General features: G+C 55.0%; 59 protein-coding genes (1 of these 59 running past the window's edge). 43 read left to right on the top strand and 16 right to left on the bottom strand.

Going from position 1 to position 55,997, the window contains the following annotated elements:
• Both ACMHXE_RS01955 and fixA read right to left on the bottom strand, forming a co-directional pair.
• Positions 1–60, bottom strand: partial view of an FAD-binding protein gene (locus ACMHXE_RS01955; protein ID WP_109247172.1) — the start only. It extends 891 nt beyond the left edge of the window; the window shows 60 of its 951 coding nt (coding positions 1–60); the start codon lies at positions 58–60; the stop codon falls past the left edge of the window.
• 10 nt (positions 61–70) lie between these two features.
• Positions 71–844: a putative electron transfer flavoprotein FixA gene (fixA, locus tag ACMHXE_RS01950; protein ID WP_413731230.1), complete on the bottom strand. Its 774-nt coding sequence runs from the start codon at positions 842–844 to the stop codon at positions 71–73.
• Between the two features lie 533 nt (positions 845–1,377).
• Here fixA and ACMHXE_RS01945 point away from each other — a divergent pair.
• The 8 genes from ACMHXE_RS01945 (at position 1,378) to ACMHXE_RS01910 (ending at position 10,960) form a co-directional block, all read left to right on the top strand.
• A complete protein-coding gene (locus ACMHXE_RS01945; protein ID WP_413731228.1) occupies positions 1,378–2,484 on the top strand; it encodes a hypothetical protein in 1,107 nt (368 codons plus the stop codon).
• 128 nt (positions 2,485–2,612) lie between these two features.
• Positions 2,613–4,133: an L-carnitine/gamma-butyrobetaine antiporter gene (caiT, locus tag ACMHXE_RS01940; protein ID WP_165565799.1), complete on the top strand. Its 1,521-nt coding sequence runs from the start codon at positions 2,613–2,615 to the stop codon at positions 4,131–4,133.
• Positions 4,134–4,195: 62 nt separating this feature from the next.
• Positions 4,196–5,338 carry a crotonobetainyl-CoA dehydrogenase gene (caiA, locus tag ACMHXE_RS01935; protein WP_109247168.1) on the top strand — a complete coding sequence of 381 codons (1,143 nt, stop codon included), beginning with the start codon at positions 4,196–4,198 and terminating at the stop codon, positions 5,336–5,338.
• Between the two features lie 117 nt (positions 5,339–5,455).
• Positions 5,456–6,682, top strand: coding sequence for an L-carnitine CoA-transferase (caiB, locus tag ACMHXE_RS01930; protein WP_413731226.1), 1,227 nt, complete (start codon positions 5,456–5,458; stop codon positions 6,680–6,682).
• Positions 6,683–6,762: 80 nt separating this feature from the next.
• Complete coding sequence (gene caiC / locus ACMHXE_RS01925) at positions 6,763–8,319, top strand: crotonobetaine/carnitine-CoA ligase (RefSeq protein WP_224867023.1); 1,557 nt, start codon at positions 6,763–6,765, stop codon at positions 8,317–8,319.
• Positions 8,320–8,552: 233 nt separating this feature from the next.
• Positions 8,553–9,338: a crotonobetainyl-CoA hydratase gene (gene caiD / locus ACMHXE_RS01920; protein ID WP_025010097.1), complete on the top strand. Its 786-nt coding sequence runs from the start codon at positions 8,553–8,555 to the stop codon at positions 9,336–9,338.
• A gap of 64 nt (positions 9,339–9,402) precedes the next feature.
• Positions 9,403–9,993: a carnitine operon protein CaiE gene (gene caiE, locus ACMHXE_RS01915; RefSeq protein WP_109247165.1), complete on the top strand. Its 591-nt coding sequence runs from the start codon at positions 9,403–9,405 to the stop codon at positions 9,991–9,993.
• A 25-nt stretch (positions 9,994–10,018) separates the two neighbouring features.
• On the top strand, positions 10,019–10,960 hold the full coding sequence (locus ACMHXE_RS01910) for an alpha/beta hydrolase (RefSeq protein WP_286996157.1): 942 nt from the start codon (positions 10,019–10,021) through the stop codon (positions 10,958–10,960).
• 159 nt (positions 10,961–11,119) lie between these two features.
• Here ACMHXE_RS01910 and ACMHXE_RS01905 read toward each other — a convergent pair whose 3' ends face one another.
• The 4 genes from ACMHXE_RS01905 to ACMHXE_RS01890 all read right to left on the bottom strand — a co-directional run bounded on the left by ACMHXE_RS01905 (position 11,120) and on the right by ACMHXE_RS01890 (position 14,850).
• Positions 11,120–11,581: a TlpA family protein disulfide reductase gene (locus tag ACMHXE_RS01905; RefSeq protein ID WP_101057759.1), complete on the bottom strand. Its 462-nt coding sequence runs from the start codon at positions 11,579–11,581 to the stop codon at positions 11,120–11,122.
• Positions 11,582–11,583: 2 nt separating this feature from the next.
• A complete protein-coding gene (locus tag ACMHXE_RS01900; RefSeq protein WP_234501278.1) occupies positions 11,584–13,752 on the bottom strand; it encodes a TonB-dependent receptor plug domain-containing protein in 2,169 nt (722 codons plus the stop codon).
• Positions 13,753–13,971: 219 nt separating this feature from the next.
• Complete coding sequence (gene yjjG, locus ACMHXE_RS01895) at positions 13,972–14,664, bottom strand: pyrimidine 5'-nucleotidase (RefSeq protein WP_413731222.1); 693 nt, start codon at positions 14,662–14,664, stop codon at positions 13,972–13,974.
• A 60-nt stretch (positions 14,665–14,724) separates the two neighbouring features.
• Complete coding sequence (locus tag ACMHXE_RS01890) at positions 14,725–14,850, bottom strand: hypothetical protein (protein WP_413731221.1); 126 nt, start codon at positions 14,848–14,850, stop codon at positions 14,725–14,727.
• A 117-nt stretch (positions 14,851–14,967) separates the two neighbouring features.
• Here ACMHXE_RS01890 and ACMHXE_RS01885 point away from each other — a divergent pair, with 117 nt between their 5' ends.
• On the top strand, positions 14,968–15,738 hold the full coding sequence (locus ACMHXE_RS01885) for an HNH endonuclease (RefSeq protein ID WP_413731219.1): 771 nt from the start codon (positions 14,968–14,970) through the stop codon (positions 15,736–15,738).
• Between the two features lie 41 nt (positions 15,739–15,779).
• Here the strand turns inward: ACMHXE_RS01885 and ACMHXE_RS01880 are convergent, their stop codons facing one another.
• The 3 genes from ACMHXE_RS01880 to ACMHXE_RS01870 all read right to left on the bottom strand — a co-directional run bounded on the left by ACMHXE_RS01880 (position 15,780) and on the right by ACMHXE_RS01870 (position 19,191).
• On the bottom strand, positions 15,780–16,844 hold the full coding sequence (locus ACMHXE_RS01880; RefSeq protein WP_413731217.1) for a phosphotransferase enzyme family protein: 1,065 nt from the start codon (positions 16,842–16,844) through the stop codon (positions 15,780–15,782).
• The gene (locus tag ACMHXE_RS01875) at positions 16,837–17,772 is read right to left on the bottom strand and encodes an NTP transferase domain-containing protein (protein ID WP_413731215.1); all 936 of its coding nucleotides are present in this window, start codon (positions 17,770–17,772) and stop codon (positions 16,837–16,839) included. The genes ACMHXE_RS01880 and ACMHXE_RS01875 overlap by 8 nt, the downstream gene beginning before the upstream one ends.
• A 111-nt stretch (positions 17,773–17,883) precedes the next feature.
• Complete coding sequence (locus tag ACMHXE_RS01870; protein ID WP_413731213.1) at positions 17,884–19,191, bottom strand: hypothetical protein; 1,308 nt, start codon at positions 19,189–19,191, stop codon at positions 17,884–17,886.
• Positions 19,192–19,414: 223 nt separating this feature from the next.
• On the opposite strand from ACMHXE_RS01870, the gene gmk reads away from it, so the two are divergent.
• From gmk to ACMHXE_RS01835, 7 genes are all read left to right on the top strand, one after another.
• Complete coding sequence (gene gmk / locus ACMHXE_RS01865; RefSeq protein ID WP_039034660.1) at positions 19,415–20,038, top strand: guanylate kinase; 624 nt, start codon at positions 19,415–19,417, stop codon at positions 20,036–20,038.
• Positions 20,039–20,097: 59 nt separating this feature from the next.
• Positions 20,098–20,379 (top strand): DNA-directed RNA polymerase subunit omega, encoded by a 282-nt coding sequence (rpoZ, locus tag ACMHXE_RS01860; protein ID WP_025010112.1) that lies wholly within the window; start codon positions 20,098–20,100, stop codon positions 20,377–20,379.
• A gap of 25 nt (positions 20,380–20,404) precedes the next feature.
• Positions 20,405–22,513 (top strand): bifunctional GTP diphosphokinase/guanosine-3',5'-bis pyrophosphate 3'-pyrophosphohydrolase, encoded by a 2,109-nt coding sequence (gene spoT, locus ACMHXE_RS01855; RefSeq protein ID WP_071238954.1) that lies wholly within the window; start codon positions 20,405–20,407, stop codon positions 22,511–22,513.
• A 24-nt stretch (positions 22,514–22,537) separates the two neighbouring features.
• Positions 22,538–22,921: a RidA family protein gene (locus ACMHXE_RS01850; RefSeq protein WP_165565813.1), complete on the top strand. Its 384-nt coding sequence runs from the start codon at positions 22,538–22,540 to the stop codon at positions 22,919–22,921.
• Positions 22,922–22,978: 57 nt separating this feature from the next.
• Positions 22,979–23,671 (top strand): tRNA (guanosine(18)-2'-O)-methyltransferase TrmH, encoded by a 693-nt coding sequence (gene trmH, locus ACMHXE_RS01845; RefSeq protein WP_413731211.1) that lies wholly within the window; start codon positions 22,979–22,981, stop codon positions 23,669–23,671.
• Positions 23,672–23,830: 159 nt separating this feature from the next.
• Complete coding sequence (locus tag ACMHXE_RS01840; RefSeq protein ID WP_101055339.1) at positions 23,831–25,486, top strand: AMP-binding protein; 1,656 nt, start codon at positions 23,831–23,833, stop codon at positions 25,484–25,486.
• A gap of 168 nt (positions 25,487–25,654) precedes the next feature.
• Entirely contained in the window at positions 25,655–26,584 is a 930-nt protein-coding gene (locus ACMHXE_RS01835) for a calcium/sodium antiporter (RefSeq protein ID WP_039034664.1), read from the top strand.
• 149 nt (positions 26,585–26,733) lie between these two features.
• On the opposite strand, the gene ACMHXE_RS01830 is transcribed toward ACMHXE_RS01835, so the two are convergent.
• Positions 26,734–27,255 (bottom strand): DUF3332 domain-containing protein, encoded by a 522-nt coding sequence (locus ACMHXE_RS01830; RefSeq protein ID WP_101055337.1) that lies wholly within the window; start codon positions 27,253–27,255, stop codon positions 26,734–26,736.
• Between the two features lie 592 nt (positions 27,256–27,847).
• Between ACMHXE_RS01830 and ACMHXE_RS01825 the strand changes: the two genes are divergently transcribed.
• The 24 genes from ACMHXE_RS01825 to ACMHXE_RS01710 all read left to right on the top strand — a co-directional run bounded on the left by ACMHXE_RS01825 (position 27,848) and on the right by ACMHXE_RS01710 (position 50,133).
• Positions 27,848–28,315, top strand: a complete 468-nt coding sequence (locus ACMHXE_RS01825; protein ID WP_413731208.1) for a hypothetical protein — start codon at positions 27,848–27,850, stop codon at positions 28,313–28,315.
• A gap of 46 nt (positions 28,316–28,361) precedes the next feature.
• Entirely contained in the window at positions 28,362–28,730 is a 369-nt protein-coding gene (locus ACMHXE_RS01820) for a nuclear transport factor 2 family protein (protein WP_335923340.1), read from the top strand.
• Positions 28,731–28,775: 45 nt separating this feature from the next.
• Entirely contained in the window at positions 28,776–29,381 is a 606-nt protein-coding gene (locus ACMHXE_RS01815; RefSeq protein ID WP_413731206.1) for a hypothetical protein, read from the top strand.
• A gap of 168 nt (positions 29,382–29,549) precedes the next feature.
• The gene (locus ACMHXE_RS01810) at positions 29,550–29,789 is read left to right on the top strand and encodes a YrhK family protein (protein WP_025010125.1); all 240 of its coding nucleotides are present in this window, start codon (positions 29,550–29,552) and stop codon (positions 29,787–29,789) included.
• Between the two features lie 171 nt (positions 29,790–29,960).
• Complete coding sequence (gene recG, locus ACMHXE_RS01805; protein WP_413731204.1) at positions 29,961–32,036, top strand: ATP-dependent DNA helicase RecG; 2,076 nt, start codon at positions 29,961–29,963, stop codon at positions 32,034–32,036.
• Positions 32,037–32,224: 188 nt separating this feature from the next.
• Positions 32,225–33,091: a DUF3014 domain-containing protein gene (locus ACMHXE_RS01800; protein WP_335923342.1), complete on the top strand. Its 867-nt coding sequence runs from the start codon at positions 32,225–32,227 to the stop codon at positions 33,089–33,091.
• Between the two features lie 244 nt (positions 33,092–33,335).
• Positions 33,336–34,064: a beta-ketoacyl synthase chain length factor gene (locus tag ACMHXE_RS01795; protein WP_335923343.1), complete on the top strand. Its 729-nt coding sequence runs from the start codon at positions 33,336–33,338 to the stop codon at positions 34,062–34,064.
• Positions 34,061–34,858 (top strand): lysophospholipid acyltransferase family protein, encoded by a 798-nt coding sequence (locus ACMHXE_RS01790; protein ID WP_109247199.1) that lies wholly within the window; start codon positions 34,061–34,063, stop codon positions 34,856–34,858. Before ACMHXE_RS01795 ends, ACMHXE_RS01790 begins: the two co-directional genes overlap by 4 nt.
• Positions 34,845–35,099 carry a phosphopantetheine-binding protein gene (locus ACMHXE_RS01785; protein ID WP_025010130.1) on the top strand — a complete coding sequence of 85 codons (255 nt, stop codon included), beginning with the start codon at positions 34,845–34,847 and terminating at the stop codon, positions 35,097–35,099. The genes ACMHXE_RS01790 and ACMHXE_RS01785 overlap by 14 nt, the downstream gene beginning before the upstream one ends.
• A 9-nt stretch (positions 35,100–35,108) precedes the next feature.
• The gene (locus ACMHXE_RS01780) at positions 35,109–35,357 is read left to right on the top strand and encodes an acyl carrier protein (RefSeq protein WP_025010131.1); all 249 of its coding nucleotides are present in this window, start codon (positions 35,109–35,111) and stop codon (positions 35,355–35,357) included.
• Entirely contained in the window at positions 35,357–35,905 is a 549-nt protein-coding gene (locus tag ACMHXE_RS01775; protein ID WP_025010132.1) for a hypothetical protein, read from the top strand. The genes ACMHXE_RS01780 and ACMHXE_RS01775 overlap by 1 nt, the downstream gene beginning before the upstream one ends.
• 10 nt (positions 35,906–35,915) lie before the next feature.
• A complete protein-coding gene (locus ACMHXE_RS01770; RefSeq protein ID WP_144380210.1) occupies positions 35,916–37,286 on the top strand; it encodes an AMP-binding protein in 1,371 nt (456 codons plus the stop codon).
• On the top strand, positions 37,279–37,641 hold the full coding sequence (locus tag ACMHXE_RS01765; protein WP_101055321.1) for a thioester dehydrase: 363 nt from the start codon (positions 37,279–37,281) through the stop codon (positions 37,639–37,641). The genes ACMHXE_RS01770 and ACMHXE_RS01765 overlap by 8 nt, the downstream gene beginning before the upstream one ends.
• A complete protein-coding gene (locus ACMHXE_RS01760) occupies positions 37,638–39,350 on the top strand; it encodes a glycosyltransferase family 2 protein (RefSeq protein WP_413731200.1) in 1,713 nt (570 codons plus the stop codon). The genes ACMHXE_RS01765 and ACMHXE_RS01760 overlap by 4 nt, the downstream gene beginning before the upstream one ends.
• On the top strand, positions 39,347–40,900 hold the full coding sequence (locus ACMHXE_RS01755; protein WP_028780060.1) for an HAL/PAL/TAL family ammonia-lyase: 1,554 nt from the start codon (positions 39,347–39,349) through the stop codon (positions 40,898–40,900). Before ACMHXE_RS01760 ends, ACMHXE_RS01755 begins: the two co-directional genes overlap by 4 nt.
• The gene (locus tag ACMHXE_RS01750) at positions 40,897–41,334 is read left to right on the top strand and encodes an acyl-CoA thioesterase (protein WP_100143393.1); all 438 of its coding nucleotides are present in this window, start codon (positions 40,897–40,899) and stop codon (positions 41,332–41,334) included. Before ACMHXE_RS01755 ends, ACMHXE_RS01750 begins: the two co-directional genes overlap by 4 nt.
• Positions 41,331–42,182: a LolA family protein gene (locus tag ACMHXE_RS01745; RefSeq protein ID WP_413731198.1), complete on the top strand. Its 852-nt coding sequence runs from the start codon at positions 41,331–41,333 to the stop codon at positions 42,180–42,182. The genes ACMHXE_RS01750 and ACMHXE_RS01745 overlap by 4 nt, the downstream gene beginning before the upstream one ends.
• Entirely contained in the window at positions 42,182–44,539 is a 2,358-nt protein-coding gene (locus ACMHXE_RS01740; RefSeq protein WP_413731196.1) for an MMPL family transporter, read from the top strand. The genes ACMHXE_RS01745 and ACMHXE_RS01740 overlap by 1 nt, the downstream gene beginning before the upstream one ends.
• On the top strand, positions 44,536–45,792 hold the full coding sequence (locus ACMHXE_RS01735) for an NAD(P)/FAD-dependent oxidoreductase (RefSeq protein ID WP_413731194.1): 1,257 nt from the start codon (positions 44,536–44,538) through the stop codon (positions 45,790–45,792). The genes ACMHXE_RS01740 and ACMHXE_RS01735 overlap by 4 nt, the downstream gene beginning before the upstream one ends.
• Complete coding sequence (locus ACMHXE_RS01730; RefSeq protein WP_413731192.1) at positions 45,789–46,472, top strand: DUF3261 domain-containing protein; 684 nt, start codon at positions 45,789–45,791, stop codon at positions 46,470–46,472. The genes ACMHXE_RS01735 and ACMHXE_RS01730 overlap by 4 nt, the downstream gene beginning before the upstream one ends.
• A 31-nt stretch (positions 46,473–46,503) precedes the next feature.
• Positions 46,504–47,694 carry a beta-ketoacyl-[acyl-carrier-protein] synthase family protein gene (locus tag ACMHXE_RS01725; RefSeq protein WP_226565267.1) on the top strand — a complete coding sequence of 397 codons (1,191 nt, stop codon included), beginning with the start codon at positions 46,504–46,506 and terminating at the stop codon, positions 47,692–47,694.
• Positions 47,691–48,182, top strand: a complete 492-nt coding sequence (locus ACMHXE_RS01720) for a hotdog family protein (protein WP_101059649.1) — start codon at positions 47,691–47,693, stop codon at positions 48,180–48,182. The genes ACMHXE_RS01725 and ACMHXE_RS01720 overlap by 4 nt, the downstream gene beginning before the upstream one ends.
• Positions 48,179–48,904 (top strand): 3-ketoacyl-ACP reductase FabG2, encoded by a 726-nt coding sequence (locus tag ACMHXE_RS01715; protein WP_101055303.1) that lies wholly within the window; start codon positions 48,179–48,181, stop codon positions 48,902–48,904. Before ACMHXE_RS01720 ends, ACMHXE_RS01715 begins: the two co-directional genes overlap by 4 nt.
• On the top strand, positions 48,901–50,133 hold the full coding sequence (locus ACMHXE_RS01710) for a beta-ketoacyl-ACP synthase (RefSeq protein ID WP_219017869.1): 1,233 nt from the start codon (positions 48,901–48,903) through the stop codon (positions 50,131–50,133). The genes ACMHXE_RS01715 and ACMHXE_RS01710 overlap by 4 nt, the downstream gene beginning before the upstream one ends.
• Before the next feature lie 80 nt (positions 50,134–50,213).
• Here ACMHXE_RS01710 and ACMHXE_RS01705 read toward each other — a convergent pair whose 3' ends face one another.
• The gene (locus ACMHXE_RS01705) at positions 50,214–50,537 is read right to left on the bottom strand and encodes a hypothetical protein (protein ID WP_413731190.1); all 324 of its coding nucleotides are present in this window, start codon (positions 50,535–50,537) and stop codon (positions 50,214–50,216) included.
• Between the two features lie 157 nt (positions 50,538–50,694).
• On the opposite strand from ACMHXE_RS01705, the gene ACMHXE_RS01700 reads away from it, so the two are divergent.
• Positions 50,695–51,015: a rhodanese-like domain-containing protein gene (locus ACMHXE_RS01700; protein WP_413731188.1), complete on the top strand. Its 321-nt coding sequence runs from the start codon at positions 50,695–50,697 to the stop codon at positions 51,013–51,015.
• Between the two features lie 243 nt (positions 51,016–51,258).
• Here the strand turns inward: ACMHXE_RS01700 and ACMHXE_RS01695 are convergent, their stop codons facing one another.
• The 5 genes from ACMHXE_RS01695 to ACMHXE_RS01675 form a co-directional block, all read right to left on the bottom strand.
• Entirely contained in the window at positions 51,259–51,852 is a 594-nt protein-coding gene (locus ACMHXE_RS01695; protein WP_025010143.1) for an FMN-dependent NADH-azoreductase, read from the bottom strand.
• 210 nt (positions 51,853–52,062) lie between these two features.
• Positions 52,063–52,533: a thioesterase domain-containing protein gene (locus tag ACMHXE_RS01690; protein ID WP_101059708.1), complete on the bottom strand. Its 471-nt coding sequence runs from the start codon at positions 52,531–52,533 to the stop codon at positions 52,063–52,065.
• A 1-nt stretch (position 52,534) separates the two neighbouring features.
• Positions 52,535–52,972: a D-aminoacyl-tRNA deacylase gene (gene dtd, locus ACMHXE_RS01685; RefSeq protein WP_028780049.1), complete on the bottom strand. Its 438-nt coding sequence runs from the start codon at positions 52,970–52,972 to the stop codon at positions 52,535–52,537.
• Positions 52,969–53,961 carry an alpha/beta fold hydrolase gene (locus tag ACMHXE_RS01680; protein ID WP_413731187.1) on the bottom strand — a complete coding sequence of 331 codons (993 nt, stop codon included), beginning with the start codon at positions 53,959–53,961 and terminating at the stop codon, positions 52,969–52,971. Before ACMHXE_RS01680 ends, dtd begins: the two co-directional genes overlap by 4 nt.
• The gene (locus ACMHXE_RS01675) at positions 53,912–54,799 is read right to left on the bottom strand and encodes a virulence factor BrkB family protein (RefSeq protein ID WP_373455447.1); all 888 of its coding nucleotides are present in this window, start codon (positions 54,797–54,799) and stop codon (positions 53,912–53,914) included. Before ACMHXE_RS01675 ends, ACMHXE_RS01680 begins: the two co-directional genes overlap by 50 nt.
• A gap of 182 nt (positions 54,800–54,981) precedes the next feature.
• Between ACMHXE_RS01675 and ACMHXE_RS01670 the strand changes: the two genes are divergently transcribed.
• Positions 54,982–55,200: a hypothetical protein gene (locus ACMHXE_RS01670; protein ID WP_028780047.1), complete on the top strand. Its 219-nt coding sequence runs from the start codon at positions 54,982–54,984 to the stop codon at positions 55,198–55,200.
• Between the two features lie 20 nt (positions 55,201–55,220).
• A complete protein-coding gene (locus ACMHXE_RS01665; RefSeq protein WP_039034687.1) occupies positions 55,221–55,871 on the top strand; it encodes a DUF2959 domain-containing protein in 651 nt (216 codons plus the stop codon).
• Positions 55,872–55,997: the final 126 nt, after the last annotated feature.

Genomic DNA, 55,997 nt, shown 5'->3' with positions numbered 1-55,997 from the left:
CACTTCGGGCAGACGAGCGGCCTCACTGCTGAAAACCCAAACATTTGCTAGCTTGCTCATTTCATCCCCCTCAATTCAATACGTTGCCAATATGACCGACAAACTCGGCAACCTGGCCATCGTCATCACCCTCAATGATGATCTGCTTGCGAGCCTTCTGCTCAGGCGCAGTAATAGACACCAGCTCAACCAGTTGTGGGATCTCTTCCAGCGCCAGATCGGCATAAGCCAACTTGTTGACCGGCTTTTTACCTGCGGCCAGAATGGCTTTCATTGAAGGGATTTGAGGTTCGTTGATATCGGCAGAAACCGCTAATACGGCAGGGAGCGACAACTCCAGCTCTTCAACTTCATCGTCCAGCTCACGCTCGACCCGGACCACGCCATCGGCGACTTCCAGAATCTTGCTGACACCATTGATGCAAGGCACTTGCAGCAATTCACCAAGCAGCAAACCTACCTGCTGAGCATAGAGGTCACCGGAACCGTCACCGCAGAGGATCAGGTCATAACCTTCCTGCTTGGCCGCCGCCGCCAGCACTCTGGCAGTTTCATGCGGTAATACCTGTTCCAACTTAGGGTCGCAGACCAGAGTCAGTGCATCTGGGCCTCTTGAAAGAATATCTTTACAGGCTTTGGGGGCGGCCAGTGCATCTGCGGCTATGCTCAGCGCCGTAATATTGCAATCGCTCTGGGTTGCCTTGATTTGTACCGCAGCTTCAACGGCACACAGATCGAATTGACCTATCTTTTTGTTTACATTACTTGTGTCTACAGGAAGGTTGGGAATGACTTTGATATCCTGCTCTTCCGGGACAAGCTTATAACATGCAATGATCTTCATCTTATCTCCAGTCTAAGTATCACTATAAACATTCGTCTCTACTGGTTTACACTCCTCAACATTGGTGATCTGAAACCCATAATCAATAAAGTTTCAGGCTTACATCACACAAAGTCGCACCCTCCTGGGTAACGAAAGGGAATAAAATTCCACACCCATTTAAATATCAACATGGATAATAGATTAGTTCACCTTAACCAAATTTAGAGTTGCTTAATTGATTATCAGATTAATTAAATAAACCTCTCACAATCCATCAGCTTCATTTTATTAATACAAGCTATTTTCAATTAAGACCAAACAAATTCGTTTGTTGAGCCATTTTTTGTGAGCAATATCTGATTTCTAAGCCAGATTACAAAAAACCTGATTATATAACGAGCGCAAACGGTTCATTTTTGCCGTTTTTGGTGACTCTCGTCACATATTTTCGAGCAGAGCAACAATCCATTGACCAAAAGTGTGATGCGGGAATGTTTTTTTATTTATTGCCGAAACCATAATCGGTTCAAATTAAAAACGGAGGGTGATGAATGAATAAGTTTAAGCTAAAAAACATAAGCTTAATGTTATTAGGACTAACGCTTAGCATGCCAAGTTTGGCAGTAGAGATCAGTGGTTCAATAAGAGCTAACTACAGCATTAAAGATTTTAGTGATGCTTCAAAAGCCACAGGAGGAGACTTTGATTTCAATACCCTGGGAATAAAACTATCCCAGGATTTTGAAGACTATGGATTTGTCGCTGAATACCGCTTTGCCGATGGCTATGACTACCTAAAAAATGGTTATGCCTATTGGAATGCCAATGAAGATTTAACCTTGCAGCTCGGGGTAGTCAACAAGGCATTTGGTAATAAGAACTTTGCTTCCCACAACTGGTGGTACAGCCTCAACTACTACCTTGGTTTCGAAGATGACTATGGTGTTGGATTCAATATCAACCATAAATTCAATAACTTCGAAACAGACTTTTCCTTCATCCAGAGCTCTCTCTACAAGGGCAGCGACTATCGTAACTTCGCTGGTACCATAGGTTCAGGCACTGTCAATGGTACTACCTATAACAACAAGGAATACAATACCGCCAGTCTGCGCGAGACCTACAGATGGGAAAACGATAACTGGCAAGTGCTCTTGGGAGCCTCTGTTGAATACGGCCAACTTTATAATCCGGTGGCCGATGAATCAGGAGACAACCTGAACTATGCCGTACACCTGGATGCAAAATATCGTGACTGGGGTGTGCAACTCCAGTATTTGAAATATGACTTTGATCAATATGATGATGGTCAAATAGATACTTCAAAAATTGGTATTGGTGCAGTAAATGGTTTTTATGAAGTAGCCGCCAAAGGCGACATCATGACCTTCAACTTGTCAAAAGTTTTTAATACCCAATGGGGTGGTCAATTCACCTTCTATAACGACTTCAGTATTTTGACTCCAGATGAGTCAAAATTTGATGACTCTGTACTTAACAGTACTGGGGTATCTCTTTCATACAAACAATTCTTTGTATATGTCGACTATTATCATGCCAAAAATGTTCTCTGGCTAGGTGACAATAGTCTGGGTCTTGAGGACAGCGATAAGGAGTGGAATGGTCGATTCAACATTCACCTGCAATATTGGTTTTAATAACTGAGCTATCTAACCAGTAGCTCAAACCCAAATCATTTTTTATTAATCTGAGGTTTTTTATTAAACCTTACGGGCTCACCTTTCCTGAAAATCAATTAAAGACTTTTTGGGCATGGAGAATTTTGATGAGTGAAAATAAAAAGATCAAAAAGGCCGGTATTGAAGCGAAAATATTTTTCCCTTCACTATTGGTGGTGATCCTTCTCTCCTACTTTACTGTAAGAGACCTAGATGCAGCCAATGAAGTTATCAGCGCGGTCTTCCACTATTTAACCCATAGTTGGGGCTGGGCATTTGAATGGTACATGATAGTCATGCTGGCCGGCTGGCTCTGGTTGCTATTCGGTCCTTATGCCAATAACCGTCTCGGTAATGAAGAACCGGAATTCAGTACCGGAAGCTGGATCTTCCTGATGTTTGCCTCCTGTACCTCAGCCGCCGTGCTGTTCTGGGGTTCATTGGAGATCTACTATTATGTCAGTTATCCCCCATTTGAAATGGAACCTCTGACAGTCCAAGCCAAAGAGTTTGGTCTGGCCTATAGTCTGTTCCACTGGGGCCCCCTACCATGGGCCGGTTATGCCTTCTTCTCTGTCGCTCTGGGTTACTTCCTGTTCGTAAAGAAAATGGACGTGGTACGTCCAAGCGGTACGCTTTATCCCATCATGGGCAAGAAGTGTGAAGGCATCATAGGCACCATCATAGATAACATCTATGTCGTGGCGCTAATCCTGGCCATGGGTACCAGTCTGGGTCTGGCGACGCCTCTGGTTACCGAGTGTATTCAATATCTGTTCGGTATTCCGCGCACCATTGAAGTAGATGCCACCATCATCTCAGCCTGGATCATTTTCAACGCCATTTGTGTGGCCTTTGGTCTGCAAAAAGGGATCAAGATTGCCAGTGACCTGCGCAGCTACCTGAGTATCATCATCCTTGCCTGGGTACTCATCATTGGCGCCACCACTTTCACAGTAAACTACTTCACCGATTCCATCGGGGTATTGCTGATGAACATGGGCCGTATGCTGTTCTACACTGCCTCAGTCAGTGAAAGCAGCTTCCCTCAGGATTGGACAGTGTTCTACTGGGCCTGGTGGGTAGTTTACGGCATCCAAATGTGTATCTTCCTGGCCAAGATCTCTCGCGGCAGAACCGTGCGTCAGCTGTGTCTGGCCATGGTAGGCGGCTTGACAGCTTCTACCTGGTTGCTGTGGACCATTCTGGGCAGTAACACACTTAATCTGATGAATGAAAATATCGTCAATATGCCTGCCCTGATTGAACAATATGGTGCCGCCAGGGCCATTATTGAAACTTGGGCCGCTTTGCCAATGAGCACCATCACCATGTGGATGTTCTTTATTCTGTGTTTCTTGGCAACAGTGACATTAATTAACGCCTGTTCTTACACCTTGGCCATGTCAACCTGTAAAGGCGTCGATGCGGATAATGAACCACCAGTTTGGGTTCGTGTAGGTTGGTCTGTATTGGTCGGTGTTATCGGTATTGTTTTGTTGGCACTTGGCGGATTAAAACCTCTGCAAACAGCCATTATTGCCGGCGGTGCGCCTCTCATTTTCGTGAACATAATGATCATTATCTCATTCTTGAAAGATTCACGAAAAAATAATTGGAAGAGTTAATCTAATTATAGATTCACCTCACACCTTAACTTGATTAAATATATTTATATAGGGGAGTTTTCATGGATTATCGCTTAACAGATGAGCAGGAACTATTCGTTAAAGGTGTTCGTGACTTAATGGAAAGAGAAAATTGGGAACAATATTTCTCTGAGTGCGATGAAAATAGTCAATATCCAGAAAGATTTGTAAAAGAACTGGCAGATATGGGCATAGATAGCCTGTTACTGCCGGAAGAGTTCGGCGGCATGGAAGCCGGGCTGATGACCTTGGCGGTTATCTGGGAAGAGTTGGGCCGCCTCGGTGCCCCCACCTATGTCCTATTTCAGTTGGCCGGCTTTACTACGGTACTGAAACACGGTACCCAAGAACAGATCGACAAGATCATGGCCTTCCTGGGTACCGGCAAACAGATGTGGAATTCCGCCATCACCGAGCCGTCTGCCGGTTCCGATGTTGGTAGCCTGCTGACTACCTATACTCGCCGCGATGGCAAGATTTACCTCAATGGCACCAAGTGCTTTATCACCAGTGCCGCCGGTTGCCCCTTCCTGGTAGTGATGGCCAAAGACTCAGCCTCTGAGAAACCTGTGTTCTCCGAGTTCTTCGTCGACATGACCAAGCCAGGTATCAAGGTCAGCAAGCTTCCCAAACTCGGTCTGAAGATGGACAGCTGCTGTGAAGTGCAGTTCATCGATGTTGAGCTGGAAGAGAAAGACTTCTTCGGCACTGAGGGTAACGGCTTCCTGCGGGTAAAAGAAGAGTTCGATGACGAGCGTTTCCTGGTGGCCTGCACCAACTATGGTACGGCTTACTGCGCCTTTGAAGACGCTGCCAAGTATGCCAACCAGAGGGTACAGTTCGGTGAAACCATTGGCCGCACTCAGCTGATCCAGGAGAAGTTTGCCCATATGGCCATCGAGCTGAACAACATGCGCAACATGATCTACCACACTGCCTGGAAAGCCGACAACGGCATGATGACCTCTGGTGACGCGGCCATGTGTAAGTACTACTGCGCCAACGCCGCCTTCCGGGTAGTCGACCATGCCATGCAAGTCTTCGGTGGCTACGCCATCGCCGGTGAACACCGCATCAGCCGCTTCTGGCGCGATCTGCGGGTAGACAGAGTCTCAGGTGGTTCAGACGAAATGCAGATCCTGACACTGGGTCGCGCAGTGCTGAAAGAGTACCGCAACAAATAGTTGCCTTGAGGACCGGCCGGGTTTGCTTATCTCCCTGCTCCCGGTGAACCCGGCCGGTCAGTATGACGCAGCACAATCTGCGCCATCAATGCCAAGAATTGCTAGAAGGAACAGATCATGTCACAACACTTGTCTATGCCTACATTCGGTCCGCTCTCCGGTCTCAGAGTGGTGTTTTCCGGTATCGAGATTGCCGGTCCATTTGCCGGGCAGCTATTTGCTGAATGGGGCGCCGAAGTTATCTGGATTGAAAACGTGGCTTACACAGACACTATCCGGGTACAACCCAACTATCCAGAACTATCTCGCCGCAACCTGCATGCCTTGTCGCTGAATATCTTCAAGAATGAAGGACGCGAAGCCTTCCTCAAGCTGATGGAAACCACAGACATCTTTATCGAAGCCAGTAAGGGCCCGGCCTTTGCCCGTCGCGGTATCACTGATGAAGTCTTATGGGAACGCAACAAAAAGTTAGTTATCGCTCACTTATCTGGGTTTGGTCAATACGGCACCGAGGAATACACTCACCTGGCCGCTTATAACACCATTGCCCAGGCCTTCAGCGGCTATCTGATGCAAAACGGCGATGTCGACCAACCCATGGCATCCTTCCCTTATACAGCTGATTATTTTTCAGGTATGACTGTAACCACATCTGCACTGGCAGCCCTGTATAAGGCGCAGCAAACAGGTGTTGGCGAAAGTATCGACGTGGCCATGTATGAAGTTATGTTACGCATGGGCCAGTACTTCATGATGGACTACTTCAACGGCGGTCAGATGGCACCACGCCAGTACAAGGGCCGTGACCCTTACTATGCTGGTTGTGGCCTGTACAAGTGTGAAGACGGCTACATAGTGATGGAAATGGTCGGCGTCACCCAGATTGAAGAGCTGTTCAAAGACATAGGTCTTGGCCACCTGCTGCACACAGAAGCCATACCTGAAGGCACTCAGCTTATCCACCGCATCGAATGCCCACATGGACAGGAAATTGAAAATGCGCTGGAACGCTACATAGGCCAACGCACCATTGAACAGGTACGCGAACGCTTCGCCGAACTGAAAATTGCCTGTGCCAAGGTACTCAGCGCCGAAGACCTGGAGTCCAACCCTCAGTACATCGCCCGTGAGTCGATCACCGAGTGGCAAACTATGGACGGCCGTACCTGCAAGGGCCCCAATGTGATGCCCAAATTCAAGAACAACCCAGGCCAGATCTGGCGCGGCATGCCAAGCCACGGCATGGATACCGATGCCATTCTCAAAGATATCGGCTACGACGAAGCCACTATCCAGGAGCTGGTGAATAAAGGGCTGGCCAAAATCAAAGGAGAAAAATAACTCCTGAAGTCGCGCGAAGGCTTGTGTTCAAGCCTTCGCAGTATACCCCGCTGAAAACGTTTTATTGAGCAAGGTGTCAAATGGATATAATAGCTGGACAAGATTTACGTCAGACTTGGGATGATCTGGCCCTCAACTATGGAGAGAAAACGGCGCTTATCGTCGAAAACCTTCAAGGGCTGGCCCAGGAATACAGTTATGCCGGGCTCAATAAAGAGATCAACCGCACCGCCAACCTGTTTCATTCGCTGGGCGTCGCCAAGGGCGACAAGGTGGCACTGCATATCAACAACTGTGCCGAGTTCATCTTCTGTTGGTTCGGTCTGGCCAAGATAGGCGCCATCATGGTGCCGATAAATACTCATCTGCTGCAGGAAGAAACCGCCTACATTCTGGACAAGTGCGCTATCTCGCTGGTGGTTACCAGCAGCGATTTTCAATCACTCTATAGCTGTTTGCAGCAAGATCCCGGCTCTCCACTACAGCAGATACTGCTGATTGCCGATGAATCTGCCACCGCGCCGGCCAATATTCTCAATTTTCACCACCTAAGGCTGGCACAACCCGACGAGCTGCAACATAGAGTGCCATTGAGCAGCAGCGATGTTGCCGAAATCCTGTTTACCTCGGGCACCACTTCCCGTCCCAAGGGCGTGGTAATTACCCACTACAACCTCAGATTCGCCGGTTACTACACCGCCTGGCAATGTGCCCTCAGAGATGATGATATCTACCTGACCCCCATGCCCGCCTATCATATCGACTGCCAGTGCACCGCAGCCATGGCGGCCTTTTCGGCGGGAGCCACCTTTGTGATGCTGGAAAAATTCAGCGCCCGCGCCTTCTGGGGTCAGATTTGTAAGTATCGTGCCACAGTCACAGAATGTATCCCGCTGATGATCCGCACCCTGATGATGCAGCCGCAAATGCCCTGGGAGAAACAGCATTGCCTGCGTGAAGTGTTGTTCTATCTCAACCTGTCAGATCAGGAAAAAGACGCCTTTATCGACCGCTTTAACGTGCGCCTGTTTACCTCATATGGCATGACAGAAACCATAGTCGGCGTCATAGGCGACCGCCCAGGTGACAAGCGGCGCTGGCCCTCCATCGGCCGGGTCGGCATGGGCTATCAAGTGGAGATCCGCGATCAACAGGGGCGCCCCCTACCTCCCGGCGAGACCGGGGAGATCTGTATCAAGGGCGAACCGGGTAAGACACTGTTTCGTGAATACTACAAATTGCCGGAAGAGACCGCCAAGACACTCTCGGCCGACGGTTGGCTGCACACAGGCGACTCAGGCTACGTCGATGAGGAAGGTTTCTTCTATTTTATCGATCGCAGCTGCAACATGATCAAACGCTGCGGCGAAAATATCTCCTGTGTCGAACTGGAAAACATTATTTCCGAGCACCCCAAAATTGCCGATGTCGCCATTATTGGGGTGAAAGACTCTATTCGAGATCAAGCCATCAAGGCTTTTATTGTCTTGCATAAAAACCAGGCGATTACTGAAGAGGAGTTCTTCGAATATTGTGAAGAACATATGGCTAAATTCAAGGTGCCTTCTTTCCTTGAGATCAGAAAAAACTTACCGAGAACCTGTTCGGGAAAAATAAAAAAGAAGAGTCTTTGCTGACAATCAGCCAAACAAATAAACCGAATTAAAAATTTAAGCCTTCAATATATCGAAGGCTTAAAAAGCGAACCGTAAAAACCAAAAAGTATTTGGTAAGTTGCTTATTACCAATAAATGTAATAGCTGGGTAATATCTGCTTAAGCCATAAATAATTGTGGCCTTAGGCTGGCGATAAGCGTTAACTGTATTTCGCACATACTCAGTGATATTTTAATCCAGATGGAGTATTAGCATGAACGAATCGTTACACATACGCCGCAATGGCCATATTCTGGAAATCACCCTGGATCGCCCCAAGGCCAACGCCATAGATGCCAAGACCAGTTTTGCCATGGGTGAAGCCTTTATCGCTTTCCGTGATGATCCGGAACTGCGGGTGGCAATTATCACAGGGGCCGGTGAGCGCTTCTTCTCTGCCGGCTGGGATCTGAAAGCCGCCGCCGAGGGCGAAGCCCCGGATGCCGACTTTGGTCCTGGTGGTTTTGCCGGTCTAACCGAGCTGTTCGATCTGGACAAGCCAGTTATCGCCGCCGTCAACGGTTATGCCTTCGGTGGTGGTTTCGAGCTGGCCCTGGCCGCCGACATGATAGTCTGCAGCGACAACGCCAGCTTCGCCCTACCGGAAGCCAAACTGGGCATAGTACCGGACAGCGGCGGCATGCTGCGTCTGCCCAAGCTGATCCCACCTGCGATTGTCAATGAAATGATGATGACCGGCCGCCGCATGGATGCCCAGGAAGCGCTGCGCTGGGGCATAGTCAACCGGGTAGTGGACAACAGCCAGCTGATGGAAACCGCCCGAGAGTTGGCGCAGGAGATCACCCAGAGTGCTCCTCTGGCCATCGCCGCCCTGAAAGAGGTTTATCGCACCACCAGCGAAATGCCGGTGGAAGAAGCCTATCGCTTTATCCGCAGCGGCCAACTGAAACACTATCCTTCCGTATTGCATTCTGAAGACGCGCTGGAAGGGCCGCAGGCCTTTGCCGAAAAACGCGATCCCGTCTGGAAAGGCAAATAATTTAAGGAAAGCACGCCAACCGGGACAAGGATGTCCCACCCCTGCAACCCACAGGATAAATACCATGACCTGTTATGCATTTGAAGGTCTGATCCCTGTTGTCGACCCCAGCGCCTTTGTTCACCCCAGTGCCGTACTGATAGGCGATGTAATAGTCGGCGCCAATGTCTACGTTGGCCCTCACGCTTCCCTTCGCGGTGATTATGGCCGGCTGATCCTCAAGGCCGGCAGCAATCTGCAGGATGGCTGCATCATGCACGGCTATTGCGATCAAGACACCATAGTCGCCGAAGATGGCCATATCGGCCATGGCGCCGTGCTGCACGGTTGCATCATAGGCCGCAATGCCCTGATAGGCATGAACAGCGTGATCATGGATGGTGCCGAGATAGGGCCAGACAGCATAGTCGGCGCCATGAGCTTTATCAAAGCCGGTTTTCAGGGGCAACCGCGGCAGTTACTGGCAGGCTCTCCCGCCCGATATATCCGCGATGTCACAGAGCAGGATCTACACTGGAAACGCCTCAATACCCAGGAATATCAGGCGCTGGTGCCGCGCTGCCACAACTCCCTTCGGGAAGTGAGGCCGCTGACACAAGCCGAAGCCAACCGTCCCAGGCTCAAAGGAGTCACAGAGGTGACCTACAAGGCCTGATCCCCTTGCTGAATGGAGTACCCGTATGCCACTCAATCCCCAGGTTGAAACTTTCCTGCAGCAAACCTATGCCGCAGGCTTTACGCCCTATGAAGATCTGGCGCCCGAGGCCGGTCGTCATCAGGAACACAGCGATATTCCCCCGGCCAGGCCACCGGAAGAGATGGCCGCCGTTGAACACAGGTTTATTCCCGGCCCTACCGCCGACCTGCCGGTTAGGATTTACCGCCCGAAACACAGCGAGCAACCCCAACCGGTGCTGATCTACTTTCACGGCAGCGGCTGGATGGTGTCCAACATAGAGATTAACGACCCTTTCAGCCGGGCACTGGCCAAGAGTTGCGGCGTGGTGGTGATTGCCGTCAACTATCAAAAGGCGCCGGAGCACAAGTTCCCCATCCCAATGGATGACTGTTACGCGGCAACCCTGTGGGTGTTCAAACACGCCGAGAGACTGGGACTGGATCCCAAGCGAATCGGTATCTTCGGCGACAGCGCCGGTGCCAATCTCGCCGCTGCGGTGGCATTGAGGTGCCGCGATGAAGACTCGGCGGATCTCGCCTGCCAGGTGCTGGTTTACCCGCCGGTGCAGTACGGCTGGCACACGGCCTCGGCCGAGAAATACGCCAGAGGTTTTTTGCTGCACAAGGACAGTATGAAGTACTACTGGAACCACTATCTACGCAGCCCGGCCGATGCCATTCACCCCTATTGCTCCCCTTTGCTGGCAACCGACCACAGCAAGCTGCCCACTACCTTACTCTACTGCGCCGAATGCGACCCCCTGTGCGACGACAGCCGTCTGTACGCCGACAAGTTGGCGACTTCCGGCGTAGCCGTGCACTATCAGCGCTACCCGGGCACGATTCACGGCTTTATCAAGATGTTGGGAGTATTCGATCAGGCCGATGAATTCCAGCGCGATGTCGGCGCCCAAATAAGAGAACTGCTGGCGGTCAAGGATTAACGATTAAAGCGCCTGAGTTTGACAGCCCTGAAATAGGGCACTCAAACAGCCACCAAAAATCACCAACGCCATAGTTGAGGTTTTAAGATTGACAACAAAATGCCCGGCTCGATGCCGGGCATTTTTATCTCGATGGGGTCAGGTTTGAATTGTGCTCACTCAAGCCGCCGGGCAGAGCTGCGCTTGCAGTTCGGCTTCCCCGGTCAAACCACGATAGCCCTTAATCAGCCTGCCCTTGCTGTCCAGCAGCAACAAGATAGGGGTTGCAGGAATGCCGCCCATGTCCCTGACCAGCTCCATTGGCGCTCTATAAGCCTCAAACGGAAAGTTGAGGCGGAACAGCGCCCGTTTCAGGGCCAGTTGATTGCCATTGACGCCGAGCGCCACCGGCTGCAGATGACCATGGCACTGCTGATGTAACTTTTTCAGTACCGCCGCCTGCTTGATACACCAGGGGCATTCGGGCTCAAAGAACATCAGTACAGCACTCTGGCCCTCGAGATGCGCCAGCGTCTGTTGCTCTTGCCCGCGAAGGGGCTGGAACTGATAGTCGCGAGTCAGTTGTGAGGCCTGTAACGGCATGGCACTCAGCAGCAATAATCCCAGAGCCAGGCGCTTCATAATCAGAACACCAGTTTCATGCCGGCATAGATCTCTCTGCCACGCAGTGGACCATAGATGTAACCCACATCAAAGGCGCCTTCGGCGTCATAGAACAAGGGGCTTTCCTCGTCACCGGCCTGGGTGTAGTCAAACAGGTTGCTGACCCCGGTATAGAAGGACAGGTTGTCGTTGAACTGATAGCTGGCACGCAAGTCCAGAGTAAAGTAGGACGGCGCATCAGTACGTTTCTTCGAGTCGGGATCCACCTTACCGTTGGCATCCAGGCGGTTGTAACCTTCATAGCCATACTGCGACAGATCGCGGCTGCCAATCCACACCAGGTTGGCGAAAAACTCCCAGTCGTTGACGTCCCAATCCACGCTCAGGGTCACTCGCTCTTCGATAGGTGCCACGGCATAGGAAGACTTGAATACCGAGTCATAGTCGAAGTGCTCACCTGTGAGGTTTACCGTCAGGTCATCAGTCAGACGATAACCCAGAGCGATGTCTGTGGTCACCACACTGGCCTTCTCATCCAACTGGGTCAGCAGCGGGATCCCTTGGTCGTTGGTGGTCAGCGCCGCCAGATGCTCGACTTCGGTCCAGGCCACGGAGGCGGTAGAGGTGAGTCTGTCACCTTCGTAGCTCAGGGCATAGTTCACCGAGTTGGAACGCTCCAGCTCGTCGATATCGATATCGAACCCCAATGAACCATCCAGAATGCCGTGATCAGTCTCGAAGAAAGACAGCGGCGCCCGATAGCCACGGCCGGCAGACAGACGCGAGGTCCACAGTTCATTGTGACGCAGGCGAATATCGACTCTGGGCGAGAGTATCGACTCGTCCAACTCTGTGCCCGGCTTACTGGGGTCGGTAAAGTCGGCAGTGATGCTGTCGTAACGCAGCGCCATGGCCACTTCGAGGTCATCTGTCACCTGCCAGGTATCCTGTAGGTACAGGCCCTTGACGTCATAGTCAAAAGAGTCGGACACATAGTCAGGGTTGGCGCTGCCGGCGCGGGAGTGAGAGCGCATCTCTTCGGTACGCAGATCAGCACCAAAGGTCAACAGATGGCTGTCGTTAAGCAGATAGTTGAATCTGGCGTCGAAGAACCACATCTTGTCATCGGCGGTATAGTCAAACCCTTCGTAGAAGGAGTCCTGTTTGTGCTCGGCATAGCTTACCGCCAGGTGCATGTTCCAGTCGTCGTTGAATTCCTTCAGCCAGGCCAGCGATGCCTCGTTACGCTCTGTCTTGATCCATTCGGTAGTTTCCCAAGCCTTGCCGGTATAAGGATTACGGATATCACCATCTTCAAACAGCTGTTGCGGCTCACTGGGCTTATCATCAAAACCTGAGAGTACATTGCCTATGCTGGAAGCTGTGCCATCGGCAAAGCTACTGCCCAGCATGGGGCCACCGAAGATCTCCGACTGGATATTAGCCATGCGCAGCACCAGGTTGTCAAAGTCGCCGATATCCTGGGAAATTCTGGCGGTCACGCTGCGGTTTTCCTGCAGTGGCGCCTCGTTGACCTTGTTGTCATCGGCATCGAACTGATCTCTGTCGTCATACTGAGCCACCAGCGTTGCCCGGGTGCGGCCGTCTTCACTGACGCCCTTGCCGAGAAAGCCCACTTTGCGATAACCGTTTTCACCTGCGGCGACATCCAACTCGGCGCCGTTTTCGGTGGGCTCATAACTGATAATATTGATAGTACCGCCGATCGCCTCCGGGGCGATAAGTGAAGCACCGGCGCCGCGGGCCACTTCAATGCGTTCAATCCCGGTTGTGGGAATGGCATCGACGGCGTAATAACCGGAAATCATGGTATGCACCGGCAAACCATCCACCAGAATCGTGGTCTGCTCCCCTTTCATGCCGTTGAGCATGATGCGTTTTACACCGCACATGGAGCATTCGTTGGAGACTTTTACCCCGGGAGAGTTATCTATGGCTTCCGACAAATTAACGGCATTCTTGTTTTCTATGATGCTGGCGTCAACGACTTCCGTCTTCATTATAGTGTTGGCCAAAGTGCCGGCTTGCTCCAGCCGCTGCCTAACCCCTACCACACTCAAGCGTTCTATGTTTTCCGCTGCCGGATCCTGCGTTTTTTCTGCTTCTGCCGCCATCAAATGCGGGCTCAACAGGGCCGCCAATACAACTGCCAGATAAGTCGGTTTCACTCAGATATCTCCCAAAATCAACAAAGTTGCGTAATATTATACGAATGATAATGATTATCACTTGATGAAGATCATGTTTTTTAACAGTCGTTTTAAAGGTGTATCTACACCCCTTAAAAGTAGTAACTGGCGGGCGGCGGTTTTATCAGCTACGCAGAAATGCGCAAGGCCCGCATAGTGGCGGGCCTTCGATTTGAAAATCTTGCAGTCGATGCTGTATCAGCTACAAAGCTGCCTTTGCAGTTCAGTCAATGAACGTACCTCGATATGAGGCTTTATCCCTTCGGGAGCTGCCTCGCCTTTCACATTGAGCCAACAGGTATCCAGACCGGCCTTAAGGCCACCAAGAATATCCGAATGAGGGTTATCACCCACCATCAATACCCGTTTACGCTCGGGTTGCTGCATCTTGGTCAGCGCATGCTCGAAAATACCCGGATCCGGCTTGGCCAGACCAACCTCTTCTGAAATCACCAACAGTTCAAAGTGTTCGGCAAAGCCGGTCTTTTGCAACCGCACCTGCTGCAGCTCGGTAAAACCATTGGTGATAATCCCCAACCTGGCACGGCCCTTGAGGCTATCAAGCAGCTCGGCAGCCCCGGGAAGCGGCTCACAGATATCGGCCATTGCCGTCATAAAGGCGCTATTGAGTTCAAAAGGTGTACGCCCGAGACGTTTGGCCCAATGACTGAAACGGGTCAATTGCAACTCGCTGGCGCTGATCTTGCCGTCCTGATAGGCCACCCACAGCGGCACATTGGTTTGCTGATACTCGGCATAGTCGGCATCGCTGAAATCCACCCCATGACGGGAGAACATCAGCTTGAGTCCCCGCGGCGCATCGAACTGAAACAGGGTTTCATCGGCATCGAACAATACCCACTGATAAACCTGACTGTTAGAGTACGGCATGCTTCTCTCCTGTTTCTCCATTCTTCTTTAAACCCAAAACCATAACCCGAAAACATAGTGTTATGCAGGACACAAGCTGCGGATTTTACGCCCTGGTGTCGATGGCGTCCAACCCGCTGCCGCCAGGCGGTTTTGCACCTTGGTCGCCAGGCGCTGCAGTATCACACCGGCCAAGGTCAGCGCCATGATAGATTTTTTGCAGCAAAAGCGAATGCCTAGGTGGGAACACGAATAAATAACCGATAATTTTCCATTTGATTTAAAAGGAATAATATCCATACTGGCAGCACTCTAGGAGGGCTTATGGCAAATCAACGTAGGTGGGATCGGGATGAACTACTGGTGGCTTTTTATCTTTATAGCCACACGCCCTTTGGCAGAATAAGCCAGCGTAACCCAGAAATAATCCAGATAGCCGAACTCATGCAAAGGTCAGCCTCATCGCTATCGATGAAGATGGCTAATATTGCCAGCTGTGACCCCAGCATCACCTCTACAGGTCGTAGCGGACTCCCTGGTGCTTCTAGAGCCGACAAAGCCATGTGGCAAGAGATGACCCAGGACTGGGAAACCTTCTATCTCAAAGCTTATGCTGCCCACCTGCAGTTAACACAATCCTCTGAGCCACAAAATGTAAAGTCCGCAGGGACTGACGATTTTCACGGTAGGGAAAGAGAGACGCTGACTAAGACCAGAGTCGGCCAACAAGTATTTAGAAGCTCGGTTTTGAGTGCCTATGATTTTCGCTGTTGCATAACAGGATTAGACATTCCAGAGTTACTGATTGCCAGCCATATAGTGCCTTGGAGCCAAGAGCCTAACCAACGTCTCAACCCCTGTAACGGCCTGTGTCTTTCCAGCTTGCATGACGCCGCTTTTGACAAAGGCTTGATCACCTTGAATTCCCATCTGGAGTTGCTGCTATCCCCTAAACTCCTGACGAAAAAAAATCGATATTTGAGTGACAGTTTTGAGCGCTTTGAAAACCAGCCGATTCGTCTACCAAACAAGTTTGCCCCGGCAGAAGAATATCTAGCCCTGCATCGCCAGCAGATTTTCCAGACAATATCGTAAAGGAGACCTCTCACCGCCCCTTTTCAGAGACGGCGAGATGCTCAAACCAAGCACGCCTTTAGGGCCTCGCTCTGCTGCAATAAGCTGAGATAGAGGGTGAACTGGTTGGCGGCTCTGTCCAGGTTGTGACCTTCGCGATGGATATGAAAATACTTATCCCCCAACAGATAGTCGGTAAGGAAACGCACACCTATCATAAGACAAATGACTCTGGCACCCAGCCATAGACTCTGGCGCTCCAGTGGCGTCAACACCTCGCCCAGCTCTGCCAGGTAACCCCGGCAGATGGCGGCAAACACTTCGGGCCTGACTCTGACCTTATCGAGTGCGGTGGAGTCTTCGGCCTCGGGCGAGCAGAAGGTTCGCACCATGTCGCCGAAGTCATACATCAAGAAACCCTTCATGCAGGTGTCGAGATCTATGATGGCCATGCTGGACATATCACGCTTGTCGAACAGCATGTTATTGATCTTGGTGTCGTTGTGGCAAATCCGCAGCGGCAAACCGGCACAGGTATCTTCAAGCTCCACAAGCAGCGATTGCTGGGACAAGGCCAACTCGGCCCACTGCCGACAGTGCTGCAGGCGCCCAAGCGGGTCCTCGGCAACCGCCTTGGAAAGTGCTTCGATTCTGCCTGGCAGATGATGAAACTTGGGGATCACATCTTCCAGTTCATGGGGGTCTACTTGGCTCAGGGCGCGGGCGAAATGGCCAAAGGCACGCGCCGCCTGTTCGGCCTCGGCCTCAGAGTGCACCACTTCGATGCTCTGACTGAAAGGCAGATAACTGATGGCGCGCCAGAACCCCTGTTCACCGAGATCCACCGCCAACTGCTGCTCGCGGGTCATCACAGGCCTTATCAGCTGCAGTTGATAGCCGCCTTGCGCAGCACACTGACTCAAATGCTCGCTGACCTTGGCTGCATTGTTAACCAAGGCGTTGGGCGCGCGAAATACCTGGGTGTTGATCTTTTGCAGCACAAGTTCATCATCGGCGCTGCGGATCAGAAAGGTGTCGTTGATATGACCATTACCCAGCGGGCTGATTTTGGCATTGTCAGGGATCCCGAAATGAGGCAGCACCTGCTGCCGAATAAGTTCAAGCACCCATTAACTCCTGTAATTGCTGTTTCACCCGGGCGGCATCCTGGGGATATGTCACTCCCAACCAGGCCTCGCGGGCGGTTTCCACCCTGACACTGCGGGTGGCAAGGTTTTGCTGTTGCTGACACGGCTCTGGGTCTGGCGGCTCAATTGCATTTTGCACTATCGCAGGCAGATAACACTCGGCTTTAAGATCATCACCATGGGTTGCCAAAAAGCGACTGAGCCCTTGTTCCAGTGCGGTAAATATATTCGCCGAAAAGCCCCAGCAGGTCATGGATACCAAGGCATCGGCGGCTATCGGCCGGCGTTCACCCTGAAGCTCTCCCTCAAGGCCATGGGTGCCTGGACGAATATCGAGCCACTCCTGCACCGAAGTCAGGTAACCCCTCCCATTGACCTCACACAGGCCACGATTCACCCCGCCATGCTCGGACAAGGTCAGTCCCAGCGGCCAGGCCACCATCATCCATTCATTGGGATATTGCCTAAGCCCTTCGGCCAACTGCACAAAGGCATGATCGCCATAATAATCATCTGCGGTGATCACTGCCATGGGGCCATCGACCAGATGCCTGGCACTCCAGAGGGCATGCGCCGTGCCCCAGGGTTTTTGCCTGTTACTGTGGCGCTTTGTGATATCCCCTGTCTGCCTTGCCGATACCGGCTGTGGCAGATCGTCCAGCGTCTGATAACAAAGATGCCACTCAAACCCGGAAGGCAGGAAGTCGCTTAACTGGCGACGGATCTCGCTTTCAAGCTCAGGACGGATAACCAGCACCGCACGGGCAAACCCAGCCTTGATGGCCGAGCGTAACGCCAATTGCAGCATGGTTTCCCCATTGGGCCCCAATGCCGCCAACTGTTTATCACCGCCAAAACGGCTTCCCAGCCCGGCGGCCATAATCACCAGAGTTAATTTTGTATCCATAAACTGTCGAATATGCCGCGAAGAAAGCCGAGCCGAAAGAAGCGAGGCAGTATAACAGAATCACAGCTCTGATGAATCAAAGCTGTGGTTAACCGTACGCCAATATACACCCTATTCAATAAACTGCCGAAAGGCCGGAACAGAACCTAATGCCGCCTGACTGCCCTTGAGGCTGAAGTCATAACCGCAGAGCTTAACCGAGCCCCGCCGCGCCATATCCTGAACAATCACCTGACTGTCCAGAGGGCTGAAGGCCGCTTCTACCTTGCCGTTATCGCCGATAACGACCGACATGGGACGGTAGCCAGTGCCATTGTTAAACACCAGCTCGGCGCAGCGGCGATCGCCCTTGGCGGTAGCCAGATCCCACAAGGGGCCTGGGGCGTCAGTATCGCCAAGCCAGCTCATACGCAGCAAGTCGCCATCAAGCGACAGGCTGAAGCTGTCCGGCAGGCGCACTGTCACCCTGTCGGAAGTTTCGGCCGCAATTTCAGTAGTCTCACGGCCTGATGCCTCATTAGGCTCAGCCTGAGGCCACAGCAGCCATATGATCAATCCCAAGCCAAGCAGCGCTGTGACCAGAGCGGCTATGGCAAAACCCTTACGCTGGGCGGCCGAAAAGCCGCCACGCCGCTGCCAAAGTTGCATTACGGCATCGCGCCAGGAGAGCAGCAACACAGACAAGGAGCCAGTGCGGTCGATCTCATCATCAAACCCAGGCTCAGCGCCATTGCCCTTATGCCGGGCTTGCTTATCTGTATGCCAGCCAGGCTCTGTATCTATCGCTGAGGCATCGCCCTCGGTCGGCGCCGAGTCAAAATAACGGCTGCGGCCAGGTCCATAGGATATGGCGTCATGACTGAGGTCATGGACGGCGTTATACTCAGCAGCGCCGCGCTCGGCAGCATAGTCAGGTGCCAATTCAGGTTCAGGCTCACGTTCAGCCCCAGAGACTGAGGTGCCACCCAGGGTTGGCTCGACCCGCCTTATCTTATTTTTGCGCGCGGCGCTCAAAGGCACAGGGCCACAGTATCCCTGCACATAGTCCCGCTGGCTTCGGGCGCCGCGGCTGCGATTCCCTCCAGGCAACAGTGCCAAACCTGTATGCAGCGCCAAAGCCAGCACCAGGGCTCCTATCAGGTAACTGCCTTCCTGGCCGCTACCCAAGGTCAACAACAGAATAAGCCAAGGCAGCAGAGCTATCAGTGACAACCAGGGATTCAGGCCACCGTCACCCAGGCGACGACGACAACTGAGCAGTAATACCGGTGCCAGCAAAATCCCGGGTAACCAGATGAAACTACCGCCACCGGAAAGTAGCCCCAACACGAGTAGTAAAAAATAAACGGCGCCACTGATGGCCGCATGTCGCAGACCATTGTCGTAACCCTGAATACAGATGAGCGATTTATACAGCACAGAACCCCTTAAAAAATCGGCCGACTTATTGATGGCAGACTAACGAATTTGATGGCAATTGTCAGCGCCACTGGCATGGCAGCGTTGCCTGCCTATATAATAGCTGCCCTTAAGGAAGCTGCCTTGAACTCCTGTTCAATCCAGAATAACGGCAGACCAGAGTTCGTAGCTTCCCTCATTAATCACCGATTTTTTGCAACCAAAGACTTGGAACCCAAATATTATGAGCGCACGCGGAAACCTCTTTATTGTCTCGGCCCCCAGTGGAGCGGGCAAATCGTCACTGATTGCAGCCCTGCTGGCCAATAAACCGGCCGACAAACAAGTTTCCGTATCGCACACCACCCGCCAGCCCCGCCCGGGAGAGGTTAACGGCCAGCACTATCATTATGTGTCGGTGGAGGAGTTCAAGGCGCTGATTGCCGAAGAAGCCTTCTTCGAGTGGGCCGAAGTCTTCGGTAACTTTTATGGCACTTCCCGCAAGGTCATTGAAGAAACGCTTGAACGGGGCATAGATGTGTTCCTGGATATCGACTGGCAGGGTGCCCAGCAAGTGAAGAAACTGATGCCCGAGGCCATCGGCATCTTTATTCTGCCACCGTCCCGCGAAGAGCTGGAGCGCCGTCTGACCGGCCGCGGTCAGGACAGCAGCGAAGTCATCGCCTCCCGCATGGCACAGGCAGTATCAGAAATGTCGCACTATAAAGAGTATGATTTCATCATAGTCAACGACGATTTTGAGACTGCACTGGGGGATCTGAGCGCAATCATTCGCTCGCAACGCCTGACTCGTGCTAGTCAAATTAATACTCACAATGATATGCTTAAGGGTCTGTTGGCAGATTAATTGCCTTCGTGTACAATTTTGCGTCATTTTTTCCATTCAAATCACTGGAGTTTCAACACATGGCTCGCGTTACTGTAGAAGACGCCGTTAAACAAATCGGCAACCGTTTTGATATGATCATGGTTGCGGCGCGTCGTGCCCGTCAGATCGCCGTCCAGGGTAAAGATCCTTTGGTTGAAGAGCAAAACGACAAACCCACTGTTATCGCACTGCGCGAAATCGAACAGGGACTGGTTAACTCAGCGACTCTGGATGCCGATGAGCGTCAGAGCGTACGTGAGCGCGAAGCAGCTGAAATTGCTGCCGTGGCAGCGATTGCAGAAGGTAACTCTTCACTCTAAGGCACATTCTTAGGAGAACAGCCACTTGTATCTGTTTGAAGGTCTCAAGGAGTCTGCCGCCAGTTATCTGGAGCCGGAGCAGGTAGAATTACTCAAGCAGGCCTATCAGGTGGCGCGTGATGCCCATGAAGGGCAGATGCGTACCAGTGGCGAACCCTATATTACCCATCCGGTTGCGGTTGCCCGCATCCTGGCCGAAATGCGTCTCGACCATGAGACGCTGATGGCCGCCCTGCTGCACGACACCATAGAAGACACCCAAGTTACCCATCAGGATCTGGCCGAACTGTTCGGCACCTCGGTGGCGGAACTGGTGGAAGGTGTCTCCAAGCTCGACAAGATCAAATTCCGCGACAAGAAAGAGGCCCAGGCGGAAAACTTCCGCAAGATGATGATGGCCATGACCCAGGATATCCGGGTGATCCTCATCAAACTGGCCGACCGCACCCACAATATGCGCACCCTGGGCGCCCTGCGGCCGGACAAACGTCGCCGCATTGCCCGCGAAACCCTGGAAATTTACGCCCCCATCGCCAACCGTCTGGGTATTCACAATATCAAGACAGAGTTGGAAGATCTCGGCTTTCAGGCCTATTACCCTATGCGCTATCGGGTACTCAAAGAGGTGGTTCGTGCCGCCCGCGGTAACCGCAAGGAACTGATCCAAAGCATAGAAACCGCCATTCGTACCCGCCTGGAAGATGTGGGTATCAAGGGCAAGGTCAAGGGCAGGGAAAAGAACCTCTATTCCATCTACAACAAGATGCGCAGCAAAGAGCTGCAATTCCAGGAAGTGATGGATATCTATGCCTTCCGCTTGATAGTGGACTCCATAGACACCTGTTATCGGGTGCTCGGGGTGATGCACGGCCTCTATAAGCCGCGTCCGGGCAGGTTCAAAGACTATATCGCCATTCCCAAGGCCAACGGCTATCAGTCGTTGCATACCTCGCTGTTTGGTCCCCATGCGGTCCCGGTGGAAATTCAGATCCGTACCGAAGACATGGACCAGATGGCCGATAAAGGGGTTGCGGCCCACTGGATGTACAAGAGTGGCCAGACCGGCGCCTCGGGTACCACTACCCAGCTGCGCGCCCGCAAATGGATGCAAAGCCTGCTGGAACTGCAGCAGAGTGCTTCCACCTCGTTTGAATTTGTTGAAAACGTCAAGACAGAGCTGTTCCCGGAAGAGATCTATGTATTCACTCCCGAGGGCCGCATTCTGGAACTGCCGGTAGGCGCCACCGCAGTGGACTTCGCCTATGAGGTACACACTGATGTGGGTAACACCTGTGTCGGCGCCCGGGTCAACCGCCAGGCCTACCCCTTGAGTCAGCCGCTGATTTCCGGGCAAACGGTCGAGATCATCACCGCCAAGGGCGCCCGCCCCAACGCCGCCTGGCTCAACTTCGTGGTTACCGGCAAGGCCCGCGCCAAAATCCGTCAGGTGCTCAAGAGCCTCAAGCAGGACGAAGCCAGCACCCTGGGTAGGCGTCTGCTGAACCATGCACTGGGCGAAACCAAGCTGGAACAGATAGATCCGGCGCAGATAGACAAGGTAGTCAAAGACACCAAACACGCCGATCTGCAATCACTGCTGGCCGACATAGGTCTTGGCAATGCCATGAGCATAGTCATAGCCCAACGCCTCAAGGGCGACAAGATAGAGCCGCAGAAGCAGCATGATGAGCACAAGCTGATGCCGATCCGCGGCGCCGAAGGCATGCTGGTTACCTTCGCCAACTGCTGCCGCCCCATTCCTGGGGATGCCGTGATTGCTCACGTGAGCCCGGGCAAGGGCCTGGTGGTGCACATGGAAAACTGCGCCAATATCCGCGGCTATCAGGGCGAGCCGGACAAGTATATTCCGGTGCAATGGGATGCCGTCGATGGGGTCGAATTCCAGGCCAACCTGAGGGTCGAAATCGTCAACCATCAGGGCGCGTTGGCGAAGATCACCAATATCATTGCCGCCGAAGGCTCCAATATTCACAATCTCAGCACCGAAGAGCGCGATGGCCGCGTCTATCTGATCAACCTGCGCATCTCGGTTCGCGACCGGATCCACATGGCAAATGTTATGCGCCGAATCAGGGTACTGCCCGAGGTTCTGCGTACATCCCGTAACCGTTGATAACAGAAAAAAAGAGAGAGTGTTATGGCAGAGAAGACCATCATAGCAACAGACAAGGCTCCCGCCGCTATCGGCACCTACTCCCAGGCAGTCAAAGTGGGCAGCACAGTCTACCTATCCGGGCAGATCCCGCTGGACCCAGCCACCATGGCACTGGCCGGTGACGACTTTGAAACCCAGGTTGTACGGGTATTCGACAACCTCAAGGCCGTCTGTGAAGCCGCCGGCGGTTCCATGGCCGATATCGTCAAACTGAATATCTATATGCTGGATCTGGGCAACTTTGCCACGGTCAACGAAATCATGAGCCGTTACTTTAACCAGCCTTACCCGGCCCGCGCCGCCATCGGCGTGAAAGAGCTGCCAAAGGGTTCTTTGGTCGAGATGGACGGTGTGATGGAACTCTGAGTTCCCTCTCCAATACAGGGCGCTACGGCGCCCTTTTTCATATAGGATCCCCCGCCAATGAGCCCCGAACGCTTCGCTCGCATCAACCAAATGCTGGACATGCGCCAGCCGGATCTGAGCCTGATCCTGGACAGAGTCCACAAGAGCAACAATATTTCCGCCGCGCTGCGCAGTGCCGATGCTGTGGGTATCCACGAAATTCATGCGGTCTGGCCCGATGCCGATATGCGCCTGTCCGGCAATACTGCCTCCGGCAGCCAGCAGTGGGTCAAAACCATTAAACACTATGACTTCGCCTCGGCTGCCAAGGCCTGCAAGGCGCGCGGGATGCAGCTGGTCGCCACCCATTTCGGCCCTCAGTCCCGTGACTTTAGGGAGCTGGATTACCGCCGCCCCACCGCCTTTATTGTCGGCAATGAACGTGATGGTATAAGCGCCGAAGCCCTGGCCGCCGCCGACGAGCAGGTGGTGATCCCCATGGTCGGCATGGTGCAATCCCTCAATGTCTCGGTGGCGTCGGCGCTGCTATTGTATGAGGCGCAGCGTCAGCGGCAGGAGGCCGGGCTCTATGGCGCCCGCAAGCTGGACAATGACTATTGCCAGACCATGTTGTTTGAGCAAGGCCACCCCATTTATGCCAAAGCCTGTCGGCGCAAAGGCATTCCCTACCCGGCCATAGACGCGCAGGGCCAGATAGTCGCCGCTGTCGACTGGTGGCAACGGATGCGAGAACCCGTCCAGGAACTGTGAAGCACTTCAAACAACCGATTAAATATTGCACCAGATCACAATTGCCGCCATACTGGTTTGGCCACTGCATAGCGAAACTAACAGATAATCAGATCGTTGCAGCCGCCGTGGGGGAAGCTGCAGCTACGCAGATAACAAGAACAGTAAAGGGGACACCCCATGGAAGCATCATTCAAGAGCCCGGTGGAAATGCTCGACCACTGGGTAGAGACTCAAGGCGATGAGATCTATCTCAGGCAGCCGATCAACGGCCAATATCAGGATCTGACCTGGCGTCAGGTACAGGCCAAGGTGCAACAACTCTGCGGCGGCCTGCGTCACTTGGGGCTGCAACCCGGCGACAAAATAGCCGTGCTGTCAAAAAACTGCGCCGAGTGGTTCATTACCGACCTGGCGCTGATGCACGGCGGCTATATCAGTGTGCCCATCTACCCCACGGCCAATGCCGATACCATACGCTACGTACTGGAACACAGTGGCTGTAAGGCCATCATGCTGGGGAAGCTGGATCACTGGGCCGATCAGGAAGCCGGTGTCGGCGGTGATATTCTGCGCCTGGCGATGCCTTATGACACCATGCCGGCTCAATATCAATGGCAGCAGCTGTTGAATCTCGGTACACCTCTGGTGGATGCCCCTTATCCCGAGGCCGAGCAGGTGATGACGCTGATCTACACCTCAGGTTCCACCGGCAAGCCCAAGGGCGCCATCCAAACCTTCGGCAGCTACGGCTGGACCTGTAATGCCGTGGTGCGCGATCTCAAGACAGATGGAAAAGACAGACTGTTGTCCTACCTGCCGCTGGCCCATATCACAGAACGGGTGGCGATAGAGGGTTCCTCCTTCTATTCCGGCTCCTGCGTTGCCTTTGTCGAAAGCCTCGACAGCTTTGTTGCCGATGTGCAGCGAATGCGGCCAACCGTGTTCTTTTCGGTGCCTCGGCTGTGGACCCTGTTCCAGAAGAACATTATCGATAAGGTCGGCTACGCCAGGCTCAATCTGCTGCTGAAGATCCCCCTCATCAGCCATCTGGTCAAACGCAAGATCCATAAAGGACTGGGGCTGGACAAGTGTCGTTTGCTCGGTTCAGGTTCGGCGCCCATTCCTCCGTCACTGGTGGAGTGGTATCACAGCATAGGTTTGGATATCTGCGAAGCCTGGGGCATGACGGAAAACTGCGCCTACTCAATCATCAACTTCCCCTTCGATGCCAGTAAGATAGGCACAGTCGGCAAGCCGGTGATCGGCTGCGAAGTCAAGCAGGCGGCCAATGGCGAACTGCTGGTGAAGAGCCCGGGATTGATGCGTGAATATTACAAGGCGCCGGAAGCCACAGCCGCCGCCTTCGATGAAGAGGGCTTCTTCCTCACCGGCGATCTCTGCGCCATAGATGCCGATGGTTGCGTCAGCATCACAGGCCGGGTCAAGGATAACTTCAAGACCGCCAAGGGCAAGTATGTGGCGCCAGTGCCAATTGAACGTAAGCTGGCGCAGGATCCCCATGTGGAGCTTATCTGTGTCATCGGCCTGGGACTGCCTCACCCTGTGGCTTTGGTGCAACTCTCTGAAGGGGCGGCGCTGCAAGCCAGAGAAGAGGTGCGCGCCTCGCTCAAGGCCACTGTGGATGCGGTTAACCCCAACCTGGAATCCCATGAAACCGTGGAAGCTGTTTTGGTGGTCAAGGAGCCCTGGACCATAGAAAACGATGTGCTGACTCCGACGCTGAAAATCAAGCGCCATGTGTTGGAGAACAGATACGCCAGCCGGATGGAAGACATCCGTGGCGCCAAGGTCGTCTGGGAAGACGAAATCTAAAGCCCTCATCCTGGTTTATCTGATCATCCCGGCTCCGGCCGGGATTTTTATGACATATTCTGTCAAAAAGGGGTTGCCTTCGGGAGGAAAAACCTTATGCTGGCAGCCCAAACACATTCATCGGTGCCGTTCTGTATGGCACCTTACTGACAGGAAAAGCGGTTTTCAATGTTGATTGCACTTTCTATTCTCGGCGGCTTCTTAATTTTGACTCTGGGAGCCGAAGCCTTGGTTCGCGGCGCCAGCGTCATCGCCCTGCGCCTGGGAATCGCCCCGCTGGTGATCGGCCTGACTATCGTCGCCTTCGGCACCAGCGCGCCCGAGCTGGCAGTGAGCGTTAAGTCAGCACTGGCCGGTAGCCCGGGCATTGCCCTGGGTAACGTAGTGGGCTCCAATATCGCCAATATCGGTCTGATCCTGGCGCTGACCGCACTGATCCGCCCGATAGGCGTTCAGACACAGATGGTAAGACGCGACATTCCGCTGATGATAGGCGCCTCTATTCTGATGTGGCTGCTGGTACTCGACGGTGAACTGAGCCTGATTGATGGCGCCGTGCTGACCAGCTTACTGGTAGGCTATCTGCTGCTCAGCTATTTCAGCAGCAAGGGCGAAGATACAGATGAACCTATTGAAGGCCCCAAAAACCCTCTGCTGTCGCTGCTGTTTATCATCGCCGGTATCGGCATGTTGGTGGGCGGCGGCATACTGTTTGTCGATGGTGCGGTCGAGTTGGCCCGTACCTTCGGCATCAGCGAAGTAGTGATCGGCCTGACCATTATTGCCATAGGCACCAGCATGCCGGAATTGGTAACCTCGATTCTGGCGGCTCTCAAGGGCCAGAGCGATATCGCCATAGGGAATGTGGTTGGCTCCAACCTGTTCAACCTGCTGGGGATCCTCGGGGTCACGGCCCTGGTGCACCCCATCAGCTCTGCCGGCTTCAGCAGCCTGGACTTCAGCGTGATGCTAACCCTGGCATTGTTGGTGTTGCCCTTTGCCTGGAGCGGATTTCGTATCGGTCGTCGCGAAGGCGCCATATTATTGCTGGGTTACTGCGGCTATATGGGCTATCTGGTCACCCACGCCAGCGCCTGAATCTGACTACGCAACTGGCAATTGAATGGTTCTGAAAAGCTTTGTTGCCAAGCCACAGTAGCATAAAAAATCCCGGGTTTTGACGTCAAGAATGGATAGTCAAAACCCGGGATATCATCAAGTTAAGAGGCAAAGCAGCCCAAGAGCGCTCAGGAGCGAGCCGCTACATAACTTTCCATTTCAGCTATGCTGACACTGGCAATGAATTGCTGATCCAGATAAAAGTCCACCATCTCCCCCTGCTTGCGCCCCAGCATTACCTGCTCGGAGCCATCTTCATAGCTCAATGTCATCGCCAGGGTATTGTCATCTATGGCTGAGATGCTGGCACGGCTCAGTTTGACCGGGGCAGTGGTCAGATCCTTATCCAGTTTATGATTGATCTTGAAAACGGCATCGGCCGGCATATCCACCAAAGCCGGAGACTTGCCGGTAATAGGGTTCTTGCCGGTCCAAAACTCAATACTGTTGAAAATAAACAGATCGGCGGCGGCAGTAATACCATAGACAGGCGCCAGCAGCACGTACAAACCGGCGCGGCCGTAACGGTTATCCACCGCACTCAAATTGCCTTTGGTCAACATGCCTGAAAGCCCCATCTGCCCCATACAACCCGCCAGTTGCGAGCAGAGCAACAGAGTGACTCCCAGACCGACTTTACTCAACTTCATCAATATCTCCCCAAATAGTGTTTACGCATATGTTATTGGCGCGCGGATTCTACTCAGGTTAATCAATTTAACTATGCAGGCGCTCACAACTTGAGGTTAGTTTTTCGGAGAGTAAGCTACCCGGTTGTTGGATGTTTTTCTCTTTGGAAAAATCAGTAAGACACTGGTGATAAAGGCGTTCAAACAAACACAACTCCCTTACCTTGTGCAGTGACCTGTATCCTGAGCTCCCGGGCCTCAGTCGCAGGGGTTTAGGAAACCAAGGCCGACTATCAATCGCTGTGGCCAAAACAGGCAAAAACCGGTTCCCTTCTGCGAATATCGGGAGTGAAGCGCTGTCCCATCCTAAAATGGGTTAGCTTTTTAGCGTCAACACGCCCGATAAATTTCACTGTTATATCCATTAATGCGGGTTCACTTGAATTTATTAAGCCAAAGTCGCTCGGTCCGAAAGCGTGGCATCTCGGGGTTCACCGCTGAGGCTAAAAGCTTTACCATGACTCGGCGACCAGCAAAGGCTTGTTATCCGAAGGCTGTTGTTTGGACGAGAAGAATCAGGGATCCGGTTAGTCTAAGTTAAGGAGAATAATCAATGCGTTGCAGACATTGCGGCTCAGACAGTATCAGACATTTCAAAGCCATTCATGCCGAAGGAACAACAGAAGTTTCAGTCCGCGCTTCGGCCAAACCCGTGTGGAGCAACCAACCCTTCTCAGTGCATGGAAAACAAAAACTCAAGGGTAGCGCCCAACTGCAAACCGAACTGGCCAAGCGCTGCTCGCCGCCATCTGACCCTCAGCCCTTGGTGCTATTTCTGGCGGCTTTCCCCGGACTACTCTTGGGCGGCTACCTGGGGTTTCAGGCAGGCAGCAACTGGAGCAGTTTTTGGCTGGGAGTGCTGTGCTTTTTTGTCTCCTGCTTTACTCTGATCCTGAGCGCCGATTGGCTGTGGAAAAACTACTTGGGAGGGCGAAAGTCGATGCAGCAATACCAGGCGGCGCTGAATCAATGGCAGAACTCCTGGTACTGTGGCAAGTGTGCCAAAGTCAGTATTTTTTAAACCTTCTTGCCTCTTTGCCGTCACTCCTCAGGCCTTGGGAATAACCATGAATCACATCTCAGACATTCAGCAACTGGAAAGCCAACTGCGTAGCGCCATGTTGAATTCGGATATCAATTTGCTGGATAGACTGTTGTCGCCTCAACTGATATTCACCAATCACCTGGGGCAAGTGCTCGGCAAAGCAGAGGATCTGCATGCCCACAGCTCAGGCCTGCTCAATATCACTCGGATAGACACCCTGGCCGAAGAGATACGGCTGCATCAGGAGACTGCGATAGTATCGGCGGAGGTGAATATTCAGGGCAGCTATGCCAAAACGCCGACCAACGGCCGTTTTCGCTTTACCCGGGTTTGGCTGCACAGGACAAGCGGCTGGCAACTGATAGCGGCTCACTCGAGCCTACTGGCTTGAGCACTGGGTTTTACGACAAACTACTGATTTCATGGCGACCATTTTATGACCAAAAACCCACAACAGGCCAGGCTCTGCCAATATCAGCAGCATATGCTGATGACAGAGATCGAGGCTGAGCCGGGCAAGTTGAAACTCATCTGGCGCAGCAGGCAAACGCAACTGAAATACGCGCTTTGGGGACTACTGGCGATGCTTGCCGGAATACTGGGAGTACTGGTGTTGGACCCCGCCAGACAGGACACTTGGTTTACAACTGCCATCATAGCCATAGTGCTGGGGCTCAGCGGCATCATCATGGGCCTGAACCTCTACCGCCTGCTCAAACCCGTAACTTTGGATCTGCAACAAGGCTGCTTCTTCCGAGGCAGAAAAAGCAAGCCTCTCAGTCAACTCTGCCGCATAGAGGTGCAACGCAATACCCATAACGAAAGATCCAGAAGTCACATGCTTGAACACCTGACTGACGAAGAGCTCATAAGTGTCAGCGTGGTACTCTGTTTTGCTGAGCGTGAGCGACTCGGTTTTGGCCTGTTCAAACCCCAAAAGCAGGCCACAGACAAGGCCAGAGCCTACGCACAAACACTCGCCGAACTGATAGGCTTTAACGGCGAAATAACCGTTAGCCAGGGTTCAGGCCTGGGCCGTTAAGTTACGCTACGCTTTAGCCAAGCCTCTCGAAAAAATGAGCAAGTTGTTAACCTAATTAGCTGATTATGTTGATATATTTATACACGTAAAACAAAGGGAATTAGATTTGCGCTCGGAGGATGGCAGCGTTAAGGTATCGCGGCAAATCATAACTACCAAGAAGGAACCATGATCGACAGTAAGCAGCGATATTTTGCCGAGCAAGATATCAAAGCCCCCGCCACCCCTCTTCCCAAACACGCCTTGTTCAATACCCTAAGCGACCTGATAGTCGCGCTCTGTTTTCTACTGGGCAGCTTCTTTTTTCTCACTGACGTTCACACCCTTATCGGCGCCTGGCTGTTTGTAATAGGCAGTGTTCAGCTACTGATAAAGCCCCTGGTCACCCTGCTGAACTGGTGGCGCTGACAGATTAATCCGTCACCAATATATCAGGGCTTTTGCCATACACTCGCCCCCCAGGCAGAAGCCCTGCCACCATTGCGCCACACTTTACCCAACCGATAAACGCAACACATTGCCAAGGGCTATTTCTCTGATAGTATATGTATAAATTCACAGTAATCCGGTGCTAAAGGTTTGCAGAGACTGGATCTTATTGCTATCACCGAGCTCAAGGGCGTAGCCGCTAAAATGGCTGAGAAACTGCACAAGCTCGGAATCAACACGGTACAGGATCTGCTGTTCCACCTGCCGCTGCGCTACGAAGACAGAACCCGCATCTACCCCATAGCCAGCCTCACTCCCGGCAGCTACGGCACCATAGAAGCCGAAATTCAGTCCAGCCAGATCATCAATGGCCGCAAGCGCATGTTGATCTGCAATGTCCGTGATGACAGCGGCACCATGACCCTGAGGTTCTTCAATTTCTCAGCCGCCCAGCGCAATGCCATGCAACAAGGACTGACTATTAGAGCCTACGGCGAAGTACGCCGTGGTAACCACCAGGCCGAGATCATTCATCCGGATTACAAAATACTCAAGGGCGACGAACCGCCCAACCTCAGCGAGACCCTGACACCCATCTACCCCACCACTGAAGGGCTCAAGCAGGCCAGCTGGATGAAATTGACCGAGCAGGCTCTAAACCTGCTGCAGGACGATGGACTGCAAGAGTTGCTGCCCGAGGCGCTGCGCCCCAATCAGCAAAGTCTGGCCCAGGCGGTGCGCACCCTGCATAGGCCCCCGGCGGATGTCGATATCTACCGTCTGGAACAGGGGCAACACCCGGCGCAGCAACGCCTGGTGCAGGAAGAACTGCTGGCACATAACCTGTCTATGCTCAAGCTCAGGGAGCGCAGCAATCATGACAAAGCCGTGCCTTTGCCGGCCACCGGCGCTTTGCTCAATCCCTTCCTCGCCGCCTTGCCCTTTAAACCTACGGCGGCGCAGCAGCGAGTGGTGGCAGATATCGGCCGCGATATTGAAAAGCCGCAACCCATGATGCGCCTGGTTCAGGGCGACGTCGGCTCAGGCAAGACCCTGGTGGCGGCCATGGCCGCGCTGCAGGCGATAGAAAACGGTTATCAGGTGGCCATGATGGCGCCCACTGAGCTGTTGGCCGAGCAACATGCGATTAATTTCAGTCAATGGCTGGAGCCATTGGGGCTCAAAGTCGGTTGGCTGGCGGGCAAGCTCAAGGGCAAGGCCAGGGCCCAGTCGCTGGAGAATATCGCCTCCGGCAGTGCCCACATGGTGATAGGCACTCACGCCATCTTTCAAGAGCAGGTACAGTTTCACAAACTGGCATTGATCATCATAGATGAGCAACACAGATTCGGCGTACATCAACGCCTGGGGCTGAGAGAGAAAGGCATCAGCCAGGGCTTTCACCCCCACCAGTTGATCATGACGGCGACCCCTATTCCCCGCACTCTGGCGATGACCGCCTATGCGGATTTGGATACCTCCATCATTGACGAGTTACCGCCGGGGCGTACCCCGGTCACCACAGTGGCCATCAGTGACAGTCGGCGTCAGGAGGTGATCGACAGGGTACGTCAGGCGGCGCTCAATGACGGTCGCCAGGCCTACTGGGTCTGCACCCTTATCGAAGAATCCGAAGTGCTTGAATGCCAGGCAGCCGAAGACACCTGCGAAGAACTGTGTGCCGCCCTGCCGGAGCTGAGCATAGGCCTGGTACATGGCCGTATGAAGAGCGCCGAAAAACAACAAGTCATGGATAGCTTCAAACGCGGCGACCTCAAGTTGTTGGTGGCCACCACTGTCATTGAAGTGGGGGTCGATGTGCCCAACGCCAGTCTGATGATCATCGAGAACCCGGAGCGGCTCGGGCTGGCGCAGTTGCACCAGTTACGCGGCCGGGTCGGCCGCGGCGCCGTGGCCAGCCACTGTGTCCTGCTGTACAAGGCGCCGTTGTCACACACGGCCACCAAACGGCTTGGGGTATTGCGCCAGAGCAACGACGGCTTTGTGATTGCCCAAAAAGATCTGGAAATCCGCGGCCCCGGTGAAGTGCTGGGCACCCGCCAAACAGGTATAGCCGATATGAAGGTGGCCGATTTGGTCAGGGATCAGGCGCTTATTCCCCACATCCAGAAACTGGCCCGTCATGTAATGAGCCAGGCACCGGAGAATGTCGATGCCATCATTCAGCGCTGGCTGGGCGACCGGCAGCAGTATGTTCAGGCCTAGTGCGCAAAAAACGTCACAAAAGTGCCAAGAGTTCAACCGGGGTTCAAGTCAGCCACCACAGGATCTGCTCTACTGGCACTATTTCACAAATAAATCTTGCTGCTAAATGGCCGAAAGCTGGACAAGATGGTCAATATTTGCAGAATGGGAGAAGCGCTGCCTCACAGGTATCAATGAAAGGAAATCCAATGCAAGTTAATCAAGAAGATAGAATCGCGCCGCAGGAAAAATCCTCTGGCAACAGTGGCATTGCTATCATCCTACTGGTGTTGGTATTGCTGATTGCAGGAGGAGCCTACTACTATTTCAGCGGTGAGCAAGAGCCGCAGCAAGCAGCAGAGCCCACCCAGGTTGAACTTCCCGAACCCGCGCCCAGCGAACCGCTGCCAACCCAAGTTCAGGTGCCAGAACCTGAAACCATGCCCGAGCCGGAAACAGAAGTGGTTCAGCCCGAAGTTGAGCCGGAACAACCTCTGCCTTCACTGTCCGAAAGTGATGAATATGTTCATGAAAAAGCCGTGGCCATGGCCGATGGTATGAAGATAGAGCCACTGCTGGTTGAACAAGATCTGGTACGCCAGTTCGTGGTGTTTGTCGATAACCTGGCCCAAGGTGAATTAGCCCGTAAAACCAGTCCGATGAAAGGCCCGAGCAACACCTTCACTGTATCTGAAATTGCCAACAAGACCTATCTGGATCCGGATAGCTATCACAGATACGACCTTTACGCCGACTTCCTCACCGGCCTCAATGACGAGCAGTTGCTCAGCACCTACCGTCAATTGTCGCCACTGCTGGAGCAGGCCTTCGATGAGCTGGGTTACCCCAACCTCAAATTCGATGAGCGGATGCAACAAGCCATCAAGGTGCTGTTGGCCACCCCTGTGATAGAAGATCCTATCGAGCTGTATGCTATCAGTGTGAACTACAAGTTTGTCGATCCCAAACTGGAAGCCCTGCCCAACGCGCAGAAAATGCTGGTACGTATGGGGCCCGACAACACCCGTAAGATCAAAACGGCACTGCGACGACTACAGAGCCAATTGAGCAACTAAGCAGCATCTGAATCACCCGGCAGTCGCCGGGTGATTCCCTTGTTAGTGAAAAGTTGTAACTGATCTTTAGCTGTAACCTAAACCCCTTCTTAAAACCCGTACTTTCAGTGTAGAATATGGCCCTTTGTACCGGTGTTTCAGAGGGAAAGGACAATCGGTACGGCGGTCGCATTCCGACCCGACAGATTCACTCCCTCACGCCCCGTAAGGGATGGCAATAAAGATCTGTGTCAGAGGCAAAGCAGTGCAACTAGCGTTCAGTATTCTCTCCTGGGGAGCCTGGTCTCCGGAGTATCAACAGCAGCAAGATTGGCAGCAGTGGCAGAGCAGCAACTGCGCCCTTGATGACAGCGATCGCCTTGCCCCCAAGTTACCCCAAGTTGCCGCCATGCAGCGGCGCCGTTTCAGCCGCCTGAGCAAGATGATGCTGGAAGCCGCCTTCCAGGCCGAGCCTCCCGGCCAATGCCGCAGCGTATTTGCCTCGCGCCATGGCGAACTCAATCGCACCATAGAACTGCTGCAGGATATTATCGTCAGGCAGCCTCTCTCCCCCATGGGTTTCAGTCAATCAGTTCACAACACCGCCAGCGGCCTGTTTGGCATAGTCACGGGCAACACAGGCGCTTCCACTTCTGTGGCTGCGGGCACAGATACCCTGTCCCAGGCCATGTTGGAAGCCTGGGCCCAATTAGCCGAAGACCCCAGCCCCCTGCTATTGGTGTTCGGCGATGACCCTGTGCCGCCCGTCTATGATGAATTTACCCAAGAGATGGAGCTGCCACTGGCCTTATCGCTATTATTGGCTCCGGCCGATGTTTCCGGGATTGCCAGAGTCACCTTGAGTCAGCAGACCGGCGCCGGGCAGCCGCTAAGCTTTGGCGCCCTGCTGCAGGCACTGGCAAACAGCACGGCAATCCAGGGGCAACTGGCCCATTGGCATTGGCAGCTGGAACCTTCACGGGAGCCGTTATGACAGCCCCGGCAACCGGTATCGGCTATTTTCCCCGTTGGCTCGCCGGCATCAGCTGTTATATCGCCTTCGGCCTCGGCGGCTTGCTGAGCTCCTTGACCATTTTACCTGTGCTGAGGTTCTGGCCCGGCGAGCGCAATGTGCGGATTAAAAGAGTACAAAAAGCGGTGCACTACATGTTCCGCGGTTTTGTGCATATGCTGACCTGGGCCGGCGTAGTCAGGGTCAGCACAGTAAATCTGCAGCGATTACAGCAGGCCAAAGGCATGGTGGTGATTGCCAATCACCCCACCCTCATAGATGTGGTGGTGTTAATCAGCCTGATGCCCAATGCCGGCTGCATTGTAAAACAGGGACTGTGGCGCAACCCCTTTCTGCGCGGAGTCGTCTCAGCCGCCGGTTATATTCCCAACCGCGGCGCCGAGCTGTTGCTACAGGACTGCCGCGAAGTGTTGGCCAGAGGCACCAATCTGATCATCTTTCCCGAGGGCACCCGCACGGTAAAAGGCGCAGTGATCAATCCCTTTGCCCGCGGTTCGGCCAATATCGCCCTGCGCGCCGGGGCCGATATTCTGCCAGTGGTACTCAGGGTGGTTCATCCCGGACTCACCAAACAGGATCCCTGGTACGAAATCCCGAGACGCACCATACAGATGCAAGTGGAAACCGGCGCAAGCATAGCGCATCTGAGGTATGATGCCGAAAGCGGTGGCGATGCCCGGATGGCACGCCAACTCACCAGAGATCTGGAAACCTATTACAAACAACAATTAGATATAAATTATGAGCTTACATAACGAAATTAAACAGCTAATCATAGATTGCCTCGATCTTGAGGATATCAGTATCGACGATATAGATACCGAAGCACCGCTGTTCGGTGAAGGGTTGGGACTGGATTCCATCGATGCACTTGAGCTGGGCTTGGCGATCAAGAAGCAGTTCGACGTCAAGATCGAAGCCAACTCAGAGGCAACCAAGGCCCACTTTTACAGTGTTGCCAGCCTTGCCGCGTTTATCGAATCCCAGCGCGCGTAGGAGGTGCTCATGCAAAGCCGTGAACAGATATTGGAAATGCTGAGCAAGATCCTGGTCGATGAGTTTGAAGTGGATGCCGAGGCGATAACCCCTGAGGCTTCCCTCTATGAAGAGCTGGATCTGGACAGCATAGATGCGGTGGATCTGGTGATCAAACTGCAGCAGCTGACCGGCAAAAAGATCCAGCCCGATGAATTCAAGTCGGTACGGACGGTCAACGACGTGGTTAACGCCATCGAGGGACTGGTTAAAGACTGATGCGTGCCCTGGCTCAGACAGTCACGGCCCTGTTGCTGCTGGGATATCCCCTGGCGGTATATCTGGGGCTGAACTATCTGCCGGGCAATGGCCTGGCACTCTTGCTGGCGGCCTTGCTCGGTGCCAGGTTGCTGCTGGGGAAGCAAAAGCTCAAGGCGCTGGCCGCCCCGGTCGTTCTGGGGTTACTGCTGGCGCTCGGCAGCCTGCTCGCCAAGCGTCAGGACTGGCTGCTGTACTACCCTGTGCTGGTCAATGCCTGCATGCTGGTGCTGTTTGCCTCTTCGCTGCTTAAAGGTCCCAGCATGGTGGAACGTCTGGCCAGGTTGGCCGAGCCGGATCTGCCCGAGGAAGCCAGGCCCTACCTGGTAAGGGTCACACAACTCTGGTGCGGTCTGTTTGTCTTCAACGGCGGCATGGCGGCTTATACGGCGCTGTTTACCAGCCTGGAGACCTGGACCCTGTACAACGGCCTGATAGCCTATCTGCTGATGGGGCTGCTCGGTGGCGGAGAATGGCTCTATCGCCACTTTTGTCTGAAGCGATCATAAAGGGACAGTTATGACAGAGTTATTGAAAACCTGGCTTACCCAAGGCCCAGCAGGGCAACAACTGATCAGTTTTAACCACCATGACATAGTCACGGGTTCACTGTTCGCCACCCAGGTCTATCATCTGCATCAGCGCCTGCAAGCCCGGCCGGAAAAGCGTTGGTTACTGGCCTGCGACAGCAGCGATCTGTTCGCCGTTGGCCTCTGCGCCGCCCTGTTGTCGGGCAAGCAGATCATACTGCCGGCCAACACTCAGCCGGGTACTCTCAGCGAACTGACCCAGGAGTTTGATGCCATAGTGTCAGACCGCCCCCTGTGTGAGGGCAAGATCTGGCTCGAGCTGAAAAAAGAGCTGTCACTGCCCCACTCGCCCTGGCCGCAGATGGCCGAGGGGGACGAGTTCGGCGAACTGCTGCTGTTCACCTCAGGCTCCAGCGGCCAACCCAAGGCGGTTCGCAAGCGTCTGCAGCAACTGGATGCCGAAGTCAGTGTGCTGGAGCAGACCTTCGCCGCTCACCTGCCACACTGCAGCGTGATTGCCACCGTCAGCCACCAGCATATCTATGGCTTGCTGTTTAAGATTCTCTGGCCACTGGCGGCCAGTCGCCCCTTCCTCAGCGATCTGGTGGAATACCCGGAAACCCTGAGTTATTACACCGCCCTATTTCCCAACCTGTGCCTAATCAGCAGCCCGGCGCAGCTGTCGAGGCTGCCGGATGCGCTGGAGCATGAGCGCCAGTTGCACACTCCCAGCCTGATCTTCAGCTCCGGCGGGCCCCTGAGCCTGGAAGCCGCCCAAGGGGTCAAGCGCTGCTACGGTAGCCTGCCAATCGAGGTCTACGGCAGCACGGAAACCGGCGGCATAGGTTATCGGCGCCAACAGAGCAGCGACACGCCCTGGCAGGCCTTTGCCCCCATGGAACTGAGCAATGACAGCGACGGCGCTTTGCTGCTGCGCTCGCCCTATCTCGAAGACGACGGCCAATACCGCTGTGAAGACAAGGTTCGGCTGCTGGGCGAAGGCCAATTCTGCCTCGAAGGCCGCTTGGACCGCATCGTCAAGATAGAGGAAAAGCGCCTGTCTCTGGTGCAGATGGAAACCTTGCTCAACGCCCATCCCTGGGTGACCCAATCGCATCTGGTGCTGCTGGAAAACCCCAGAGTACAACTGGGCGCGGCGGTAGAGCTTTCCGCCGCCGGTAAGGCACAGCTGGAGGCCGAGGGTAAACTCAGCATCAACAACGCCCTCAAGGCCCATCTGCTGAGCCAATTTGAACGTGTGACTCTGCCAAGGCGCTGGCGCTATCCACAGCAGCTGCCACTCAACGCCCAGGGCAAGTTGCTCAAAAACGATATTCTTGAGCTGTTTGATCATGATTAAGTCTGTTCTTCCGCCCATTGTTCAACACCGGCATCAGGACAATGAAGCCAGTTGGCGCCTGAGCATTCCGGCCGAGCTGCCTATGTTTGCCGGCCACTTTCCCGGCCAGCCGGTATTGCCCGGCGTGACTCAACTGGACTGGGCCGTGCGTCTCGGCAGCCAGGCATTCGGCTATGATGCCGAAGTCGCGGTACTCGAGGTGCTCAAGTTTCAGCAACTGCTGTTGCCGAATATGCAAGTCACCCTCAGCATCAGCAATAACCCCGCCAAGGGTAAACTGAGCTTCAGCTACAGCAACGGCGAACAGAAGTTCGGCTCGGGTCGTATTGCCTTCAAGACAGAGGCCAAGCAATGAAGCTGGCGCTGATCATCCCCAATTACAACCACAGGGGCCATATCGCTGCAACGCTGGAAGCCCTCAAACCGCTGGGGCTGCCCTGCTTTTTGATCAACGACGGCAGCGACGATGAGACCCGCTATCTGTTGCAACAGTTGGCCGAACAACACAGCGACTGGGTCAGCCTGCTGCATCACCCTTATAACCGCGGCAAGGGCGCCGCCGTGATGACAGGCCTGCGCGCCGCTTGGGCTGCGGTTTTTTCCCACGGCCTACAGGTGGACGCCGACGGCCAACATAATCTGGAAGATATTCCGGCGCTAATCGCCAGGGCGCAGCTCAACCCCAAGGCGCTGATCTCCGGCCTGCCGCAATATGATGATTCCGTGCCCAAGGGTCGGCTCTACGGCCGTTACCTGACCCATTTTTGGGTCTGGGTCGAGACCCTGAGCCTGGATATCCGCGATTCCATGTGCGGCTTTCGAATCTATCCACTGGCGGCCACCGAAGCCCTGCTTAGTAGCGAAGCCCTCGGCGAGCGGATGGACTTTGATATCGAAGTCATGGTGCGTCTCTACTGGCGTGGTGTTGCCATAGAGCATATCCCCACCAAGGTGATCTACCCGGAAGACGGCAGCAGCCATTTTCAGGGGCTGGCCGACAATGTGCGGATCAGCAAGCTGCACAGCAGGCTGTTTTTCTCCATGCTGTGGCGCAAGCTCAAGGGGCAGAAACTGGGGCCAATACAAGCGGCACAAGACAACCCCCAAGGCGCCCATTGGTCCAACGTCAAGGAACGGGGCAGCTACTGGGGTATCAAGCTGCTGGCCGAAAGCTATCGTTTCGGCGGCCACTGGCTGGCACGGGTAATCATGTACCCAGTGATCTGTTACTTCTTTATCACGGGGCGACAGGCCCGCGAGGCGTCACAAGCGTTTCTAAAGCGGGTGCAGACACTGGAGCCACAGCACCCGAGCCTCGGTCAGCCAGTGACTTGGCGCGACAGCCTGCGCCACTTCTTCGCCTTCGGCAATGCCGCGCTGGATCGCATCGATGCCTGGTGCGATCGCATTCGCTTGCAGCAGGTGGAGTTCAGCGACCGTCAACAGTTGGCCGAGCAGTTACAAAGCGGCCAGGGAGCCGTGTTGCTGGTGTCCCACCTTGGCAATATCGAGCTGTGCCGCGCCATCTCCATTCACCAGCGCAAGGTGAAAGTCAATGTGATGGTGATGACCCGCAATGCCGAAAACTTCAACCGGGTGCTCAAGCAGCTGAACCCGGACAGTGAACTCAACTTACTTCAGGTCACCGAACTCAACCCGGCCACCTCCATGTTGTTGCAAAGCAAGGTCGAGGCCGGTGAATTGGTGGTGATTGCCGCCGATCGCACCTCCAGCCACAGCCCGGGTCGTACGGTAAAAGTGCCATTCCTCGGCGAGATGGCGCCCTTCCCCCAGGGCCCCTTTATTCTGGCCGGTCTGCTGGACTGCCCCATCTACACCATGTTCTGCCTGCGGGAGCAGCAGGGCTATAAAGTCTGGCTCGAGCCCTTCGAGCAGAGCCTCAAAGGCCCGAGAGCCGAGCGGCAGCAGCGACTGCAACAGGCAGCAGGCCTCTATGCCCAGCGACTGGAACATTTTGCCCGCAAGGCACCACTGCAGTGGTTTAACTTTTTCGATTTTTGGCGGCAGGACCAAGTTGCTGACCGCCCCAAGGACAATTCATGAGCGCAACAGTTAAGGCCACCAAGACGGTCGGCTTCGGCCAAACATCACTGACACTGGAACAGGTGGTCGCCATCGCCAAAGGAGCGCCGGTGACCCTCAACGCCAGTGCAGAGTACCGTGACTATATCCAGCGCGGCGCCCGCTTTATCGACAGCCTGCTTCATGAAGAAGGCGTGGTCTATGGGGTCACCACAGGCTACGGCGATTCCTGTACCGTCAATGTCGGCCCGGATCTGGTACACGAGCTGCCGCTGCATCTGTCGCGCTTTCATGGCTGCGGCATGGGCAAGGTGCTGGAGATCCCCCAGGCCAGAGCCGTGATGGCCTGTCGCCTCAACTCACTGGCCGTGGGTAAGTCCGGTGTCAGCTATGAGCTGCTGGAACGCATAGCCCTGCTGCTGAACCTCAACATAGTACCGGTGATCCCGGAGGAAGGCTCTGTGGGTGCCAGCGGCGATCTCACGCCACTGTCTTATCTGGCCGCCGTACTGGTTGGCGAGCGGGAGGTCTTCTATCAAGGACAGCGCCGCGCCACCAGCGAGGTCTATGCTGAACTTGGGATCAGCGCCCTCAAGCTCAGGCCCAAAGAGGGCCTGGCACTGATGAACGGCACCGCCGTGATGACGGCGCTGGCTTGTCTGGCCTATGACAGGGCCGAGTACCTGAGCCGCCTGTGCGCCCGCATTACCGCCATGGCCTCACTGACGCTCAAGGGCAACTCCAACCATTTCGACGAGATACTGTTTGCCGCCAAGCCACATCCTGGGCAGAACCAGGTCGCGGCCTGGATCCGTGAAGACCTCAACCACCACGAGCACCCACGTAACTCAGATAGACTACAGGACAGATATTCGATTCGCTGCGCGCCGCACATTATTGGGGTCTTGGCCGATGCCCTGCCCTTTATGCGCCAGTTTATCGAGACCGAACTCAACAGCGCCAACGACAACCCGATAGTGGACGGCGAGGGGGAACATATTCTCCATGGTGGCCACTTCTATGGCGGCCATATCGCCTTTGCCATGGACAGCCTCAAGAATGCGGTGGCCAATTTGGCGGATCTGCTGGACAGGCAGATGGCTCTGGTGATGGATCCCAAATTCAACAACGGCCTGCCGGCCAACCTGTCGGCCAGCCAGGGCGAGCGCAGCCCCATCAACCACGGTTTCAAGGCAGTGCAGATAGGTTGCTCGGCCTGGACCGCCGAGGCACTGAAACACACTATGCCCGCCAGCGTGTTCTCACGCTCTACCGAGTGCCACAACCAGGACAAGGTCAGCATGGGCACCATTGCCGCCCGTGATGCCCTGCGGGTATTGGAACTGACCGAGCAGGTGGCCGCTGCCGCACTGCTGGCCATGAGTCAGGGGATCCGCCTGCGCCTGCTCGCCGGTGAACTGGAACGGGAGTCGCTGACCGAGTCAGTAGCTACCACCCTGGCGCAGCTGGAAGCCGACTTTGAACTCTTGATTGAAGACAGGCCGCTGGAAGCCTTGTTGCGGCAAACCCTGGCCAAGATCCAAGCCGGGGAGTGGGAGGTGTGCCGATGAAAGCTATCCTCAGCACTGAAATAGAGCTGGAGATCCCCTTCCACGATGTCGATTCCATGGGCATTACCTGGCACGGCAACTATCTGCGTTATTTTGAAATAGCCCGCTGCAAGCTGCTGGACAGGTTCGACTACGGCTACCGGCGGATGCAGGAGTCGGGTTACGCCTGGCCGATAGTGGATCTGCAGCTGAAATACGTCAAACCCAGCCGTTTCGAGCAGAAGATCCGGGTGAGTGCCGCCTTGGTTGAGTGGGAAAATCGGCTGAAGATCAACTACCAGATTTGCGACGCCGCCAGCGGTGAGCGCCTCACCAAGGGCTACACCATACAGGCCGCGGTGGATATGCAGACTCAGGAACTGTGCTTGGTGACCCCGCCGGTGTTCCGCGAGCGCCTGACGCCCTTTATCGCGGCCGCCGAGGCCAAGTCATGAAACCTTCAGCCTGCGGCTTTCGGCTCACTCGGCAGCCAGCCACACTGCTTGGGCTGCTGGGACTGGTTTGGTTTGGCGCCGCTTGCAGCAACATGGCTTTAGGGGAAGTGGCGCCAGCCACTATGGTATTGGGAGAAATGGCGCCAGCCACTATGGCATTGGCAAAAGTGGCGGCTGATAACACTCAGACAGAGCCGGTGGCAGTATTGGCCGCCGAAGCCAAGGGAAAAATCAGGCCGGAGGCGCAGGCATTCGACAAACTCTTTGCCAGGGCGGCCACAGAGCAGGCTCTGCAGCAGTTAAGCACTAAGATGGCTCTCAGCGACAGCAGCCGAGGCCAGTTTGAGCAGGTGCGCTGGCTCAGGGTGCTGAAGCAGCCACTTCGCAGCAGCGGCGAATTTCTGTATCAGCGAGAGCTGGGCATGCTCTGGCAACAGCAGACTCCCTTTGGCAACCTCTTGCTGCTGAAACAGGGCGAGCTTATCCAGCAGGACAGCCAGGGCAAGCTCAGTGTCACCAAGGCCGATACCGGCCCGGCGGCCATGGCTGAAATGCTGCCGCGCATGATGCAATCCTTGCTCTCCGGTGATATTCAGGCATTGAGCCAAGGGTTTGAACTCTATCTGCTCAATGACCAAGCGGGTCATTGGCAACTGGGACTCAAGGCCAAGGAGCAGACAATGGCGGCTCTGCTGCCGCAAATGGTGCTCGAAGGCAATAAGGATCTCGAATCTCTGACCCTGCTGGCCAAGAACGGCGATATCAGCCAGATATTCTTCTCTGAACTGGATAAATCACCACTCAATGACAGCGAGCGCGCTCGCTTCTTTCCCGAGGTGGCCCCCTGATGTCGCCTCGCCCTGAGCGCTCTCGTCCCGGGCTCTCGGCGCCGGTTGGCCTGCTGTTGTGGCTGGGGCTGCTGACGCTGCTTATTCTGCTTGGCGTCTGGCAGTGGCAACAGGGCGGCCGTATTCAGAGCGACATTCTCGCCATGCTGCCCAAGGTGCAGGAAGATCCGCTCGCCGAAGCGGCGCTGAAACGCATGGAGCAGAAACTGGGCAATCAAGTGTATATCGGCCTGATTGCCAAGAATAAGCCTCAGGCGATCGACGCCGGCAAACAGCTGCAAAGTGCGCTGAAAAAGGAGCAAAACGCCTTTAAGAGAGTGCGCAGCGCCGAGGCCGACAATTTCAGCGCCCTGGGGCGTTTCTATTTCCCCTATCGCATGGGGCTGCTCAGTGACAGCCAGAGGCAGCAACTCGCTAGCGGTGAATTAACCACTCTGATTCAAAACGCGCAGCAACAGCTCTACAGCGCCTTTGGCACCGCCGGCAGCGAGCTGATTGCCGAAGATCCGCTGTTGCTGTTCCCCGACTGGCTCAAGTCGCTGGCCGAGGGCCGCAGTCTCACCCAGGCCGAGGGCATACTGTTGGCGCCAACGCCGCAAGGCCAGTATGCAGCCATAGTGATGGCCGAGGGCATAGGCAGCGCCTTTAACCCGCAGCAACAGGCAATCCAGCTCAAGGCGCTGGAGCAAGCCTTGGCACCTCTGCCGCAAGATATTCGAGTGCTCAAGGCCGGCGCCCTGTTTCATGCCGCGGCCGCCACAGAATCGGCCAAGAGCGAGATCAACCGTATCGGATTAGTCTCCCTGCTTGGAGTGATCCTGCTGGTGCTGCTGGCGTTTCGCTCCTTGATGCCGCTGACGGTGGCACTGCTCACCCTGGGCAGCGGATTCCTGGCGGCGACGGTCACTACCCTGACACTGTTTGGCGAACTGCATCTGCTGACGCTGGTGTTCGGCACCAGCCTTATCGGTATCGCCATCGACTACAGCTTTCACTTCTACTGCGAGCGCTTGCAACATCCCAAGGCTTCTCCCAGGCAGGTGATTGGCCTGATATTCCCGGCCGTGACCCTGGCCTTGATCACCAGTGTCGGCGCTTACCTGGGCATAGGCCTGGCGCCTTTTCCCGGCATGCAACAGGTGGCCGTGTTTTGTGCCAGCGGGCTGATTTTCACCTGGCTGACACTGCTGCTGGCGTATCCGGCCATAGCCTCCAGCCCTTTGCTTGCCGGAGACAGCCGCCTGGCGCTGGCTGGCCGCTTACTGAGTCTCTGGCAAGCTCTCGGTCGGCGCAGCAGTCTATTAATCCTGCTGCCACTGGGGTTACTGCTGCTGTTTGGCGGCATTTATCTCAAGGCCAACGATGATATCCGGGCACTACAGAGCAGCCCACCAGCGGTCAGCGAGCCGGAAAATGCTCTCAGGCAACTGCTGAGTGGCGGCACGGACAATCAGTTCCTGCTGATCCGGGGTGACAGCGCCGAGGAGATGCTGCAACGTCTCGAACTGCTGGCGCCCGGGCTCGAGCGTTTAATTGCTGAAGGCAAACTCGGCAACAGCGTGAATATCGCCCGCTATTTGCCGAGCATCAAACGCCAGCAGCAAGATCATCAGCTGCAGGGGCTTATCTATCGCCAAACAGACAAGGTTTTGGACACCCTGGGGCTGAATGCCGAGTTGGCCGGGCCGCTCTCGAGGCAATGGGCCGAATTCCAGCCGCTCTCGGCCACAGACTGGCTCGCCAGTGAAGGGGCTAAATCCTCAGGGCTGAGTGACCTCTACCTCGCCCCCACTGACGGAATAACGGCTCACGCCGCCATAGTGCTGCTCGGCGGCATCCGCGATCTCGACGCCCTCAAGCAGCTGGCAAGCAGCAACCCGGGCGTGCAGTTGGTCGACAAGGTCGCCGATATCTCGGCGCTGATGGCCAAATACCGTCAATTGACCCTGCTGATGCTGGCACTGGCACTGATGTTGGCGGCGGTGATTTTCAGCTGGCGCTTTGGTTTGCGCCGCGGCCTTTGGGTGGCGCTGGTGCCGACTCTGGCGGCAATTCTGACTCTGGGCGCCCTTGGCTGGCTCGGCAGCGGCTTGACCCTGTTTCATGCCCTGGCACTGGTGTTGGTGTTCGGCATAGGCGTGGACTACAGCCTGTTTTTTGCCGAAGCCAAACAGCATCCCAGTGGCGTGATGTTGGCGGTGCTGATGTCTGCCGCCTCCACCCTGCTGGCCTTTGGCCTGCTGGCTTTGAGTGACACCTATGCCATTGCCGCCTTTGGTATAACCCTGGCGCTGGGCATAGGTTTTACCCTGTTACTCGCTCCCCTAACCTCAACTCTTACAAGGAATGCAAAGTGAACACTGCCAATGCCGTGGAACAAGTCGATGTGGTAATTATCGGTGCTGGGCCATCCGGCTCGGTCGCGGCCAGTCTGCTGAAACAACAAGGAGTAGATGCCCTGGTGCTGGAGCGAGCCCAATTTCCACGCTTTTCCATCGGAGAGAGCCTGCTGCCCTGCTGCATGACAGTGCTGGAGCAGGCTGGGATGACAGAAGCCGTAGCCGAGGCAGGGTTTCAGTTTAAAAACGGCGCCGCCTTTCGGCGCAACGGTCGCTACACCACCTTTGATTTCAGTGACAAGTTTACCCCGGGCCCCGGCACCACCTTTCAGGTTCCCCGAGGCCAGTTCGACAAACTGCTGGCCGACACCGCCAGTACCCAAGGGGTAGAGATACGTTATGGCCAGACGGTCACCGCGGTGGATCTCAGCGCAGAGCCACGGCTGACAGTGGCAGACGAAAATGGACGAGTCTATTCAGTGCAGGCCAAATATCTGCTGGATGCCAGTGGCTTTGGCCGAGTACTGCCAAGATTGCTGCAGCTGGAATGCCCCTCCAGCCTGCCGGCCCGCTCGGCCATCTTTACCCATATTGAGGACAATATCAGCGACCCGGAGTTTGACCGCAACAAGATCCTTATCAGCGTGCATCCGCGCAACAAGGATATCTGGTATTGGTTGATCCCCTTCAGTAACGGCACCTGTTCGCTGGGGGTGGTGGCCGAACCGCACCTGCTGGCAAGACTCGAAGGCAGCCTGGAGCAGCAACTGCGCACCATAGTCAATGAAGAGCCAGGGCTGGAGGCGCTGCTTAAGGACGCCAGAGTGATCCGCGACTGCGCCACCTTGAAGGGCTATTCGGCCAATGTCAGCACCCTGGCCAGCGACAAGTTTGCCCTGCTGGGCAATGCCGGTGAGTTTCTCGACCCGGTATTCTCCTCCGGGGTGACCATAGCCATGCACTCGGCCAGCCTGGCCTGCGACTGTCTGGTACGCCAGCTCAAGGGGGAAGCGGTAGACTGGCAGCAGAATTATGCCGAGCCCTTGATGCTGGGGGTCAACACCTTCCGCACCTATGTGGAAGCCTGGTATGACGGCAGATTCCAGGAAGTGATCTTCTTTGAAGACGCCAATCCCAAAATAAAACAGATGATCTGCTCTATCCTGGCGGGCTACGCCTGGGACAGCAACAACCCCTTTGTCAGTGAATCCCGGCGCAGATTGGATCTGGTGGTGAACCTCTGCCGCGACGCTGTCGAGGAAGCCTTATGACAACCGCTGTCACCCGCATGCTGCTGCTTGCCACTGTGCTGGTTGGCCTGGGCGGCTGCAGCCAAATATTGTATCGCCAAACCTGCGTTGCCCTGGCAAAGGATGTCAGTTATTGTCTGGCGCCGCTGCCGCTGAACCAGGCCGCGCCCAAGGGACAAACCTCTGATACCAAGGCTGCCAATGGCTCAAAGCAGCCAGATGAGCCCCAGGGCGGTGGCTCGGTTCAAGCTCAAACTTTGGAGCAAACGCTCAGTCTCAGCCAGCAGGTGCGGCTGCAACGAGGGGAGCAGAGCCATGAGCTTATCAGCCAACTGGAACTGCAGCCGCAGCAGATGACTGTGGTGGGGCTGGCACCTCTGGGCCAAGCACTGTTTACCTTGATCTACGATGGACATACACTGACCAGCGAGCAGAGTGTGCTGCTCGGCAATGAGTTTAAAGCAGAATATCTGCTGGCCTTGTTGCAGCTCATCTATTGGCCGGAGGAAAAGCTGAACGCTTATCTGGATGGCGCCAGGGTGAAACTGGAAGATTGCGCCGCCGTCCTGTGCCGGGTATTGCTGAGCAATGACAATCGCGAGCTGATGCGGATAAGTTACTCCAGCCCCGACATCTGGCATGCGGAAGTGGCCATGAACATGCCGCAGGCCGATTTAAAACTGAACATTAAGCCCCTGTAATGAATACAGGGCCGGATCCCAAAACAGAGATATGACAACTACAGCCATAAATCATGCGGGTTTTTGTACCCCTCTCGGCAACCGGGCCGACGAGGTGCTTAACGCCTTGCTCGCCGGTGACAGCCGCGGCATGGTCAGCCGCGACAACCTGTTGTTTGAACGGCCGGCCATAGTCGGGGTAGTGAACACCGAGTTACCTGCCATTCCCGCCGAGTTTGCCGACTATGACTGTCGTAACAACGCCCTGTTGCTGTGCGCCGCGCTGCAAATTACCCCGGCGGTGGAAGCCGCCAAGGCCAAATATGGCAAGGAGCGCATCGCGGTTGTCATAGGCACCAGCACCTCAGGGATCTCCAAGGGCGAAGAGGCACTGGAGTACCGCAATCGCCACGGCCATTTCCCCTCGGATTACCACTATTTTCAGCAGGAGCTGGGGGGCACCAGTCGCTTCCTGCAAGCCTGGTTCAAGCTGAGCGGCCCCTGTTACACACTGTCGACGGCCTGCTCCTCCAGCGCCAAGGTGTTTGCCGCCGGTAAACGGCTGTTGCATGCCGGACTGTGCGACATGGTGATAGTCGGCGGGGTCGACAGCCTGTGCCAATTGACCCTAAACGGCTTCGATGCACTGGAGTCTGTCTCCAAGGGGCACTGCAATCCATTCAGCGCCAACCGCGACGGCATCAACATAGGTGAAGGCGCGGCGCTGTTTACCCTGGAGAGAGGAAACGGCCAGGTGCTGCTGTCCGGTGTCGGCGAGTCGGCCGATGCCCACCATATCTCGGCGCCCCATCCCGAGGGCAACGGTGCGATTGCCGCCATGAAGATGGCACTCAAGCAAGCTGGGCTGACGCCTGATGACATCGACTATGTCAATCTACACGGCACTGCCACCCCCAAGAATGACGCCATGGAAAGCCGCGCCATGCACTCGGTATTTGCCGAAGCACTGCCGCCTTGCAGTTCCACCAAGCCCTTGACCGGCCACGCACTGGGCGCCGCCGGGGCATTGGAAGCGGTATTCTGCTGGCTGCTGTTGTCGCCCCTCAACCCTGATGGACAACTGCCGCCGCATCTGTGGGACGGTGAGCAGGATGGCAAGGATCCCGCACTGCCGCTGGTCAAACAGGGCAGCCGCCACTCACTGCATCACCTGATGAGTAACTCCTTCGCCTTTGGCGGCAGCAATGCCAGCCTGATCTTCAGCCGTGGAGCCCCTGAATGACCCAGACTTTAGCCGAGCGTGATATCGCCGATTTTCTGCCCCACAGGGCGCCCATGATATTGATAGACGCCGTGGTCGAGCACAGCCAAGACAGGCTGCTGACCAAGGTGAAGATTAGTGAGCAGAGCCCCTATTTCGATGACGCCCGGGCTCTGGTGCCCAATTATGTCGGCATAGAATATATGGCCCAGAGCATAGCGGCACTGGCCGGAGTGGAAGCCGAGGCCCGCGGTGATATTATCCGGGTCGGTTTTTTGCTGGGCAGCCGTAAGCTCAGCATGCACACCCCGGGATTCCTGCCCGGACGCGAATACCTGACCCAGGTGCAGCGCCTCTATCAGGAAGACACGGGACTGGCAGTGTTCGACTGCCGCATCTTTGATGGCGACACAGAGATCGCCAGCGCCAATGTAAACGTTTTTCAGCCCCAGGACACCCAGGCCTATATTGCCGGTAGTCTGGAGGCTATGCAGGGAGATTCCGCATGACACAGAGAGTTTTGGTCACAGGTTCCAGCCGCGGCATAGGCAAGGCTATCGCCCTGCGCCTGGCGCAATCCGGCTTTGATATCGCCCTGCACTTTCATGCCAATCGAGCGGCCGCCGAGGCCAGCGCCGCCGAAATCCAAGCCTTGGGCGTCAAGGTCAGCCTGCTGCAGTTTGATGTTGCCGAGCGCCAGACCTGCCGCCAAGTCATTGAGGCCGACATCGAAGCCAACGGTGCCTATCACGGCCTGGTTCTCAATGCCGGTATCGCCCGCGATACGGCTTTCCCGGCGATGACAGAGGCCGAATGGGACTGTGTCATCCACACCAATCTCGATGGTTTCTACAATGTGATCCATCCGGCACTGATGCCGATGATCCAACGGCGCAAGGGCGGCCGCATCATTACGCTGTCTTCAGTTTCCGGTTTGGCCGGTAACCGTGGCCAGGTGAACTACAGCGCCTCCAAGGCCGGTATCATAGGCGCCACCAAGGCGCTGGCACTGGAGCTGGCCAAACGTAAGATCACGGTCAACTGCATCGCTCCCGGGATTATCGAAACCGAAATGGTCGATGCCTTCAGCCCCGAACTGGTACAGCAACTGGTGCCGTTGCGGCGCATGGGCCAGCCAGAAGAGATAGCGGCCCTGGCCAACTTCCTGATGTCTGACGAAGCCGGTTATATCACCCGCCAGGTGATCTCGGTCAACGGAGGCATGCTATGAGCCGCAGGGTGGTGATTACCGGCATGGGCGGCATTTCCGCCCTGGGCCAGGATTGGGACAGTGTCAAGGCCAGGCTGCAAGCAGGCCAAAATGCCGTGGTTCGCATGGATGAATGGGACAGGTTTGATGGCCTGCACACCCGTCTGGCGGCGCCGGTCAGCGACTTCAGCACTCCGGCACACTATTCGCGCAAGAAGATCCGCTCCATGGGCCGGGTGTCTCTGATGGCCACCCGCGCCAGTGAAATGGCGCTGGAGGATGCCGGCCTGTTGCATGATCCTCTGATAGCCTCAGGCGCCATGGGCATAGCCTACGGCTCTTCCACCGGCAGTACAGATCCCATCACCGCCTTTGGCGACATGCTCAAACACGGCGATATGAGCGGCGTTACCGCCACCAGCTATATCCGCATGATGGCCCATACCACGGCGGTCAATGTCGGGGTATTTTTCGGCCTCAAGGGGCGGGTATTAACCACCAGCAGCGCCTGTACGTCCGGCAGCCAGGGCATAGGTTATGCCTATGAAGCCATCAAGTATGGCCAGCAGGATTTGATGCTGGCGGGTGGCGGCGAAGAACTCTGCCCCACAGAAGCGGTCGTGTTCGACACCCTGTTTGCCACCAGTACCCGCAACGACACTCCTGAGTTGACCCCCAGGCCTTTCGATCGCGACCGGGACGGCCTGGTGATAGGCGAAGGCGCCTGCACCCTGGTGCTCGAAGAGCTGGAGCATGCCAAGGCCAGAGGTGCGCGTATCTACGCCGAGGTGCTGGGTTTTGGTACCAACTCAGACGGCCTGCATGTGACGCAACCGAACGCCGACACCATGGAAAAGGCGATTCGGCTGGCACTCAAAGATGCCAAGATAGCGCCGCAGCAGATAGGCTATGTCAACGCCCACGGTACGGCCACCGACCGCGGTGATGCCGCCGAGAGCCGGGCTACTGCCGCAGTATTTGGCGAGCAGATGCCGATTTCATCACTGAAGAGCTATACCGGCCATACCCTGGGCGCTTGCGGCGCACTGGAAGCCTGGTGGAGCATTATGATGATGCGTGACGGCTGGTTTGCCCCCACAATCAACCTGGAGAATGTTGCCGAGGATTGCGCCGAACTGGATTATATTCGCGCCGCTGGCCGGGCACTGGATACCGACCTGGTGATGAGCAATAACTTTGCCTTTGGCGGCATCAATACTTCGCTGATCTTCCGCCGCTGGCAGGACTGAGCTTAGCCCCAGGAAGCACTAGAAACCAGAGGAAGCCCAAGAAAGCTTTAGCGGGATAAATCGGCACTGCTGGCCTCTTTTCAGGCCGCCTTGTCGTCGCGGCAGCGCCCCATGATATCCAGGATCTGTGTAGTCGAAGCCACCAAGGCTTCGACGCAGTGGTCGTCCAGTTTGCCGGCGGCCAATTGGCTGAGCACCGGGCTGTCGGACATGGGATATTCATAGCCCACTATGGCCTGGCCCCGGTGAATGCTGTTGATAAAGGTTTTTAGCAGCCCGGTCGACTCGTGATACAGGGCGCAGGCGATACGATCCACCCAAGGGTAGCTGAGCTGTAGATGTTCGTGAATGCGCTCCAGGCGCTCAGAAGCGTTGCGGCCCTGCAACCAGAGGGATGGTGGCATATTCTTGTCCATACACTATTTTCAAATCATTTCCTTTTCCAAAGGATAGAACAAAAAACAGCCCTGACGAGAAAACGACCAGCATTCAGGCCATTGCATTTTTAACTTCATAAGATTAATCTTATTAAAAAATTTCTAATTGATAGAGAGTCTGAAAATGCAAACCAATGTCACGCCACAAGATGGCCGCCTGAACCCAGAGCAATGCCATGAGATGATCGCCAAGGGAGTTCGGGTACTGGATGTCCGCTCGGCCGTCGAATACGCCGAAGGGCACCTGCCACAGGCGGTGAATGTGCCGCTGGATACCCTGGATACCTGGCTCAAGCAACAACCGAATAAGCAGGAACCCTTTGTGCTCTATTGCGGCGCCGGCATGCGCGCCCAGAAGGGCTGCGAAATTCTGCGGGCCAACGGCTTTGATTGCGTGCTCAACGGCGGCGCCTTCAAGGAGCTGGTCTGCTGCCAACCTGAGTAACCACAATGACAAGCAAGCCCGGGCGATTTCAGATAAGCCAACATCGCGGCCAAGCCTCTGCGCGGGTGCGTTATCGCGAACAGTGGCCCGCCGAAGGGGTTAATGCCGCTTGTCCCCTTTGCAGCAAAGCGCTCGAGCCGGACAAGCCGTCACAAAAAAGCCCCGGGGAGCCACCTCCGGGGCAGTAGAACCAAATCAGTCAAGCAACTGGCGTTCAGATTGATGGTGGAAGAGATGTTTGCCTCAGGCAGAGATGGCCGCCAGCGAAGATTTGGCTGCTGAAATACCTTTGGCGTTGGCGTCCGGGCCCATGTTCAGCGCTTCACCGTAGACGGTTTCCACTTCGGTAATTCCAATAAAGCCCAGCACGGTTTTCAGATAAGGCACCACATGGTCTGTGGTCGAGTCTTTATGGACCCCACCTCGGGTAGTGATCACTACCGCGCGCTTACCAGTGATAAGACCCACAGGGCCATTTTCTGTGTAACTGAAACTCACACCGGCGCGGGCAATCAGGTCAATCCAGTTTTTCAACTGGGTCGGAATACCAAAGTTATACATGGGCGCAGCTATTACTAGTGTGTCGTGATCTTTCAGTTCCTGGATCAGCTCATCAGACAAGGCCAACGCCTGTTGCTGGCGCTCGCTCAGCTGTTCGCCGCCGCGCAGGCCGGTGGCAATTTCACCATCCAGTACCGGCAGAGGCTCGGCCGCCAGATCCCTGACCGTGATGCTGGAACCCTGCTCCTGCCAATGCTTGATCAGATGGTCGACCAAGAGACCGGACTGAGAGTAACCACCCAGGATGCTGGATTTCAAAACTAATACTTTGCTCATGATACTGCTCCGCTTCGATTCAGGAATTTGTTTGAGTCAGAGCTTTTGCTCCAATCTATGCTGAGCAGTTTACTGATGGATAAAATAGAAAAAAAGCGGAGAAAATTTGATATTAAATTCGATTTTTTAGAAAGGAAAGGCTGTTATCCAGGGCTTATCACCCAAGGCTTACAAGGTTAAAACCGAACCTGTAAGCCTAGGTAATCCCAGCTAGGGCAGGGTCACCTCTTGCTTGGGCTGACTGACGTAAACCCCCAAGAAAGAAGCGCAGCAAAGGCCGTGACTCCAGAGTTCCACCTCCAGCCTGACTTTGCCCCTGCGCCCTTCACTCAAAGGCGTCAGTGACACGCCCGGCCAGCTGACTCTGGCCTCGATCAACTCGCCGGGATTGGCAGTCACCGGCGCCCGATAACGGATCTCGGCCTGGGCCAGCACTATATCACCACTCACTCCGGCCCGCTGCTGTTGCAGCCAGAGCATGCCCCAGCCACACAGAGTGCACAGGGTATAGATACTGCCGGCAAACATGGTCTGATGCAGATTGATATTGGGCGGTAGCGGTGCACCGACACGAAATTCTGTGCCATCAAAAGCCAGTGGCCGGATCCCCATAAAGGCACTGACGGGGATGGTGCAATGCCAGGTGTTTTCCAGTTGCTTAAGCAGTGATGGCTCAGACATATCAAACACTCAGATTAAAGGTCACTGGCCCGTCGTTCAGCAGTTCCACCTGCATATCGGCAGCGAAGCGGCCGGTTTCTGTGGTCACCCCCTTGCTGCGGCAAAATGCCACAAAGGCTTCATAGAGCTCTTCGGCCTGAGCCGGACTGGCACCACCCGAGAAACTGGGACGCAGACCGCGGCTGGTATCGGCCGCCAGGGTAAATTGCGACACCACCAACAACTGCCCGCCGACCTGAGTCAGATTGAGGTTCATCTTGCCGTTGTCATCGCTGAACACCCGGTAATTCATCACCTTGGTGGCCAACTTTTCCATCGCCGCCATATCATCCTGGCGTTCAACGCCCAGCAACACCAACAAACCTTTATCTATGGCGCCGGTCACTTCATCGGCAACTGTTACCTTGGCACGGCTGACTCTCTGTATCAGGGCGATCAATCCTGACTCCTTAATTCTGTTTCACAAGAGGCCGCAGTGTCGCCCATAGCACACAGGGCTGCAACCACGGCGTGACGCATTTTATCATCCACCAGCGAGTGATGACCTCCGGCCACCAGCTGCAACTCGACCGGGCGGCTCTGGCGCGCAAGCTGAGCCTGCAGCAAGTGAGTTGGACAGACCCAGTCATTTTCCCCCTGCAGCAAGCAGGTCTGTTTCGGCCAGTTATTGAGCCCTGCGTCAAATAGACTCATGGCTTCGAAATAGTGATGGCGGGCATAGTGAAGTTCGATTCTGGCCATATTGCTGTCCCTAGGCGCCCTTGGCGGTGGCAACAGCACCCCGGGTAAAGACAGATGTTGCTCCCAGCGCAGCCAACTGCGGACATAATCCTGGGCATTGAGGCAAGTAAATCCCTTGGCATAGCTTTCCAGCAGCGCCGCAGTGCTGCGCTCACTCCTGGATAGCCAGCGGGAAAAACCATGATAGTCCACCGGGAAACGGCTGGCGGCGCCAGCAGCACCATAGAGCCAATCGCGGCCCTCGGCAGAGGGGATAAAGCTGCCCCAATATGTCTGGGCTATGACTCGCTCAGGGAATAAACCGCCGTACACCAGCCCCAAGGTTGCCCCGAATGAGCCCCCTGCCAGACACCAGCGCGGCAACCGCAGCGCCTCCCTGACCGACTCGAGATCATCGAGCAGGCCCTGGAAGTGATTCTGCGCCAGGCCTTTCTCGGAGCGCGATAAGCCGGCGCCCCTCTGATCCAGAAACAACAAGCGAAAGCGGCGCAGATCAAACAGCGCCAACTCTTCAAGGTTGCAACCGGCGCCGGGCCCGCCGTGCAGATACAGCAGCGGGATGCCTTCCGGGTTGCCGAATTGCGCCAGATACAGGCGGTGGCCGTCACCCACCTCCAGCCAGTCGCGGGCAAACGGATTATGCCGATCCGGGTTCATCATCCAGCGACTCCAATGGTTCTTCACCATCGAGGAATTCCGGCAATGAAGCGGTGATCTCGGCTCCCATCAGGACTATCATCCAGGACAGATAGACCCAGACAAACAGTATCGGAATCGTCGCCAGGGCGCCGTAAATCGCCTCGTAGCTGGGGAAGTGAGTCACATACAGGGCAAAGCCTTTCTTGCCCGCCTCAAACAGCAAGGCAGCCACTATGGCTCCGAGCAGGGCATGCAGCAGCTTCACCTTTTGATTGGGCACCACAGTGTAAAGCAGCAGGAAGGCCGCGACAGAAAACAGAAACGGCAGACGCGCGACAAAGAAGGTACCTACACCATAAGTATCGGCTTCGTTGAATATTTTCAGCGATACTAAGTAGGAAGTAGCCGCCAGGCTGGCCCCCATCAGTACGGGTCCCAGCGTCAGGATCATCCAGTACATGGAAAAAGACACGACAGTCTGGCGTTTTTCTTTGGTGCGCCAGATATAGTTCAGCGCCTTGTCGATGGCGGAGATCAGCAAAATGGCCACCACCACCAGGGCGCCGATACCGACGGCCGTGCCCTTGGAGGCGTTGCCGACAAACTCGTTGATATAGACCTGAACCGTATCGCCTGCGGCCGGCAGAAAGTTTTGATAAATAAAGTTTTCTATCAGTTGCCGCACCCCCTTGAAGACAGGGAAAGCCGACAGCATAGACATGGTAACGGCCACCATGGGCACCAGCGACAATAGGGTCACATAGGCCAGATGACCGGCTCGGATATTGATTTGATCGTCCTGCAATCTCTGTTTCAAGTGCAGCAGGAAGTGCCAGCAGCCTTTCATAAACAAACTGAAATTGCGGGTATCTATCTTGTTGCTCACGGTTTTCTCTTGATCCTCTGGGTCTAGTGTCGCTATCTTCGTACAATAATGCCCGGATTACAAAGTGTGATGCTGCCACTGCAGCAGGGCAAAGGAAGCCGGGAATGACGCCAGCGCTATGCATAGGCATGCGCCGAGGCCCGTCGTTCAGCGCTTCTTCCACAATTTAAAGGAGAGAGTTAATGTCACAACAAGGATCGGCGGGCAATGTGATTGCCGCGCTGGCAAGCGTATTTTTCCCGGGTTTGGGGCAGTTGGTTCAGGGGCGGATCCTGGCCGCACTGATCTTCTTTTTGGTAACAGTCACAGGTTACGCCCTCTGGTGGTTGGTAGTTCCTGCTATCATAGGTGCCATCGCCCATCTCTGGTGCATCATAGATGCCGCCAAATACAAAGCATAAACAGAGAAAAGAGAAAACTTATGAACAAGATCCTCACCACCGCCCTGGTCAGCCTGGGATTGCTGCTGGGTGGTTGCCAAAGTGCCTATTACGGTGCCATGGAAAAGGTTGGCTATCACAAACGTGACATCATGGTCGACCGGGTCAAAGACGCCAAAGAATCGCAACAGGAAGCGCAGGAGCAGTTCAGTTCGGCACTGGAAGAGATGCAGGCGCTGCTGAACCATGACGGCGGCGATCTGGAAAAGGCTTACAACAAGGCCAAAGACGAGTATGAGTCGGCCCAGGAAGCCGCCGATGATGTCAGCAACCGTATCAACAAGGTGGAAGATGTGGCCGAAGCCCTGTTCGATGAGTGGCAAGGGGAAATCGGTGAGATCAGCAAGGCCAGCCTGCGCAGTAAGAGCCAGGCCAAGCTGAAAGAAACCCGCCGCTCCTACGAGCAACTGATCCGCAGCATGCGCCGTGCCGAGAGCAAGATGCCTCCCATCCTGACCTCAATGAAAGACAACATGCTCTACCTCAAGCACAACCTCAACGCCCAGACCATAGGGGCAATCAAGGGTGAGTTTGCCAGTCTGCAGAGCGATATATCCGGCCTTATCAAAGAGATGAATAAATCCATCGATGAGTCCAACCGCTTTATCGCAGCAATGGAGTCGGGTAACTGACCGCCAAACCATAGAGATAGCCCCGCACCGCGGGCAATGTAGATCAGATAAGGATCGGTTGACCGATCCTTCTGATGAGAGACAATCGGAAACCTGTTTGTAGGTTTCCGATTTTTTATGTCTATT

This window comes from Shewanella sp. BJSY2023SW007, assembly GCF_047314525.1.
GTDB classification, from domain to species: Bacteria; Pseudomonadota; Gammaproteobacteria; order Enterobacterales; family Shewanellaceae; genus Shewanella; species Shewanella chilikensis.
This window is presented reverse-complemented; position numbering and strand designations above follow the sequence as displayed.

Excerpts from the sequence above, each read along its gene's own strand:
- ACMHXE_RS01725 (WP_226565267.1), top strand. The coding sequence starts at position 46,504 with ATGACAACTACAGCCATAAATCATGCGGGTTTTTGTACCCCTCTCGGC.
- ACMHXE_RS01750 (WP_100143393.1), top strand. The coding sequence starts at position 40,897 with ATGAAAGCTATCCTCAGCACTGAAATAGAGCTGGAGATCCCCTTCCAC.
- ACMHXE_RS01825 (WP_413731208.1), top strand. The coding sequence starts at position 27,848 with ATGCGTTGCAGACATTGCGGCTCAGACAGTATCAGACATTTCAAAGCC.
- ACMHXE_RS01905 (WP_101057759.1), bottom strand. The coding sequence starts at position 11,581 with ATGAAGCGCCTGGCTCTGGGATTATTGCTGCTGAGTGCCATGCCGTTA.
- ACMHXE_RS01790 (WP_109247199.1), top strand. The coding sequence starts at position 34,061 with ATGACAGCCCCGGCAACCGGTATCGGCTATTTTCCCCGTTGGCTCGCC.
- ACMHXE_RS01830 (WP_101055337.1), bottom strand. The coding sequence starts at position 27,255 with ATGAAGTTGAGTAAAGTCGGTCTGGGAGTCACTCTGTTGCTCTGCTCG.
- ACMHXE_RS01705 (WP_413731190.1), bottom strand. The coding sequence starts at position 50,537 with ATGCCACCATCCCTCTGGTTGCAGGGCCGCAACGCTTCTGAGCGCCTG.
- ACMHXE_RS01690 (WP_101059708.1), bottom strand. The coding sequence starts at position 52,533 with ATGTCTGAGCCATCACTGCTTAAGCAACTGGAAAACACCTGGCATTGC.
- caiA (WP_109247168.1), top strand. The coding sequence starts at position 4,196 with ATGGATTATCGCTTAACAGATGAGCAGGAACTATTCGTTAAAGGTGTT.
- ACMHXE_RS01820 (WP_335923340.1), top strand. The coding sequence starts at position 28,362 with ATGAATCACATCTCAGACATTCAGCAACTGGAAAGCCAACTGCGTAGC.
- trmH (WP_413731211.1), top strand. The coding sequence starts at position 22,979 with ATGAGCCCCGAACGCTTCGCTCGCATCAACCAAATGCTGGACATGCGC.
- gmk (WP_039034660.1), top strand. The coding sequence starts at position 19,415 with ATGAGCGCACGCGGAAACCTCTTTATTGTCTCGGCCCCCAGTGGAGCG.
- ACMHXE_RS01775 (WP_025010132.1), top strand. The coding sequence starts at position 35,357 with ATGCGTGCCCTGGCTCAGACAGTCACGGCCCTGTTGCTGCTGGGATAT.
- ACMHXE_RS01755 (WP_028780060.1), top strand. The coding sequence starts at position 39,347 with ATGAGCGCAACAGTTAAGGCCACCAAGACGGTCGGCTTCGGCCAAACA.
- ACMHXE_RS01890 (WP_413731221.1), bottom strand. The coding sequence starts at position 14,850 with ATGGCGCTGACCTTGGCCGGTGTGATACTGCAGCGCCTGGCGACCAAG.
- ACMHXE_RS01810 (WP_025010125.1), top strand. The coding sequence starts at position 29,550 with ATGATCGACAGTAAGCAGCGATATTTTGCCGAGCAAGATATCAAAGCC.
- caiB (WP_413731226.1), top strand. The coding sequence starts at position 5,456 with ATGTCACAACACTTGTCTATGCCTACATTCGGTCCGCTCTCCGGTCTC.
- ACMHXE_RS01840 (WP_101055339.1), top strand. The coding sequence starts at position 23,831 with ATGGAAGCATCATTCAAGAGCCCGGTGGAAATGCTCGACCACTGGGTA.
- yjjG (WP_413731222.1), bottom strand. The coding sequence starts at position 14,664 with ATGCCGTACTCTAACAGTCAGGTTTATCAGTGGGTATTGTTCGATGCC.
- ACMHXE_RS01695 (WP_025010143.1), bottom strand. The coding sequence starts at position 51,852 with ATGAGCAAAGTATTAGTTTTGAAATCCAGCATCCTGGGTGGTTACTCT.
- ACMHXE_RS01765 (WP_101055321.1), top strand. The coding sequence starts at position 37,279 with ATGATTAAGTCTGTTCTTCCGCCCATTGTTCAACACCGGCATCAGGAC.
- ACMHXE_RS01945 (WP_413731228.1), top strand. The coding sequence starts at position 1,378 with ATGAATAAGTTTAAGCTAAAAAACATAAGCTTAATGTTATTAGGACTA.
- caiC (WP_224867023.1), top strand. The coding sequence starts at position 6,763 with ATGGATATAATAGCTGGACAAGATTTACGTCAGACTTGGGATGATCTG.
- ACMHXE_RS01670 (WP_028780047.1), top strand. The coding sequence starts at position 54,982 with ATGTCACAACAAGGATCGGCGGGCAATGTGATTGCCGCGCTGGCAAGC.
- ACMHXE_RS01885 (WP_413731219.1), top strand. The coding sequence starts at position 14,968 with ATGGCAAATCAACGTAGGTGGGATCGGGATGAACTACTGGTGGCTTTT.
- rpoZ (WP_025010112.1), top strand. The coding sequence starts at position 20,098 with ATGGCTCGCGTTACTGTAGAAGACGCCGTTAAACAAATCGGCAACCGT.
- ACMHXE_RS01720 (WP_101059649.1), top strand. The coding sequence starts at position 47,691 with ATGACCCAGACTTTAGCCGAGCGTGATATCGCCGATTTTCTGCCCCAC.
- ACMHXE_RS01665 (WP_039034687.1), top strand. The coding sequence starts at position 55,221 with ATGAACAAGATCCTCACCACCGCCCTGGTCAGCCTGGGATTGCTGCTG.
- caiD (WP_025010097.1), top strand. The coding sequence starts at position 8,553 with ATGAACGAATCGTTACACATACGCCGCAATGGCCATATTCTGGAAATC.
- caiE (WP_109247165.1), top strand. The coding sequence starts at position 9,403 with ATGACCTGTTATGCATTTGAAGGTCTGATCCCTGTTGTCGACCCCAGC.
- ACMHXE_RS01745 (WP_413731198.1), top strand. The coding sequence starts at position 41,331 with ATGAAACCTTCAGCCTGCGGCTTTCGGCTCACTCGGCAGCCAGCCACA.
- ACMHXE_RS01700 (WP_413731188.1), top strand. The coding sequence starts at position 50,695 with ATGCAAACCAATGTCACGCCACAAGATGGCCGCCTGAACCCAGAGCAA.
- ACMHXE_RS01800 (WP_335923342.1), top strand. The coding sequence starts at position 32,225 with ATGCAAGTTAATCAAGAAGATAGAATCGCGCCGCAGGAAAAATCCTCT.
- ACMHXE_RS01815 (WP_413731206.1), top strand. The coding sequence starts at position 28,776 with ATGACCAAAAACCCACAACAGGCCAGGCTCTGCCAATATCAGCAGCAT.
- ACMHXE_RS01715 (WP_101055303.1), top strand. The coding sequence starts at position 48,179 with ATGACACAGAGAGTTTTGGTCACAGGTTCCAGCCGCGGCATAGGCAAG.
- ACMHXE_RS01740 (WP_413731196.1), top strand. The coding sequence starts at position 42,182 with ATGTCGCCTCGCCCTGAGCGCTCTCGTCCCGGGCTCTCGGCGCCGGTT.
- ACMHXE_RS01850 (WP_165565813.1), top strand. The coding sequence starts at position 22,538 with ATGGCAGAGAAGACCATCATAGCAACAGACAAGGCTCCCGCCGCTATC.
- ACMHXE_RS01680 (WP_413731187.1), bottom strand. The coding sequence starts at position 53,961 with ATGGTGAAGAACCATTGGAGTCGCTGGATGATGAACCCGGATCGGCAT.
- ACMHXE_RS01770 (WP_144380210.1), top strand. The coding sequence starts at position 35,916 with ATGACAGAGTTATTGAAAACCTGGCTTACCCAAGGCCCAGCAGGGCAA.
- fixA (WP_413731230.1), bottom strand. The coding sequence starts at position 844 with ATGAAGATCATTGCATGTTATAAGCTTGTCCCGGAAGAGCAGGATATC.
- ACMHXE_RS01710 (WP_219017869.1), top strand. The coding sequence starts at position 48,901 with ATGAGCCGCAGGGTGGTGATTACCGGCATGGGCGGCATTTCCGCCCTG.
- ACMHXE_RS01910 (WP_286996157.1), top strand. The coding sequence starts at position 10,019 with ATGCCACTCAATCCCCAGGTTGAAACTTTCCTGCAGCAAACCTATGCC.
- ACMHXE_RS01875 (WP_413731215.1), bottom strand. The coding sequence starts at position 17,772 with ATGGATACAAAATTAACTCTGGTGATTATGGCCGCCGGGCTGGGAAGC.
- ACMHXE_RS01760 (WP_413731200.1), top strand. The coding sequence starts at position 37,638 with ATGAAGCTGGCGCTGATCATCCCCAATTACAACCACAGGGGCCATATC.
- ACMHXE_RS01835 (WP_039034664.1), top strand. The coding sequence starts at position 25,655 with ATGTTGATTGCACTTTCTATTCTCGGCGGCTTCTTAATTTTGACTCTG.
- ACMHXE_RS01730 (WP_413731192.1), top strand. The coding sequence starts at position 45,789 with ATGACAACCGCTGTCACCCGCATGCTGCTGCTTGCCACTGTGCTGGTT.
- ACMHXE_RS01780 (WP_025010131.1), top strand. The coding sequence starts at position 35,109 with ATGCAAAGCCGTGAACAGATATTGGAAATGCTGAGCAAGATCCTGGTC.
- ACMHXE_RS01785 (WP_025010130.1), top strand. The coding sequence starts at position 34,845 with ATGAGCTTACATAACGAAATTAAACAGCTAATCATAGATTGCCTCGAT.
- caiT (WP_165565799.1), top strand. The coding sequence starts at position 2,613 with ATGAGTGAAAATAAAAAGATCAAAAAGGCCGGTATTGAAGCGAAAATA.